Raw genomic sequence first — 50,873 nt, forward strand, 5'->3', positions numbered from 1 at the left:
TGTACCAGATTCGCGGCATGGACCTGGCCAACATGACCATCATCGAGGGCGAGACAGGGCTGATCATCATCGATCCGCTGCTGACCCCAGCCACCGCCAAGGCCGGTCTTGAGCTGTACTACCAGCACCGGCCGCAGAAGCCGGTTGTAGCCGTACTCTACACTCACAACCACGCCGACCACTTTGGCGGGGTCAAGGGTGTGATCGACGAGGCTGACGTTCGCGCCGGCAAGGTCAAGGTGTACGCCCCCTATGGCTTTATGGAGCATGCCGTTTCGGAAAACGTAATTGCCGGCAATGCCATGGCCCGGCGCGCCACTTACCAGTTCGGCGCCGGGCTGCCGGCTGGCGAGCGTGGGCACGTCGATACCGGCCTGGGCAAGGCGCTGGCCAGCGGCCCGCTGTCGCTGATCGCTCCGACCAATACCGTGCCGGATGATGCGACCCTGACCATCGACGGCATCGAGATCGAATTCCAGATGGCCCACGGCACTGAAGCCGAAGCGGAAATGATGATGTACTTCCCGCAGTTCAAGGTGCTCAACACCGCTGAAATCACCAGCCAGCACCTGCACAATATCTACACCATCCGCGGCGCCGCGATCCGCGATGCCAGCGCCTGGTCGCACTATATCGACAGAGCTCTGGAGCGTTTTGGTGACCGTGCCGACATCTTGATTGCCCAGCACCACTGGCCGATCTGGGAGCGCGAGCGGGCTCAGCACTTCCTCGCCGTGCAGCGCGACCTGTACAAGTTCATCCATGACCAGACCGTGCGGATGATGAACAAAGGCCAGTTGCCCGGTGACATCGCCGAAAATATCAAGCTGCCGGCCAGCCTCGATCAGGAGTGGTACGCCCGCGGTTACTACGGCACCCTCAAGCACAACGCCCGGGGCGTTTACCAACGCTACATGGGCTGGTATGACGCTAACCCGGCCAACCTCGACCCGCTGCCGCCACGCCAGAACGCCGCCAAGACCATCGAGTACATGGGTGGTGCTGACAAGGTGCTCGAGCAGGCTCGCCAGGACTTTGCCAACGGCGAGTACCGCTGGGTCGCCTGGGTTATGAGCCAGGCCGTATTTGCCGACCCGGACAACCGCGCCGCTCGCGAACTGGGGGCAGATGCGCTGGAACAACTGGGTTATCAGGCTGAGGCCGGTACCTGGCGCGGTGCCTATCTGATGGGCGCACAGGAGCTGCGCAACGGTGTCGGTGAGGCACGACGCGGAAGCGGACTCGATCCTGATCTGTTGCAGGCGCTGGAGGCTGGCATGTTCTTCGATTTGCTGGCGGTGCGCCTGAACCCGGAGAAAGCCGACGGCAAGCATCTGGTGATCAACTGGTCACTGACCGACCTGGACGAGCACTACCGGCTCAACCTACAGAACGCCACCCTCACCTACCGTTCAGGTGCGCTGGCTGAGCAGGCCCATGCCAGTGTCAGCATGACCCGCGAGACGTTGGACCAGATCCTGCTGCGCCGCACCACCTTCCCCGAGGCGGTGCAAGGTGGCCAGATCAAGGTTGAAGGCGAGCCCAAGGCGTTCTTCGCCCTGCTGCAAATGCTCGACGAGCCATCCGGCAACTTCCCGATTGTCGAACCGGTACGCTAAACCACCGGCGCAGGAGCCTGGCTTCGTGGTGATCCAGCAATACTTCTGGATGGCCACGTCGCTACGCTCCTCGCCATGACCCCGAGGGTGGCACCACCGCCCTCGACTACCCGCTCTCACTACCCCATCACCCTCACCGCCGTCATCACCAGGCGCAAAGCGCCGTGGTGATCCATACGCCCTCTGGATGGCCGCGTCGCTACGCGACTCGCCATGACACCAAGGGGAACACCCCCGCCCTCGACTCCCCCCTCACCACCCCTTCACTCTCCCTCCCGTCATCACGAGGCGCAAAGCGCCGTGGTGATCCACACGCCCTCTGGATGGCCGCGTCGCTACGCGACTCGCCATGACACCAAGGGGAACGCTGTGGTGACCCAAAGCGGCGACACATTTCCACATACCTCTCAAAGCAATGGCACCCGACCAGGGCTACCCTGAAAAAGATTGCCGTCTGGGAGGCCCAATGAGCGAGGCATTGCAACGCCTGTTCAATCTGCGCCGTGAAGAGCTGCTGCCGGTTAGTCTGGCGATGGCTTTCTTCTTCTGCGTGCTGACCGCACTGATGGTCCTGCGCCCGGCGCGTGAGGCTTTGGGCATGCAGGGCGGGATCGATGCGGTGCGCTGGCTGTTCATCGGTACCGCGCTGATCACCCTGCTGGTCAATCCACTGTTCGGTCTGCTGGTCAGCCGCCTGCGCCGACTGACGTTCATCACCCTGACCTACCTGTTCTTCATCGTCAGCCTGCTGTTGTTCCATGCCATATTACGGCTCTCGCCGCAGGTGATCGGCATCACTACCGGCCAGGTGTTTTATGTCTGGTTCAGTGTCTTCAACCTGTTCACCACCATGGTGTTCTGGGCCTTAATGGCCGACCGTTTCAGTCTCGAACAGAGCAAACGGTTCTTCGGTCTGATCGCGGTTGGCGGCACCTGCGGGGCGATTTTCGGGCCCTGGCTGGCTACTCGCCTGGCTGAGCCGCTGGGCACTGCGCAACTGTTGCTGGTGTCCTGCGGTTTTCTGCTGCTGGCCCTGGCCGCCGCCTGGGGCATCGCCCGCCTGCAACCAGAGCGCCCACCCGGCCAGCCACCGGCAGCCGAACCCGAGCGTATCGGTGGCAGCGCCTGGGAAGGTCTGCGTGCACTGTTGAGTTCACGCTACCTGCTGGGGATCGCCAGCTACGTGGTGATTCTGGCGATCATGGCCACCTTCATCTATTTCACCCGGCTGCAGATGGTCGCCGCACAAGGCGAGGGGCTGGACCTGCGCACCGCGCTGTTCGCCCGTATCGATCTGATCACCCAACTGACCACGCTGGTATTGCAGGTACTGGTGGCTGGTCATCTGATGAAACGCATTGGCGTGCACATCACCCTGGCCCTGCTACCGCTGACCGCCGCGCTGGGTTTCATCGGCCTGGCGCTGGTCGGCTCGCTGGCGGCACTGATTGTGTTCGAAGCCTGTTTCCGCGCGGTCCAACGCGCTCTGATGCGTCCGGCCCGGGAAACCCTGTTTACCGTGGTCAGCCGTGAGGACAAGTACAAAGCCAAAGCCTTTATCGATACCTTCATCTACCGTGCCGGCGATGTGGTCGGCGCCCAGACCGAAGGTTTACTGGGGCGCCTGGGCATGGGACTGGCGGCCGTCGCCAGTGTCGCCGTGCCGTTGGCACTGGTCTGGGCAGCACTGGGCCTATGGCTCGGTCGCGCCCAACAGCGTCAGGCCGACACCCCGACTTTCACACCAGAACCTGGAGGAACCCGCCATGATCTCCCGTCGTGACTATTTGAAACTGGCGCTGCTCAGCGGCGCCGCCCTGAGTCTCAAGCCAAGCCTGCTATGGGCCAGTGATCAGGCCCTGCCGCTGCTCACCCGTCAGGTACCGTCTTCAGGTCAGACTCTGCCGGCAGTGGGGCTGGGCAGTTCGGCAACCTTCTCCCGGGTGGCCGGCAGCGATGATGTCGAGGCTCTGCGTGCAGTACTGCAGGCCATGCTGGAACACGGCGGCAGCGTGTTCGATACCGCTCCCAGCTATGGCGCCTCCGAGCAGGTAGCCGGACGTATCGCCAACCAGGAGGGCATTGCCGAACGGCTGTTCTGGGCCACCAAGCTGAATGTGGCCGGACGCGGCGCCGGCCAGGCCGACCCGCAGGCGGCCCAGGCGCAACTGGATGCCTCGTTCGCCCGGATCGACAAACCGGTGATCGACCTGATTCAGGTCCACAACCTGGGGGATGTGCCAACGCAACTGGGACTGCTCAAGGATTTGCGTGAACAGGGTCGGGTACGGCATATCGGCGTCACCACCACCTTCGCTCAGCAGTACGAATATCTGGAGCAGGTAATGCAACGCGAGCCGCTGGATTTTATCGGCATTGATTACGCCATCGACAACCTGACCATGGAACAACGGATTTTGCCGCTGGCCCAGGAGAAAGGCATTGCCGTACTGGTCTATGCACCGTTCGGACGGACCCGCCTGTGGGACCGGGTCCGCGGCCATGAAGTGCCGGGCTGGGCAGGCGAGTTCAACGCCCACTCCTGGGCCCAGTTCTTCCTCAAGTTCGTGCTCGCCCATCCGGCGGTGACCTGCGCTACCCCAGCCACCAGCCGCCCGCATCACATGATCGACAATATGGGCGCGGCGCTCGGCGCACTACCGGATGCCGACATGCGCCAGCGGATGATTGCTCACCTGGAAAGTCTGTAAGCTAGGGTCTGTTGCCGTTTCACAACGACAAAGGCGATGCCGAGGCACCGCCTTTGCGATGAGCGTCGCAGACGATCAGAAGTTGTAACGCAGACCTGCAGAGACAAAATCCACATCGTAGGTATCGGCCACATCGCGGTAGCGCTCATACTCGGCCACCAGGCTGAAGCTTTGGGACAGCATCAGGCTGGCACCAACGCCCCAGGACCAGACCCACTCCTTGTCCGAGTAGCTGTCGCTATCAGTGATACCAAATACCGTGAACTTGTCCTTGGCCTTGGTACGCAGCTGATGATAGCCAACCTTGCCGAACAGGCTCAGGCGATCCAGCGGCAGGGTACCTACGGCGTTAAGACCCAGCCCCTGAGTTTCAGCGGTCGTTCTGGCAACCGCGACCCCATCAGTGGCTTTGTAGCTGAGTTCGCCCAGGTCAATGTACTGGAACTCCACGCCCACGTATGGGTTTAACTGAATACCGGCACCGATCTTGAAGGCCGTGTCCTTGGTATCGAGGGAGGAGCTGACGCCCGGTACAACCCCCCAATAGTTGTCGAGGGCGCTTTTGGAAATATCCGCATCGGACTGACCGACACTGGCAAACAGGTAGCCGTTGACCTGTTCGGCCTGGGCAACGCCAGTCAGGCTGGCCAGGCTGATTACGGCGGCAGAAAGCAGGGTTTTCTTGAACATTATTGTGACATCTCCATCTGACTTGTCATAACCGCCTTCATGGCGGTGGTTCCGTTACTCGGCCTCTCCCGGCCCGAGTGGGGCAATCATACGACCAGATAAAGGCATTGCGCCATAGCCTGACAAAACAAAAAAGCGCCTCATCCTCAAGGCAGTGACAGCAGAGTTTGCAAACGCTCAACGAAGAACGACCGCTGCTGTTTCAGACTGAACAGCCGGGGAGCGAACAGCCAGCTTTGGGTGACACCCATCAGTTGGGTGTATATCAGCAAAGCCAGACTTTCCGGGCTCTGCGCCGCAGGCAGCAATGACTGACGCTGGGCCTCGGCCACCAGCGCGCTGAGCGCATCGATGATGCGCCGGGTCAGCTTACGCTCGCGTTTGAGCGTGGGCGCAAGCGCCTCAGTCAGTTCAGTCTTGTTCAGCAGAATCTCGAACGACTGACGAAACCAGGCATCCTCGACCAGCAGCTCCAGCCAACGACTGGCGAACCTTTCGATCGCCTGCAGCGGCTGCTGATGACTGGCCGCCGCCTCGGCTACCAAAGCCTCCAGCGGCTCCTGCGAATAGGCCAATACCGCTTGGTAAAGGTCATCCTTGTTCTTGAAGTGCCAGTAGATCGGCCCGCGACTGTAGCCGGCTTCCTTGGCAATCATTGCCAGGGTGGTATTGGAGTAGCCGTTGCGGCTGAACAGGGTCAGCGCGGCTTCGATGACTTTCAGGCGGGTTTTTTCCGCTTCTTCCTTGGTTCGACGCATGGGTGTTCCGGATAAACCGCCACCACCGGGCGATGGTGACGGTGAATGGATATCAGAGCGCGCCGTCGGCCGCCATCTGCATGTAGCTGGGGTCGAAACGCAGCCTGATGTTAGCGCTATCGCCCAGGGTCACGCCATTGGGGAAGCTGATGCCAACGAAATCGGCATTGGGAGCCCCCTCGCCAAGCAGGCCCTTGTCGAAGGAAAACTCACGCACGCTGTCCATCGCCTCGACCGCCTCCGGGCTGGCAATGAAGGCTAGCGCATCGGCCGCCTGCCAGAACATCTGCATCCCCGCCAGTTGCGCCTCGTAGCCTGCCTGATCGGTGCCCGACGCCTCGCCCAAAAAGGCACGGGCCTTCTGCCCTTCTTCACTGTCGGTGCCGAGCACCGCCATCAGCTCGAACCAGGCACCGGTCAGTGCCTTGCCCAGCGCCGGATTGGCTGCAAGCGTAGCCGTGTTGACAATGGTCAGGTCCTTGATATGCCCGGGAATCATGCTCGAATCGAACACCCGGTTGGCGCCCGGTACGCTGGCCACATCATCGAGCAGCGGGTTCCAGGTCACCACGTTACGGACTCCCGAAGTATTGAACGCGGCCACGATATCAGCATCACCGGTATTGACCACGGTTACATCACGCTCACGCAGGCCAACGCTGTCCAGTGCCCGCGCCAGCAGATAGTGCGACACCGACAGTTCCACCAGATTAACCTGCTGGCCCTTGAGGTCGGCAACATTGGTGCTGTCCTTCATCACCAGCCCGTCGTTGCCATTGGAGTAGTCACCAACGATCAGCGCAGTGGTATCGACACCACCGGCAGCCGGGATCGACAGCGCATCCATGCTGGTCGCCACCACCCCGTCAAACTGACCTGCGGTGTACTGGTTGATCGACTCGATGTAATCGTTGATCTGCACGATCTCGACTTCAATGTCGTACTTGTCGGCCCATTTCTTCATGATCCCCGACTCGTCGATATACAGCCACGGAATCCAGCCGGCATAGATGCTCCAGGCCAGCTTGAAGCTATCGCGCTCCTGGGCCGAGACTACCGGGGCCGCCAGTGTCGAGGCGGCCAACGCTAACACTGCGCCCTTGGCCAAACGGCTCACACGGCGAGTAAAGGGGGTTGGCTTTTTCATGATTCAACTCCTGAATGGATTTGGGTGTTGCCTCCGGTACAGCAAAAGCCGCGCCAGCTTTGCCTGGCGCGGCCGTGATCAGAAAAACTTCAGATAGCGGTTCAGTTCCCAGTCCGAGACATGGGTGTGGTATTCGCTCCACTCGCGGCGCTTGAAGGTAACGAAGCTGTCGAACATCGCTGGGCCGAATACGGCTTTTGACAGGGGGTCGGCGGCAAACGCCTCAATCGCCTCGCCCAGCGTCTGCGGCAGCATCTCGATACCCAGCTCACGGACCTCGGCGTCGCTGTAGTTGTACATGTTCTCGCGGTGTGGCTGGCCCGGATCGATGCCCTCGCGGATGCCTTCCAGGCCCGCCGCCAGAATCAGCGCCGCGCCCAAGTAGGGGTTGCAGGCAATGTCGGCGGCGCGGCATTCGACCCGGCCACCCTGCGACGGAATGCGCAACATATTGGTGCGGTTGTTGTTGCCGTAACAGACGAATACCGGTGCCCAGGTCGAGCCGGACATCGCCCCCTTGCGTACCAGGCGCTTGTAGCTGTTGACCGTCGGCGCAATCACCGCACTGATGGCCTTGGCATGTTTCATGACCCCACCGATAAAGTGATAAGCCATCTGCGTCACCCCACAGCCATAGGGATCCTCGCCAGCGGCCGGATCGAACAGGTTGCGCCCGCTCTCGCGGTCGGCCAGCGACATGTTGTAGTGCGCACCGCTGCCGGTCCGGTTGGCCGATGGCTTGGGCATGAAGCTGGCAAAGCCACCGTGCTTGCGCGCAATCTCGTTGGCCATCAGGCGGAAGAACACCAGCCGGTCGGCCATGTGCAGGGCATTGGTGTAGGTGAAATCGGTCTCGAACTGACCGTTGGCATCCTCGTGATCGAAGGAATAGACATCCCAGCCCATGGCGTTCATGGCTTCCACCAATTCGCCGACAATCGGCAGGTTGTCCATCAGGGTGCGTGGGTCGTAGCACGGCTTGGCCAGGGTATCGCGGGCGCTGAGCGGCTCGAAGCCACCATCTTCGGTATCACGAAACAGGAAGAACTCGGTCTCGATCCCCAGATTGAAGGTCAGCCCCATGTCGGCAGCCGCCGCCACCTGACGTTTGAGGATATTGCGTGAACAGGCCTCGAACGGCGCCCCGTCCAGGTGCAGATCACTGGCGAACCAGGCCAGCTCCGGATTCCACGGACAGATAGTCACGGTATCGGTGTCCGGCATCGCCGCCACCTCGTTGTCGCTAATGTCCTGCGGCACTCCATCCAGCGCTGCCCCGGTGAACAGCTCGGAGCCCTTGAGCATGCGCCCCAGGTGCTCCAACGGCACGAACTTGCCCTTGATCACACCATGCAGATCGACATAACCAGCCAGCGCGTACTTCACCCCTTTGGTCTGCAACGATTGCTTGAGTGCTTCAGTGGATGCGGACATGACATGACTCCAACGATTGAACGGCGCACCCGTGGCGCCTGGTACGAATCTTTCATTCAACATACATGCCAGCATGCATGTATAGGTATTGACCAGACACTTCGCGACCAGCCGCCGCAGCTCTCAATACGCTTTCGGGATAAATGAAAAATGAAAGAAAATCAGCCACTTGTGCAGACATACCGACTAGGCGACCTGACCCTGCAGAGTGGCCAGACCCTGTATGATGGCCAACTTAGCTACCTGCAACTGGGTGAACTGAATGCCGCAGGCGACAACCTGATCGTCCTGCCGACGTACTATGGTGGAACACACCTGGGCAATTTGCCCCTTGTTGGTGCACACAGCCCACTGGACCCGGCCCGCTACTGCATCCTGATTCCCAACCTGCTCGGCAACGGCCAGTCCAGTTCACCCAGCAACAGCCCGACGCCCCAACACGCCGCGCACTTTCCGGCCATCAGCCTGGCCGACAACGTGCGGGCACAGAAGCAACTGATTGAAGCATGCTTTGCCGATGCCGCCCCAGCGCTGGTGCTCGGCTGGTCGATGGGTGGCATGCAGGCGCTGCAATGGGGTTGCCTGTATCCCGAGCGGGTCAGTCGAATCCTCAGCATCTGTGCCACTGCTCGCTGCTGGCCACACAACCGGGTATTTCTCGATGGCGTTGAGGCCGCCCTGACCTGCGACCCGCAATGGCAGAACGGTCACTACCAGAGCCCGCCCCGCGCCGGCCTCAAGGCCTTCGCCCGGGTCTACGCCGGCTGGGCCTACAGCCAGGCCTTCTACCGTGATGCGCTGTACCGGCAATTGGGGTTCGACAGCATCGACGCCCTGCTCGCCTACTGGGAGCAGGACCACCTGGATCAGGACGCCAACGACCTGCTGTGCGTGCTGGATACCTGGCGCCGTGGCGATATCAGCGCCAACTCGCAGTTCAACACCGACTTCACCGCCGCCCTGGGCGCCATCCGGGCCAAAACCCTGATCATGCCGTGCAGCACCGACCTCTACTTCACCGCCGAGGATGCCGCCTGGGAAGCACGGCGCATGCCTGATGCCGAACTACGAGTGCTGCACTCGGACTGGGGCCACTGCGCCGGTGCCCCGGGCCGGCACCCAGCCGACACCCGGCAAATATTGCGCGCCTGCGCCGAACTGCTGAACGCCTGAGCCCCCTACTCCCCCGGCCGCTCATCCCAGAACGGTCGCTGACTTTCACGCAGGGCGTCGGCCCGGCTCAGGCCAATGTCCTTGAGCGCGCTGTGGTCCATCGACGCAAGCAAACGCCGTTCATAGGCCACCCGGCGCCAACGTTGAATACGTTGCCAGAGACGAGTGAACCAGACCTGCGGTTTGAACTGGACCTGGCAACCCACGTCAGCAGGCCGGGAACGCTGATTCAACACACCGGAGTCCACTGACGGCATTGGCGCTCGGCGGTTTTGGACCGTCGATGCCGTAAACACCGCACGCTCTTTGATCAGCGTTCCCCATGCACGGGGCAATAACCTCTCACCTTTCATCAGCCATCCTCCTATTCAGGATGGCGTCAGTGTCGCGCCGGGTTTAACATCAATCCAACGAATGTTTTTTATGCAACCCATCTTAGGATTTGATGTATGGCCCACTACCCCGTTATCGACAGCGAACTGCTGCGCAGCTTCGTCGCCATTGCCGACCATGGCGGCTTCACCCGCGCCGCCGAAGCCCTGAACCGCACCCAATCGGCGGTAAGCATGCAGATGAAACGCCTGGAAGATGATGTGCTGGAACGCCCGTTGTTCCAGAAAGATGGTCGCCAGCTCAGCCTGACCGCCGAAGGTCAGTTGCTACTCGGCTATGCCCGTAGAATTCTCAAATTGCAGGGCGAAGTGCTCAACAGTCTGCGCGCGCCACACATGGTCGGCAGCGTCCGGGTCGGCACTCCGGACGACTACGTCATGCGCTTTCTGCCTGAAGTGCTGTCGCGCTTCGCCCAGGCCTACCCCATGGTCCAGGTGGAAATGCACTGCGAACCCTCGTTCCAGTTGCTGCAGCGCAAGGATCTGGACCTGACCATCGTCACCCGCCAGCCGGGCCAGGAAATTGGCCAGTTGCTGCGTCAGGAGCAGATCGTCTGGGCTCAGGCCGCCGGCTTTGACCTGCACCGCAGCGACGTCTTGCCGCTGGCCATGTTCAACGCTGACTGCTTCTGCCGCGAATGGGCCTGCAACGCCCTCGATACCATGGGCCGTGACTACCGGGTGGCCTACACCAGCCCCAGCCTATCGGCGATCATGGCCGTGGTTGGCGCCGGTCTGGCCTTGACCGCGCAGTTGCAGAGCCTGATACCCGCCCATATGCGGATCGTTGGCAAAGAGGAAGGATTGCCCGACATGCCCTCGGCCAGCATCGTGCTGCTGCGCAATCCACAGACCCGTTCACCCATCACCGAATGCCTGGCCGAGCATATCGCCGAAGGCTTCCGGCTCTGATCAGCCCCAGTACAGCGTGCGCGGCTGGCCGCCCCGGGCCTCAAACAGATGGCCTACATCCGGCACCGCATAGCAGCGGTCGCCACGCTGTGGCTGCCAGCCATTGTATTCGGCGTGGGTAATGCCGATCTCCCACAACTCATCGGCCTGCCAACCGCACGGTCTGAGTTCCAGACGCACCTCGGCACCAATCAGATTGATCGCCTCGACCTGTAACGGCAGGTGGGCATGCTCAACCGCATGCAACTGCAGGCGCACCTCATGCGGGCGCAGATACAACTGCACCTCGCCCCCGGCGCCAGCCGGCTCCGGCAGACGCACCCAGCCTTCGCCCTGGCGCACTTCGCGCCCATCCAACGCCCCGGCGAACACATTCACATGCCCCAGAAAATCGAACACGAAGCGACTGTCCGGCTTCGCATAGAGTGCCTGCGGCCGATCGACCTGTTCGATACGCCCGGCACTCATCACCACCACCTGATCGGACAGCTCCAGCGCTTCCTCCTGATCGTGGGTGACGAACACGCTGGTGAAATTCAGTTCATCGTGCAGGTTGCGTAGCCAGCGCCGCAGATCCTTGCGCACCTTGGCATCCAGCGCCCCGAACGGCTCGTCCAGCAGCAGAATGCGCGGTTGCATGGCCAGTGCCCGGGCCAGGGCGATGCGCTGCTTTTGCCCGCCCGACAGTTGCGACGGATAGCGCTCAGCCAGATGCGCCAGTTGTACCATTTCCAGCAGCTCACCAACCCGCCGGCGAATCTCGGCCGCCGCCGGGCGCTGCTTGCGCGGCAGCACATCCAGACCAAAGGCAATGTTCTGGGCCACCGTCATGTGGCGGAACAGCGCATAGTGCTGAAACACGAAGCCGACGCGCCGCTCACGCACATGCTGGCCGGTGACATCCTCGCCCTGAAACAGAATGCGGCCACCGTCGGCACTCTCCAGCCCGGCAATGATCCGCAGCAGAGTGGTCTTGCCCGAACCGGAGGGCCCCAGCAGCCCCACCAGCTGGCCGTCACCGATCTCCAGCGAGATGTCGTTGAGCGCCTGGAAATTGCCGAACGACTTGTTGATCCGTTCGAGGGAAATACTCATTAGCGAAGATCCTGTTGTTCATGCTGGCGGGCCTGGCGCCATTCGACGAAACTCTTGACCAGCAGGGTCAGCAGCGCGATCCCGGCCAGCAGCGAGGCGCTGGTAAAAGCCCCGACCGCGTTGTAATCCTGGTACAGCAGCTCGACATGCAGCGGCAAGGTATTGGTTTCGCCGCGGATATTGCCGGACACCACCGACACCGCACCGAACTCGCCGACCGCCCGGGCATTGGTCAATACCACCCCGTAGAGCAGCGCCCACTGGATATTCGGCAGCGTTACCCGGCGAAACAGCTGCCAGCCACTGGCGCCCAGCACCACCCCGGCCTCTTCTTCCTCACGCCCCTGCTGCTGCATCAGGGGGATCAGCTCGCGGGCCACGAACGGACAAGTGACGAACACCGTGACCATGACAATGCCCGGCCAGGCGAACATCAACTGCACATCGCGCTCCATCAGCCAGCCACCGAGCCAGCCATTGCTGCCGTACAACAGCAGATAAAGCAGGCCAGCCACCACCGGCGATACCGCGAAGGGAATGTCGATCAGGGTAATCAGCAGCTTGCGCCCAGGAAACTCGAAGCGCGTCACCAGCCAGGCCAGAAACACCCCGAACACCAGATTGATCGGCACCGTCAGCGCCGCGACGAACAGCGTCAGACTGATGGCGCGCAGGGTGTACTGGTCAGTCAGGTTGGCCCAGTAGGTCTGCACGCCACCGGAAAAGGCCTGAACGAAAATGATCACCAGCGGCATCACCAGCAACAACACGGTCAGGCTGACGGCCAGGCCGATCAGGCTCCATTTGACCCAGGGCTGGTCACCAACCCGCATACCACCGAGTTTTTTCATCTGCAGCCCTCAGCGTCCATGCAGGCGGCGCAGGTAACGCGCCTGCCACAGGTTGATCGCCAGCAGCAGGAGCAGCGAGGCCAGCAGCACCACCGAGGCAATCGCGCTGGCGGCGGCATGATCAAACTCCTGCAACCGGATGAAGATCATCAGACTGGTGACTTCACTGATGTAGGGCATGTTGCCGGCGATAAAGATGATCGCGCCGAACTCGCCCAGACTGCGGGTAAACGACAACGCGATACCGGTCATCAGCGCCGGCCACAGGGCCGGAAACAGAATGCGCCGAAACACCGTCCAGTCCGAGGCGCCCATGCTCACCGCCGCTTCTTCGTCCTCGGTCGGCAGATCCTCCAGCACCGGCTGCACAGTTCTGACCACGAACGGCAGGCTGGTGAAAGACATGGCGATAATGATACCGATCGGAGTAAAGGCCACTTTGATGCCGAACAACGCAAACAGCTGGCCGTACCAGCCGTTTTCGGCAAACAGCGCGGCCAGGGTGATACCGGCCACCGCGGTGGGCAGGGCGAAAGGCAGATCCATGATCGCATCAACCAGGCGCTTGCCGGGGAACTCGTAGCGCACCAGTACCCAGGCCAGCAACAGCCCGATCAAACCATTGACCAGCGAGGCGATCAGCGCCGCCCACAGGGTCACCCGGTAGGAGGCCACGACCCGTTCGTCACTGATCACCGCCCAATACTCGGCCCAGCTCATGCCGGCACTTTCGACGATCAGACCGGTAACCGGCAGCAGCAGAACCAGGCTGATAAACAGCAGCGAGATCCCCATACTCAAGGCAAATCCCGGCAAGACGCGCTTGCCGGGATTACTGGAGAACAACGAGGAAACGCCGCGGGGCGCTGAACTCATGCAAGACCCCGCTTAACGGCGCTGCAACTGGTCAAGTTTGGCCCCGTTGGCAAAATGCTCACGCATGGCGGTTTCCCAGTCACCGGTAATGGCCTCGATCGGCAGCAGTTCCAGCTCGGGGAAGCGCTCGGCGAACTCGGCCTGGACCTTTTCATCATGCACCCGGTAATTGAACCCGGCAATCAGGCGTTGGGCCGGTTCGCTATAGAGGTATTCCAGGTAAGCCTTGGCCAGTTCTTCAGTGCCGTTGCGCTGGACATTACGGTCAATCCAGGCGACCGGAAACTCAGCCAGGAAGCTGACCTTGGGTACCACCACTTGATAACCGCCATCCGGGTACTCGGCAATGATGTTGTTGACCTCGGACTCGAAGGTCAGCAGGACGTCACCGATACCACGCTCGACGAAGGTGGTGGTGGCGCCGCGACCACCGGTGTCGTACACCGCAACATTGCCGAGAAAGGTGCGCAGGTAGTTATCAATCGCCTGTTGATCATCACCGTGAGCTTTTTGCGCATAGCCGAGTGCCGCCAGATAGGTATAACGGCCATTGCCCGAGGTCTTGGGATTAGGCAGCACCGAGCTGACGTCAGCCCGGGCCAGATCGTCCCAGTTATGGATATTCTTCGGGTTGCCCTGGCGCACCAGGAACGCCATGGTCGAATAGTAGGGCGAGCTGGCATTGGGTAGTCGGTCACGCCAGTCGGCCGGGATCAGCTTGCCACGCTCATGCAGCATATCGACATCGGTCACCTGGTTGTAGGTCACCACATCGGCACGCAGGCCCTGGATGATCGCCTGAGCCTGGCGTGAGGAGCCACCATGCGATTGCTTGATTTCGACCGACTTGCCGGTTTCGGCCTGCCAGTGCTCGGCAAACAGTTCGTTATAGGCTGAAAACAGTTCGCGGGCGATGTCGTAGGACGAGTTCAGCAGTTCCTGGTCGGCAGCCTGAGCCGGACCGGCCGTCAAGCCGGCCGTCAGCGCCAGGGCACCGGCCACACGGATAATCCAACGGGGTTTGTTCAACATGACAGCCTCCGGCTGAAAGTTCAGGTAAGAACGCCCCGCAGGTGCGATGGCAGATGCTCGTCCGCTTCGCGCCCGCAGGGCACTCCTACAAGCTTGTTCAGGATGTTTCTTAAAGGAGATTCAGACTACCCAAGCCCGGCCTTTAGAACAATAAGCTTGTTATACGGATTTGCTTATTACTCCAAACACTAAGACATAAGTATTTGTTGCGCAGCAACGCTCAGTGCTTTTGTGGTTTACCGAGCCGCTCGTTGATCTCGCTACTAAGCCCTTCCAGCTCGGCACGCGCCAGCGCCCGCTCATCCAGCTTGTTACGGGCCGCTTCGGGCAGGTCGGTAAAACTGATCACACCACGTTCGACCAGCACGATGACCACATCCTCAAGTACCCGAATCAGGTCAAGGTCGGTCTGCTTCAGGCTGGCCAGCCGGGAATGTACTTCTTCGCGGGTCTTGAGCCAGCTTTCCAGCTCCTCGCTTTCGACCGCCAGGGTGTCGGTCATCCCTTCGAACGGTTCACTTTCAACACGCAACAGCAGGCCTTCCGCGTCGCGCTGTACATACACCATGGATACCTCCGGCCAGACCTGATTGCGCCGAGTCGACAATTTAGCCTCGAAGGATGTACCGGCAGACGCCTTGTGTCCAGGGTATTCGTTTTTATCTGTAGAGTCAGCCATTGTCTTTCACCAGGAATATCAGCGCCGTAGGGCATCTTTGTTTGCCATTGGGCCCGGATTCCATGGACCATCGGCGCTACCGTCAGGTTCCCCCGAAGGTACCGCGCCAGGCGCTCAAGACAGCAGGCTGACCACGGCAAAGCGGTTCAGGTTAGCCTGGGCAACCACCGCCTGGGTCACCGCTGCGTAGCTGGAGGCGGCCTTGTGCATCAGGCCGAAAACCGAACGGGCGTACTCCTGGGCCCACTCCTGTTCATCCTGATCGCTCTGCTGAGCCAGGAACTCGCGAATTTCCTGCTGTCGCTGAGCCAACTGGTCACGCAGCAGGGCAATCCGATCCAGAGCCTGGACCACCTCATCGAGCATCTGCCGCTGGGACTGAAAGTTGTCCAGCTGACTATTGCCATCCAGGCTCAACAAGCGCTCTTCGCGGGGGTGCAGCTGGGTAAACTGTCCGGCCTCGAACAGCCGGCCTTCCCCCTGTACCTGGATCCCACCCTGGAGTCGCTTCCAGTCCGCTTCACGGCTACTGAAGCGCAGGTCACCCTCGGCGTTCAGTTCGGCGCGGATACCCACTGGCATCAGGGCATTATTGAAGCGGCGCAGGAGCTGTTCGGCATTTAGCCCTTCCTCAAGAGCCACCACCCGGGGCTCGGACTGCTGGCGCCCGGCCTTGATGATCAGGGTTTCTCGCCCGGCCACTTGCAGTGCCTCAAGCGACTCCAGCCCGGGCAGACTGAAACGACTGCGGGCCGGCTCGTTCAGGCTCAGGCGTAAATTGGCGTCCAGACTACCAGCCGAGCGCTCGGAGCGACGCTCAAGCAGACGGTTGAGATTGTCGATTGCCTGGCGCAGCACCTGGCGCTCTTCACCCTTGCTGCTGGTCAGTTGCCGGCTCAGCGACAGTTTCAACTGGTCGAGCCGGCCAGTCAGATCGGCCAGATAGCTGTCGGCTGACTGCATGGCGCTGAGCTGGCGATTCAGTTGCAGGCCGTAGCCGGAGCTGCGGCTGTTCTTGCGCGCCCGTGCAGCCGGCTGCTCGGCAACCACCGCCGGTTGCCGGCTGGGCTCCAGCGGGCGCTCCCTGACCACCGTCTGACGCCGCCCCTGCGGGTCAACCGGGGTCACTACAGGTAATTGCTTGTCGATCTTCATGCGTACCAGCCTCTTACAGCAGACTGAACAAGGTTAGCTGATTCAGCTTCAAATAGGTCTGCTGCGTTGCCTGCAGGGCCAGCATGTACTGGTTCAGATCAATACTCGCGCCAGCGTAATCGAGCTGCGACAGCTCGCCCTCGATCTTCTGATTGACCAACGACACCTCAGTATTGCTGTCATCTAGCAGAGTCAGGGTATTTTGCCGCCCACCCAGTTCGGAGACCTGCCCCAGCAGGTTGACATGAGTACGGTCCAACTCGTTCAGAGTGTCGGTCAACTGCTGCTTGAGCAGCGGATCAGAGGCGTCCAGCAGCGGGTCCTGCAGCATGCCGACCAGTTCATGCAGACGATTGAGGAAATCCAGGTCAGTGCCGAAGATTTCCATCACGGTAACGTTTTCGTCAATCAGCACGCCGTTGGCCACCGCGGCCTGGCGATGCTTGTCATTGCCGCTGGCCTGATAGCTGCCAGTGAGCGGATCGAAGGTCACCGCCGGGTTATTGCTGAGAGTGCCGGAAAACAGGAAGCGACCTTCCTCGTCACGCACATTCAGAAAGCTCACGAGCGTCTGCTCGATGTTGGCCATTTCCCCGGCGATCGCTCGCAGGTCGTCATCGCCATTGGTGTCGTTGGCCGCCCACAGCAACAGGTCGCGCAGGCTGAGCATGGTATCGGAGGCCGCCGTGAGATTGGTCTCCTGGGTCGCCAGGCTGCCGGACAAAGTGCCGATGTTGCTCCGGTACTGGGCCAGACTGGCCTCCTCGCGCTGGATGCGCAGCAGGCGCACGCTGGCTACCGGGTCATCGGAAGGCTGCAATAGCCGCTGGCCGGTCGCCATCTGCTGCATCAGCTTGCCCAACTGTGCCGAATTGGCATTCATTGAGCCCTGCATCATGGCGGTAATCTGGGCGTTGGTGATGCGCATGCTCATGCGGCCTTGTCACTCCGGATTTATCGTTGTTGTCAGAACGCGGCCAACAGGTCGTCGAACAGTTGGCTGGCCGTGGTAATCACCTTCATGTTGGCCTGATAGGCCTGCATGTAACTCATCAGGTTGACCGCCTCCTCATCCAGGTTGACCGCGCTGATGCTGTCACGCTGGGCCTGGGCCTGCTCCAGCACAGCGGTCGCCGAACGCAGGTCGGCCTGGTTCTGCCGACTGTCGCTGGCCACCTGGCCGAGCAGCCCGGCATAGGCATCGTTGAGGGTGACCTGATTACCATTGAGCGTGATCGGTGCCTGACGCAGCTCCAGCAAGGCCAGCAACGCCTGGTTGTTACCCACCTCGCCAGGCTCACCTGACAGCGCCAGCTCCGAAGCACTGAGAGGGTTGACGGTCAGCATTGCGGTGATGCTGGTGGGGTCGTAACTGAACAGCGGCTGCCCCGGGTTGCCCTGCAGATCATAACCACCAGCCAGCACCGCATTGACTGCCTGGCTCAACTCGCTGGCCATGCCATGCAGGGCCTGCTGGGTCGGGCGCAGCGATTGGTATTCGACCTTGTACAGGCCACCCAACGCACCACCCAGGCTGTCCTGGGTCAGCGGAAAACTGGAGGTGGCAAAGCTCAGAGCCAGTTGCTGCTCGCCGCTGGGTAACTGATTGACCTCAAGCCGGCCGGCGGTACTGCCGGCTACCAATGGCTGGCCGTTGCTCAGCGATACGGTCAGCGAACCATCATCGACTTCGTTGACCCGGATACCGGCGAACTGGCTGAGCTCCTTGACCAGAATTTCCCGGTGGTCGCGCAGTGCTTTGCTGTCGCCACCCACCGACTCGGTAGCGACGATCTGCCGGTTGAGTTCGGCGATATTGCCGAGCAGCCCGTTGACCTCCACGCTCATGCTCTGACGTTGCTCATGCAGTGCACGCAACTGGGCGTCGATATTGCCATTCAGGCCATTGAAGCGCTGAGCCAGGTTGCCAGCCTCGCTGATCGCCTGCTGACGCAGGGCCGGCGACTCGGGGCTGACGGTCAGCTCGCTGAGCGCGGCGAAGAACTGGTCAAGGCCGATGCTGATACTGGAGCCATCGCCACTCATCAGGCTTTCCAGCGCGCCAAGATACTGCTGGGCACTGGTATGGGCGTGCATTTCGGTATTGGCCCGCCACAACTGCTGATTCTGAAACTCGCTGGTCATACGCCGGATACTGGTGACCTGCACCCCGCCACCGGCGGTCAGTCCGGCCTGGCCGGACAGCGAGCTCATTACCGAAGTCAGCCGGCTGAAACCCGGAGTATGCACGTTGGCAATATTCTGACCGGTCGCGGTCAGAGCCAACTGGGTCGCGTGCAGACCGGTGTAGGCAATCTGGCTCAGGCTCATGCGGCAGGCTCCTTGGTGGCAGGCCGGATCGTCGGGGCAAAGGCGGGCGAGCGCAGCGCCAGCTCGCCAGTGCTGCGTTGCCCTTGATCATCCAAGGCGACCGTCGCCGGCTGCGGCTTAAATGTCTCACTCGCGGACTCGCTGCCGACCCGACTCAGCGATGGCCGCAGACTGGGCGGCAAGCTTTCCTGGGCGGTGCTCTGGCGGATATCGCGCAAAATGTTGCGGGTGTAATTGCGGGTCTCGGCAAACGGAATCCGCTCAACCCACTCAGCCTCACTGACAGAGGGCTGACGCGGGTCGCCAAAACGTTGCAGCCACTGATCAACCCGACCAGGCCCGGCGTTATAGGCCGCCAGCGCCAGCACTTCGCTGCCGCTATAGCGATCCAGCATCTTGTTCAGGTAGGCACTGCCCAGGCGCTTGTTGTAGTCACCATCCTGCAGCAGCCGGGCCTGGTTGTAGGGCACCCCCAGCTCGCCGGCCATTTCCCGCGCGGTATCAGGCATCAATTGCATCAATCCCAGCGCACCGACCGGCGATACCGCATCGACCCGCCCACCAGACTCGTGCTTGACCACACTGTCGACCAGGCGCTGGAACGCTACACTGCCCCGCTCCCAGACCCGTTCCAGCTGCCCGACCCCACGTCGCCAGGTATCGGCCAACGGCTGAAAACTGCTGGCACTGGCCGTGCTGCGCGGCAGCGGCTGCTGGTCCATGGCCGCCAGTCGCTGGGCCTGGTCACTGGCGTCCTGATCACCCGCCAGTTGCTGCACCAGCAGATCACTGATGCCGGTCTGGCGCCGGGTGGCCAGGCTGTCGGCCAGGGTTTCATCGTAGAAATCGCGCAGCGTGTCGAGGTCGCGGCTACGCATCGGGTTATCGGCACTGAGCACGTCCCCGGCCTTGCGCATCTGCTTGAGGATCTGTTGCAGGAACATGGCCTCGAACTGCTCGGCGGCGGCCTCCAGTTGCTGGCGACGGGCGTCGACTGCGCCACCGTGGGCGCTCAGGCGTTGCTGCGGATGGGTTAGCGATAGAATATTCATGGTCACATTACGATCAATTCGGCGTTCAGGGCCCCGGCCCGTTCCAGCGACTGGAGGATGCTCATCACATCATCCGGGGTCGCGCCCAGGCTGTTGACGGTACTGATGATGCTTTGCAGGCTGGCACCCTCGGGCCACTCGAACATAGGCTTAACCTGCTGCGCCACCTCAATGCCGGTACGCGGCACAACCGCGGTCTCACCGCCGGAGAAGGGCCCAGGCTGGCTGACTTCCGGGTTCTCGCTGATGGTCACGGTCAGGGTGCCGTGGGCCACGGCTGCAGCCCGGACCCGCACGCCTTCGCCGACCACCACGGTACCGGTGCGGCTGTTGAACACCACCTTGGGCCGGGTCCGGCCCTGCTCGATCTGCAACCCTTCCAGCATGGCCATGAAACTCATGCGCTGGGTGCTGGACACCGGAGCCCGGACCGAAACCTTGGTGGCGTTCAGGGCCTTGGCGGTTCCAGGGCCGAAAATGTCGTCGATACGCTCAACAATCCGGGTCACGGTCTGGAAACTGGGCTGGCGAACATTGAGCATCACCTCGGGGCGCTCGGCGAAGTCACTCGGAATCATGCGCTCGACGGTCGCCCCATTGGGAATCAGCCCGGTATTGGCGCTATTGACCGCCACGCTCGAGCCACTGGCACCAGAGGCATTCAGCCCGCCTACCACCAGATCGCCCTGAGCCAGGGCGTAAACCTCACCATCGATACCGCGCAGCGGGGTCATCAGCAGCAAGCCGCCGCGCAGACTCTTGGCATCGCCCAGCGACGATACGGTGACATCGATGCTCTGGCCCGGACTGAAGGAGGGCGGCACCTCGGCAGTCACCATCACCGCCGCAGCATTTTTCAGGTTCGGGTTGACGTTCTGCGGCAGGCTGACGCCGAATTCCTGCAGCAGGTTGGCCACCGACTGGCCGGTAAAACGCACCTGACTACGGTCACCGGTACCGTCCAGGCCGACCACCAGGCCGTAGCCGATCAACTGGTTGCCACGAATACCCTCGACATCCACCAGATCCATCAGCGCGACCTGAGCCCGGACCGGTGCGGCCAGCAGGCTCGCCAACAGTATCAACAGGGTGATAACGACACGCATCAGCAGCTCCGGATCAAAGAGGGAACAAAGGACTGGTGAAGAACCGGGTCAACCAGCCGGGGCTGTTGCTGTCGGCCAGCACCCCACGTCCGGCGTAGGAAATACGCGCATTGGCGATATTCTGCGACGACACCTGATTGAAGCGGTTGATATCGTCGGCGCGCACCAGCCCGGTCAGCCGAATGACCTCGTCACCCTGGTTCAGGCGCAGGGCTTTCTCACCCTTGACCACCAGAGTGCCGCCCGGCAGCACCTGATGCACAGTCACCGCGATCGAGCCGCGCAGAGTGTTCTGCTGCGAGCTACGCGCCGAGCCGCTGAAGTCGCGCTCGGCTGAGGCCGAGCTTTCCAGCCGGTCGATATCACGCCCGAACAGGGTCGGCACCCCGACCCCCATGCTGGTGGACTTGCCGAAGCTGGTGCCGGCGCTCTTGCTCGACTGGGTCGACTCTTCCAGCACCACGGTGATGATGTCGCCGACCCGGGTGGCACGCCGATCGCCGACCAGCGAGCCGCTGTAGCCGCTACGGAACAGCCCACCCGCCTGGGCTTCGGGCAGGATGTAGTCGGGCTCGGCCGGGGCATAGAGTTCGGCGTCGTCGGCATACAACCCGCCGTAACTCTGACAGCCACCCAGCAGCAGCAACCCCAGCAGACAAAGAGCGCGCTTCATCGGCTTATACCGTCTGATTGAGGAACTGCTGCATGCCCGAGGCCGCATCCAGTACCTTGGCATTGGCTTCGTAGGCGCGCTGGATCGCGATCATCGACACCATGGCCTCGACCACCTGGACATTCGAGCCTTCCAGCACGCCCTGTTTGAGCTGACCCAGGCCATCGGCCCCCGGCTCGCCCTCGACCGGCTCACCGCTGGCGATAGTCTCGCGATACAGGTTGCCGCCCAGCGCCTCAAGACCCGCCGGATTGGCGAAGTTGGCCAGGGTAATCTGCCCCAGCTCAACCGGCAGCGCCTCTCCGGCCAGCACCGCGGTGACAATGCCATCGCTGCTGACGGTAAAGCGGCTGCTACCGGCCGGCACTTCGATCGCCGGCACCAGCGGCAGGCCCTGTGCATTGACCATCAGGCCCTCGGCATTGAGCTGGAACTGACCATTTTCGGTGTAGAACACCTCGCCGGCCGGCGATTCGACCTGAAAGAAACCGTTACCGACAATCGCCAGATCCATCGGCTGACCGGTGGTCTGCATGCTGCCTTCGGTAAACACCTTCTGGGTCCCAGCTACCCGCACGCCACTGCCAAGCTGGATTCCCGAGGGCACGGTGTTGACCTGATCAGCCTGGGCCCCAGGCTGCTTTTCGATGGTGTAGAACAGATCCTCGAACACCACCCGATCGCTCTTGAAGCCGTTGGTGTTGACGTTGGCCAGGTTGTTGGCCACCGCTGACAGCGCCTTGTCCTGCGCGGCCAGACCGGTTTTGCTCACCCACAATGCTGAACTCATTTCATCTCTCCCCTCAGCTGCCGCGCATCATGCGGTTGCCGACCGTTGACAGATCGTCGGCGGCTTTCATCATTTTTACCTGGGTCTCGAACAGCCGGTTCAGGCTCATGGTCGATACCAGTTGCTCAATCGCCGACACGTTGCTCGACTCCAGATGACCGGAGACCAGCACCACGCCATCATTCAGTTCTGCCGGCTGGCCGTCCTGGCTGGCGAGCAGCCCATCGAGCCGCTTGCTCAGGGCTTCGGCCGGCAGATCGACCAGCTTGATCCGCCCCGCTTCCAGGGTCAGGAAGTCGCCACGCGGCATGACCGAAATCACCCCGTCGCTGCCGATGTTGATACTGTCGTATTCGGGCAGCACGATCGGCCCGTCCTCGCCCAGCACCGGCCGGCCATTGACGGTCAGGCGCATCTCGGCGTCGACCTGCAAGCTGCCATGGCGGGTATAGGCCTCGCTGCCGTCGGCGGCTTCCACGGCGATCAGGCCATGGCCCTGAATCGCCACGTCCAGCGGTCGACCGGTCGCCATCAACGTGCCCGGGCGCAGATCGACACCGGAGTTTCTGACCACCGCCAGATGCCGGCTGTCATAGCCATAGCCTTGCACTGCAACAGCCTGCGCGGCCTCCAGGTCAGCCCGAAAACCCGGGGTGTTGACGTTGGCCAGGTTGTTGGCCTGCACCTGCAGCGACAGCATGCTGCGGCTGGCGGCGGTCATTGCGGTATAACCCAAACGGTCCATGACTCAGCCTCAGATCGCGTTGAACAGCACCTGGGTGAGTTCCTTGTCGGTACTCAACACCTTGGAGTTGGCCTGGTAGTTGCGCTGACTTTCCATCAGCCCGACCAGTTGCTGGGTCAGATCGACGTTGGAGTTTTCCAGCGAGCCGGAGGCGATCTGGCCGTTCTGGCCGACGCCAGGAATACCGATCAACGGATCGCCAGACTCGTCGCTGGCGCTCCACTGGGTGCCGCTCTCATTCTTCAGCCCCTGCGGATTGACGAAGTTGGCCAGCACCAACTGGCCCTGCAACATGCGCTGGCCGTTGCTATAGGTGGCGTAGATCCGGCCGTCCTTCTCGACCGCCAGCCCGGTCTGCTCACCGGCGCTGTAACCGGTGGCCCGGTTGCTGGTCACCACGAAATCGGAGCCGTACTGACTGGTGCCGCTGTAGTCGACCTCAATGGCGATCGGGTTGGCACCCGGCACCGGGAAACCGACCGCGACGGTGCCGACCGGCCCGGTCAGGGCGCCATCGGTACCAAAGGTGATCGCCTGCGGGCCAGCAACAGCGGCGCCATCGGCGTAGTAATGGGCTTCCCAGGTATTGTCCGCGGTCTTGACGAAATACTGGGTCAGGGTGTGCTCACGGCCCAGCGAGTCGTAGATCTTGGTGGTGTAGGTTGAGTTGAAAGTGTCGGCGTTGTCCGGGTCGAACGGCGCCAGCGCCGGTACATCCTGGTTGGCGTTGAGGTTGGCGACGAAGTTCAGACTGTCGGTGGCCCGCGCCGGCAGGTTGGTGGTCTGCAACTGGATATCACCGATCCCGCCCATCTGCAGGTTGCCAGCGGCATCGACCGGATAGCCCTGCAACCGGCTGCCGGTGGCGCTGACCACATAATTCTGGTTGTCGGTATTGAATACCCCGGCACGGGTAAACATCTGCTCGCCGCTGGTGCTGCGAGTGACGAAGAATCCGCCGCCGGAAATCCCCAGATCCAGGGTCCGCCCGGTAGCCACCAGCGTACCGTTCTGGGAAATGCTCTGGGTCTTGCCCAGCACCTCGACCCCCAGTGCCTGCGACTCGGCATAGACGCTGCCGAAGTCGGCACGCGAGGATTTAAAGCCGGTGGTGCCGGCGTTGGCAATGTTGTGGCTGATGGTCCCGAGCTGTTCGGTGACGGCGTTCAGGCCAGACAGGGCGATATTGAAACTCATGGGGTACTGCCTCCCGAAAAAGGTGCTTGCAAAGGATTACATCAGCCCGGTCAGCGGCTGCCGACCAAACTCGGTGATCAAATAGAACGGCACGCTGCCGACTCCGGCGATTTCCAGTACCGGCCCTTCATCGCTGACCCGTACCTGAGCCACCGTGCCAGCCACTTCAACCTGTGGATACTCGCCGGTATCGGTCTCGACCTCGATCAGATAATGGCCGGGGCTGAGCCCCAGGGCCTGCGGATCAATCTCGAAGTTGACCGCGCCGGCAGCCTGCCCGCCCAGGCGGATCTCATGGGTCTGGCCAGTGCCATCGGTCAAGCGCACCAGGGTCTGGCCCGAAGCGTGCTGCTGGTTGATCCGGCCACTGACCACCTGATCGCTCAGTTGCAGCCGCTCGACCTGCACCTTGACCTCCTGCCCGACCAGACCGGCTGCAGTCAGGGTTTGCAGGTTGTCCATCAGGATCAGGTTGTTGCGGCTCAGCGCCGCCATGTTCTCCAGACTCTTGACCTGGGACATGGCCGAGAACTGATTAAGGAACTCGGTACCATCGAGCGGATTGGTCGGATCCTGGTTCTGGATCTGGGCGGTCATCAGGGTGATGAAGGTGTTCTCCATCTGCTCCGCATCACTGAGATTGACCGCCTGGCGCGGTGACTCATTGCCGGCTGCCGAACTGCTGCCCGAGCCATATTGCGTATTAACCGTAGTCATCAGACTTCCCCCAGTCGCAGCAGGCCCTGCTGCATGCTCTTGATCCGGTTCAACACCTCGACACTGGTCTCGAAGCTGCGCGAGGCCGACATCATGTCGGTCATTTCCTCGATACTGTTGACGTCGGGGTAATAGACATAACCCTCGGCATTGGCTAACGGGTTGCCCGGCTCATAGCGGCGCTGCGGATCACGCCCGGTGGTCACCACATCCAGCACCTGCACATGGGCGCCGCCCATGCCGACCGGTCGGGTCAGTTCGCCGTTCTCGTAGACGGCGGCGAACACCGGCTTGCGCGCCTTGTAGACGGCATCTTCACTGCTGGCCGCCGACTCGGCGTTAGCCAGGTTGCTGGCCACGGTATTGAGTCGCACGGTCTGGGCATTCATGGCCGAGCCGGCAATGCGATAAATCGAATCGAACGACATGCTTACTGTCCTTCTATGGCTTTTTTCAGCCCGCTGAATTTCATGGTCAGGAAGGTCAGGCTGGTCTGGAAATCCATGGCGTTACGGGAAAACTCGGCCTGCTCGACGCCCAGCTCCACGGTATTGCCATCCTGCGAGGCCTGGTGCGGCACCCGGTACTTCAGCTCCTGGGCTGACAGTCCAGCGTTCAGAGACATGCCCGCACCCTGCTCAAGGCGACGCATGGCGGAAGCGAAATCGATATCCCGGGCCTGAAATCCCGGCGTGCTTTCGTTGGCCAGGTTGGCCGCCAGAATCTCGCTGCGCTGCATCCGCAGCTCCAGCGCCTGGACATGCACCCCCAATGCCTTGTCGATCTGTATACTCACTGTCGGGCCCTGTTCAAAAGTCGTGACGGCACACTTCCATGCGCACAATGCAGGAACCATGCCGACATCAAAATGAACAGTTAAGCAATTGAAATAAAAGGTTGTTTTAATGAGTAGCAAGCCCCACAAAGCCGCCTTTTTTCCGCTTTGCCAAACCGGCGGACAACGGTGGGGAAAAACCCTTTCCGCCTGCCTGGCGCTCCTCCTGCTGCCGATCACATCAGCCCTGGCCAACAGCGCCAGCGAGCAGATCGAGCAGGCGGTCAGCCAGTACCTGGAAGCACTGATCGAACTGGAAGCCCAGCGCCAGGGTTGGCAGGATCTCAACCACAACCTCAACATTACGCCGCTGACCGACAGCAGCGGCTTCCCCCCCTGCTCCCAGCCCGTGCGCGTGACCCAGACCAGCGGCCAGCCGAGCCCACTCGAACGCCTGCGCCTGGAAGTCCGCTGCCCGGACAGCCCCGGCTGGAGCTTGCTGGTCAGTACCCAGCAGAACCTGTTCCTGCCGGTGCTGGTCACCGCCACTACGGTGGATCGCGGTCAGCCCCTGGAAGCCGGACACCTGAAGTGGCAGCGCATCAACATCTCCCGCGCCCAGCGCGGTTTCATGGTCAGGGAGGATGAAGTGATCGGTTTGAGCGCCCGTCGTCGCCTGCGCACCGATCAGGTACTCAACCCCAGCTTGCTCAGCGAAGCCGCCGCAGTACGTCGTGGCCAGCAGGTACGCATCCTAGCCCGCCAGCACGGCATTGAAGCCTCAACCCTGGGCGAAGCCCTGGCCGACGGCCAGCCCGGCGACATCATCCGGGTCCGCAACCTCAGCAGCGACAAGGTAATTCAGGCCCAGGTGCTGGGCCCGGCACTGGTGACCAGTACCTGGTAGCCCCCCGGCCTGCGCGATGCTGAAACATCCGCAACCCCGACGTAGCCGGCCAACCCTGTGTCGCGCAGGAGCGCGACACCCCCAGAGCCACCCCCAACACTCCGCCCAACACACCAAGACAGCGCCCGCCCCTGGGGAGCGTCGCGCGCCCGCGCGATGCTGAAACCCTTCGCAACCACGCTGCAGTCGGCCAACCCAAGCAGTTTTCAAAACAATTTAATTAGCCACCCATCACGGTCGTCTTCCCCTCATAGCGGGCGATATTTCAGCCAGCTTCCAACTCTCACTTTGCAGAAAAGGATGACCAACATGGCCCTGTCCATTCATACCAACTACTCGGCGCTGATCACCCAGACCAGCCTGAACAAGACCAACAGCTCCCTGGGCACCAACCAGCAGCGCCTGAGCACTGGCTTCCGCATCAACTCGGCCGCCGACGATGCCGCCGGCCTGCAGATCGCCACTCGCCTGAACGCCCAGTCGCGCGGTATGGACGTCGCCATGCGTAACACCCAGGACGGCGTCTCCCTGCTGCAGACCGCCGAAGGTGCGTTCCAGGAAATGACTGACATCATGCAGCGCATGAAGGATCTGGCCACCCAGGCAGCGAACGATACCAACAGCGCTGATGACCGCACCGCCCTGAAGTCCGAGTTCGATGCCCTGGCGGCGGAAGTAGACAACATCCTTGGCAACACAAAATACGCAGGCGAAGCCCTGTTTGCTGGCGGCGGCAAGTTCACCGCAGCAGTCAACCTGCAGATTGGCGCCAGTGCTGCCGAAACCATGGCTGTTGATGTCAGCGCCGCCCTGACCACCCTCAACACCGAGTGGACCGCTGCCAAAGCCGGGACCCTCGACAACGCAGCCAATGCCGGCGCCGCTATCACATTGATGGAGACCGCACTGGATAGCGTAACCGCCATGCGTTCTGACTTCGGCGCCAACATCAACCGCCTGAACCACACCGCCAACAACCTGGCCAACATGCGCGACAACACCGAGATGGCCAAGGGCCGGATCATGGATGCCGACTTCGCTCGCGAAAGCGCCAACATGACCAAGAACAGCATGCTGATGCAGTCGGGCATCTCCATGCTGCGCCAGGCCGGCCAGATGCCGGGCATGGTCATGTCGCTGCTGGGCTAATCAGCCGCGACAGCAGTTGCCAGCAACGCCCCCGCCTGGTCGGGGGCGTTGTCGTATTCCCTTGGTCATAAATTTCCGCTATACCTGTCAACAGCCGCTCTGGCGTCTGCCCAGGTCTGACCCTCTGGCCAGCCGCTCGCACAATGGCTCGCGCATGGGCTTGCATCCCGCCCCCGGCTGACGCCACAATGCCGGCCAATAAACAAAGTATCTGCCAAATCAAGAGCTTGAGGGCCAGCTAATCCTGCCCATGAATGCACCACAGACATCGTCGGCGTCACAAGAGCCAGTCACCCCGCTGGGCCAGCTGTTGCTGCGCACCGGGCGCGAAGGTCGCTGCGTGTGCTTCTGCCCATCGTTGTTCCAGGTAGTGATTCGCCAGCCAGAAGTACCGGAAGAAAGGATCGAGCTTGGCTACGCCGGTAGTCGACTGCTCGAACGCCTGCTCAAGGTACCGGGAGAGGTAGTCACCCGTGAGGAGTTGATGGCCTATGCCTGGCCGGATCGGGTCGTCGGCCAGGGCAGTCTGAATCAGCAGATTTACTCGCTGCGCCAACTGTTTTGTGACGAAAAGGGCCGCGAAATCATCCAGACCCTGCCGCGCCGAGGGTACCAGTTCAACCCGCAATACATCATTCAGCAATCAACTATCGCGCCAGCACCGCCCCAACCACCGAAGCCAGGATCGGAGTTGGCACCAGGACCAACGCAGTCCTCAGCCATCACACCGCGCCGCCCCCAGCGTTACTGGCTTGCCGGCGCCCTGCTCGGCCTGGCGCTTATCGGTCTGATATTCAACTTGTGGCCCCATAGTGCGCAGCAGATTCAGGCCCAGGAGCTGAGCATTCGCGAACTGCAACATGGTCCGATACAGATTCGTCTGTTTGCCATCGACCATGCCAGTCTGGATGCGCTCGAACCTTTGGCCAGCACACTGGCCCAGCGCCTGCCGCAGGACCACACCAGCCCGAGGCTACTGACCCTGGATTTACACGGAAGTTATTACCGGGTGCTCTGCGAGCATGGGGGAAACGCCAGTGCCCTGATGGTTCACCGCGGGCAATTTGAGCAGCTCGATATCGGCCAGCTACGCTGGTGCCAGCCTTGAGCTAGGTAAGCCCTCGCGCAGCACCCCATACGCCCTCATGGATGGCCACGTCGCTGCGCTCCTCGCCATGACGAGACAGTGGCAACCATCCCGCTGTGCCGATGCCACCACACCACTCAAATCGTCATCACGAGGCACGTAGTGCCGTGGTGATCCATACGGCCCTGTGGGCAGCTACGCGCCATGACGCGGGTGGAGGTTGATAGCGGCTGCGTACTATTTAGAGCGACTCCGTACCTTCACGGTACTCGGCACCCTGTTCAGAGTAATCGACCCGCGCAGTACGCTCGCCGAACAACTCCTGATACAGGGTTTCAGCCTGGATAGTCAGCAGCAATAGCTCAATACGCCGGTTGGCGCCACTTTCCGGCTCATCCGGGCGTAGCAACATGCCGTCGGCCTGGGCGGTAACCTGCAGAATATGCGCCCCCGGCAGACCGGCCTCGACCAGCACATTGCGGGCTCGCAGGGCCCGATCGCCAGACAGGTTCCAGTTGTTGTAGCCAGCACCACCACGATAAGGCGTGGCATCGGTATGACCGCTGATGATCAGCTTGTTGTCGACCCGCCCCAACACGGCAGCCAGACGCCCGAGCAAGGCGTGAAAGTGCGGATTGAGTACGGCGCTGCCGCGCTGGAACATGAAGCGCTGCTGGTCGTCCTTGACCAGAATCCGCAAGCCTTGGGGCACCACCTCTACCTCCAGATTGGCCTCGGCGTTGACCGCCTCGGCCATCTCGCGCATCAGTTCAGCCAGACTCTGCAGCTCTTCAACCCCGGCCAGCCCCAGATGTTCCTGGCTATCCAGCTCAAGCTGGCGTGAGCGCGCTGGTGCTGGCGGCTCATCACCGATGGAGACCGTCGCACTGTCACCCAGGCTCTCGATCAACAGCGGGCTGGTGCCGTCAAAAATACCGGCACCGCCTTCCCAGACCGGGCTGGCCAGCGCTTCACTGCTGTGCTTGGCCGCTTCCTCATTTTTCATCGCCTGAACCAGCCAAAGCACCATGAACAGCGCCATCATGGCCATAGTGAAGTCGGCGAAGGCAACCTTCCAGGCACCGCTATGTTCGTCGTCGTGATCCTTTTTGGCCTTGCGCTTGACGATGGTTATCTCGTCATGGTTCGCGCCGCGCTTTTTCATGCCGCGTCCCTTTGCTCTTCAAAGTCGTTGACCCAGACTTCCAGCTCCTTGAACGCCGGCTTGACGTCCTGCTCGATCAACTTGCGCCCGGCATCCACCGCCAGCAATGTCGGCTTGCCGGCCAGATGCGCAACCAGGGTGGTACGCACACACTCCAGCGCCGACAGTTCGGTCTTGATCCGCAAGCCCATGGCATTGCTCAGCGGCCCCATCAGGCAGTAGCACAGAAAGATCCCAAAGAAGGTTCCTACCAGCGCCGCCGCCACATGGTTACCGATCTCGGCCACCGAGCCATCGATATGGCCCATGGTAATGACGATCCCCATGATCGCCGCCAGAATGCCGAACCCCGGCATCGCCTCGCCGGTCTTGTGCAGCGAGCGCGAGGGCTGCATCAAGGCGCCCTCCATGGCATCCAGCTCCTGCTCAAGGAAGCCTTCGAGCTCATGGGCGCTGATCTTGCCCATGGCCATCAACCGGAAGTTGTCAGCGATGAAGGCCATCAGGTTGCGCTCCTGACTGATCAACGGGTACTTGTTGAACAGCTCGCTTTCCTCCGGCTCTTCGATGTGCTGGTCCAGCGCCTTAAGCCCACCGACCTCGACCGTTTCCAGCAATTCATAGAGCAGCATCAGCAACTGTCGCTGAAACTCTTCACCCCGGCGCCGATAAATGAACACCCCCTTGGCCTGGGTCAGCATTTCGCCCAGTACTTCTTTGGGGTTGCCAACGATCAGGCTGCCGATCCCGGCGCCGAGGATGATGACCATTTCTGCCGGCTGCCAGAGCATGGCCATGTCACCGTTGGCCATGGCATAGCCACCCAGAACACCGGCAATGATGATGAAGGATCCAAGTACTTTCAGCATGATGGTTCAGGACTCTGCATGTGCGGTTAGAAAGGCGCAGGCTTTGCTCAGGGCCTGCTTGCTCAGTTGACAGACCCGGGCATCGCTCAGATCGAGGACCAGGGCGATTTCCTTGAGACTCAGTTCCTGCTGGTAATAAAGGGTCAGAATCAGCCGCTCGCGCTCGGTCAGGCGGCTCAGCGCCTGGCTCAACAGGCGCTGCTGGAGCAAACGCTCCTCAAAGCCATTACCCTGTTCCGCGCCTGGCTCCAGCCCCTTCTGCAACAAGTCGTCGAGGCTTTCCACGGCCTCGGTGGCATCAGCCTGGAGAAAGTCGAGATAGCCCTGCTGATCGAGCCCGGTATGTATGAGGATTTCCTCCTCGCTGGGTTCGCGTCCCAGGCTCCGGCCCAAGGCCCGAATCGCATCACGAACCTTGTGCACCTGCTGGCGTACCTGGCGCGGCCGCCAGTCCTGACGCCGCAGCTCATCGAGGATGGCGCCGCGAATACGCAAGGCGGCAAAGCGCCCAAAGTGCTCGTCGGGGACCCCGTATCGGCGCAGACCTTCGAGCAGTCCCATCAGCCCGATCTGCTCCATGTCCTCGCGATCAAGCACCTGATTGGCCTGCAACGACAACTGGTTGACGATACGCCGCACCAGCGGCAGGTACTGACGCACCCAACGCTGCTCCTCGGCCGCCGACAGCAGCACCGGCGCTCCCTGGGGCGAACCGTAATCGTGATCGATGGCACAGTTGGCGTTCATCTGGGCACCTGTTACTGGACGATCATCTTGCTGACCAGCACATGGGCGAACGGCTGGCTTAGATTGCGTGCGGCCAGATCGGCGACCAGCACCGACTCCAGACGCCCTTGCAGTTCACCGATCGACATGGCGCGCAACTCCTGAAAATCCAGACCGGACAAATGAGCCACTACCGAGTTGCGCACAATCGGATCGATCTGCTCCAGGCGCCGCTGATCAACTTCCAGTTCGGCCTGCAACACCAGATCAAGCACGAAATAATGCTCGCGGTTCTGCCCACGCAGATTGACGATCACCTTTTCGATCGGAAAGAACTGGAACTCCCGGGTAAGACTTTCTTTTGGCGGCTCGGCTGCCTGGAAAAGTCCGACAGGCCCAGCCGCCGAAATGTTGTTCAGCAGATGCAGGTTCAGCCCCACACTGCCCAGCAGTACAAGGGTATTGATGATCAGAACAATCAGGATAATGCGTGGCAACGCCATGATTCATACTCGCTTGCGATTGGGAAACCGTCGGAGCCCGCAGGCTCAGACACTGATCAACACATCATCCGGTTGGCCACTGCCATGGCGACCTGCCGTCTCGTTTGGCAGCTCTTGGGCTTGGCGCACCAGCTCTTGCTCTGGCAGTTGCTGGCGACCTTGACGGCCCTGCTCAGCGTCGGCACCAACCTGCACCTCAACCTGGGTGAAGTGCAGCCCCATCAGTTCGTTGCGCAGGCGCTCACTGAGCAAATTCAGCAGGCGCGCGACATCCGCCTGGGCGGCATTGATCTGCACACTGAGCTTGCCCTGCTCGTGCTGAATCTGGATGTCCAGACTGCCCAGCTCTGGCGGGTCCAGGCGGATGGTTGCCTGCTGCGAACGCTGCTGCACCTGCATTTCCACCTGTTCGCGCAGAGCTGCCAGCATCTGCTCACCCCAGCGTGCCTCGGCTGCGACAGGCCGCACCTCGACCGCCAGGCCCGGATTGATCACGGGGCCCACCTGAGGCTGAATGGCCGGACTCAGCAGGGCCGGCTCGCCACTGCGCAGCGAGCTGCTCTCAGGTGCCAGTGCCAACCCTAACGCCTCCGCCAGCATTGGCATTTTCAGCGCCGGGCCTGAGACTTCGGCCCTTGGCTCAAACACACGCACCTGCTCATCCAGACCCGTTTCTTGAGCCGGCGGCATCAACGTTTGCAGCTGTGGCTGTGGCTGTGGCTGTGGCTGTGGCTGTGGCTGCGGCGTCTGCACCCGCAGATCAGGCTGACGCCCAGCCGGCTCATGTTCAGCAGCCTGTCGCGCCCTTAGCTGTACAGCCAGCGGCAGATCGACAACGTCCGATTCGGGCACCCCGGGCAGCGATTCACGCGCGCCCAGTTGCAGACCCTGCAGCTCCTGTTGCTGCTGTAGCCAACCTTCGAGCTGCTCCAGACTCGGCGGCGCCGAGTGCAGCCCCTGTGTAGCCCCATGACTATCCAGCGGCTCGCGCTCAACTGGCGCCACAACAGCCTCTGGCTGCGTCTGATCAATTGTCGCCTCGGCCAGCAACGCTAGCAGCGTCTGCATGTCTGCAGTTGGCACCTCAGCCTGCTCACCTGTCGCGAGGCTCACTACGCTCAGTAGCGCCTCGCGTACAGCCTCGACAGACTCGGCCCGGGCGCCATGGCTGTTACCGATCAGTTCCATCACAATCCGTCTCCCCCCAGGCTCTCGGTCTGCAGGTAGGCCGAGCGGCCCTCCCCGTATTCAATATGGCGCTGCAAAACCTGACGCAGGCGCTCGCATTCAGCCGCACAAGCCTTGACGCCATGGGCGTGCAGGCGTTGCAGGCGTTGGCGCAGTTGACCACTGGCCGGCTCCAGCTCGGCCTCATCCGGCAAGCTCTGCAACAGTTCACGCACGGCCAGATCGGCCTCGGCGACCGCCTCCCAGTCCGCCGCCTCAAGAGCTTGACGCAACTGGCCGTAGACCCGGGCAATGCGCTGGCTCTCAGGGCTGACGGGTGCCATTCACACCTTCCCAGCCTTCACGCAGAATGCCGACCAGCTCGATCACCTCGTCCATGCCTTCGAGCGACAGGCTGACGCTGACATCGGAAAGTCGGTAGATGCAGTAGTCGTACAACCGGGCCAGGCCTGCCACAACCTCACCGCCGTTGTCGAAATCCAGAGCGCTGTTAAGGCCGTTGAGGATGCTCATGCACTTTTCCAGTGACACTCCCTTTTGCTGGTAGCGCCGGCCTTCGATATGACCGCGAGCCCGGGCCAGCTCATCGAGCAGGCCATCGAACAGAACCAGCACCAGCTCATAGGGCGAGGCCGCTGCAGCCTTGGCTTCCAGATCTACCGAGCGGTATTGCTGGTAGCTGTCATTGAGGTAGTAATCGTTCATCAAAACATACCCTGGGTTTGCTGCATCGCCGCCATCATCTGCATCATGTTGGTGTACTGCTTCAAATAGCGGTTGTAGTAACGGTCGTACTGCTGTTCCAGCATCGACATCTGCTGATCGGTGCGGCGCAGCATCAGGTTGATGCTTTCCTTGCGGTTCTTCAGCACGCCAGTGGTGACGTTGGTATACAGGTGCAGGCTCTTGTCGAGACTGTCGATCAGGTTGTCCTTGCCACTGAACAGCTTGTTCAAACCCTCAGGGTTGGCCGCCACCGCTGCGTCGAAACGGCTGGAGTCCAGGCTCAGGCGACCATTGCGATCAGCGCTGATGCCAAAGTCCATCAGCCGCATGCCATCAAACTCGTTACGCAGCGTCCGGTTCAGCATTTCCTGGATCGCCCGCACACTGGAATCGCCAGCCAGCGGGCCACGCGTGCTGTTCTCGCCGCCACTGGCGGTCAGGCCCTTAAGACTGGCCACCAGGCTGTTATAGGCATCGATAAAGGTCTTGACCTGAGCCTGAGTCGCCTCACTATCCTGACCAACCTCGACCGTCAGCGGGGTATCCCCTGCGCTGTGAGTACGATTGAAGGTCAGGCTGACTCCATCGATCAGTTCATCAAATGTGTTGCTGGAACTGGTCAGCAGCAAGCCAGTCTCGCCGCCCAAACGTACTCGGGCATCCCGCGCAGCCGACAGCTCCAGCGGGTTGGCCACCGCATCGGCGAAGTTCGCACTACCCGGCCCAGCCCCGCTCAAGCTCAGGCCGATTGCGTTGGAGGCGCCGCTGTTTTCGCTGGTCAGTACCAGGCTGACCTCACCATTGCTGCGCACCAGCGTGGCCTGCACACCGGCATTGTCCGAGGCGCCATTGATCGCCGCCGACAGTTCGGCAAAGCTCACCACGCCATCACCGCTGCTGTCGGCCGCGCTCAGGTCAATGCTGAAACTTTCCCCGCCAAGATCGATCTGCAGACTACCGGTTGCCTCGATATCACCGTCCTGCAACCCCTGCAGAGCAATCTGGTGCTGACTGGCCAGTTGCTCGACAAAGAACTGGTAGTTGCCCGGCACGGCATTGGCCTTGACGTTGGCCGTGGCGTAGCCTTCCTGACTGAAACTCGCCGAGTTGACCAGCATGGTCTTGCCGCCGCTTTTGAGCCCAGTCACAGCACTGCGGAACGTGCGCAAGGCACTTTCCAGCTTGGTCACTGCGTCCAGCTGAGCACGGTAATTGGCTTCGTTGCGCCGCACCCTGGCCAGGCCGGGCTGCACATCGTAGCTGGCCAGTTGTTCAGCCATGGATCTTGCGTAATCAGAGTCGATATTCATCGTCGGGTATCCTTTGACAGCCTTCAAGCAATAACAATGCCAAGACATCAAGCCATTGATTTAAATGGCTTTAAGCCAGATAACAGGTGAAAAACGTCTTCCGCTTGAGCGACCTTATACAGTCAGCGGAAATGCTCCTTCCCCTCGGCAAGAATCAACGCGGATCAGGGAAAACCGCACAGCGTGACAAACAACACAGGCGACAGCTGAGCTGCACCGCTTAAGCCTGAGCGACGATCAACAAGCCCAAAGGCTCAAGGAATTACTCAGTAGTACTGGGGGGAATAGAGACTGGACTGGGCAGACTGACCCAGCAGTTGATTGAGGATATCGTGCTGCATGGCCAGCAGGCGGCCATTGCGTTCGTTCTGACGCTGACAGGCCTGCGCCAGATGACCAAGCGCCTCCCAGCCGGCACTCAGGCGCTGACGCTGGGCTGGCGGGCAACCGGCGAACAGGCGCTGCATGCCATCGGCATCGGCGTGCAGGGAAAATGCCGCCAGAATGCGGCTGCGTCGCGCGGCGCGATGGGCCGCCGCCGCTGAGAGACTGCTGATGTCCTGATTGAGACGCTCGATCTGCTGCGCGTCACGCTGCAGCAGGTGCGCATGCAGTGCTTCGGTCAGATCCAGCAGGCGCTGATAGTCAGCCTGATCGCGCTGCAGGTCCTCATCGAGCGCAGCCAGCAGGCGCTCGCGCGAACTCACTGATCGCTGCCCCGATGGTAGGCCAGCATGTCAGCCGCCAAACCTTCGGCACTGGTATCCAGGCGCCCTTCGCTCAGCGCCTGACGCACCGCCGCCACCCGATCAAGATCGACCGATGGCAAGGCTTGCAGCGCCGCCTGCAAAGCTTCAAGTGGCAGCTCGGCGGGCGGTAAGCTGGGGGCACTATTAGTCGCCTGCGGGCGCTCGCCGGGAGTACCGGTGGAAAGTTCGGTCACCGGACGGAAACCGTTGCTGCTGGGCCGAGAAATATCCATGCTGACATCCAAAAATGAGCGGGTTACAGACTTATGGCGACCGACTGCGACCTGCGCTTAAATCTTTTTTCCTATAGTGCTTGGGCTCGCCACCAAGCCTGAGCCGCCAGACCGTCCTGTATCTTCTGCTCCTGACTGGCCAGCAGATGCTGCCATTCGCGCAGCTTGCCGTCCAGCACCTGACTAATGACCTTTTCATTACGCATGGCGCTGGTCAACTCGCCTCGAATCCGGTTCAGCGCCTGCTCCGCCACCGCCAGTTCGCGGCGCTGCAACTCGATCATCCGATGCAGCGTCAACTTGTAGCGCTGCTGATTGTCACGCTGCAGCGGAGTGGTCATCGGTGCGGTATAGCCGCACAGGCGACTGAGCCCCTCGATATTGTTGCGATAGCGCTGGCACAGGTTCTGCTGGTAGTTGACCCGCCCCATCAGCTCCTGCACCTTGTTGCCGCGCAGCAACGCCAACCGCGACAGGGTGTTTATCTGTTCCTTCATGACGGCCTCTTGACCAGCTTGAGCAAGGTAGCAACGCAGTCTTCCAGTTCGGCTCCCACCCCAACCTCCTGACGCAAAAAGCGCTCGATGTGCGGCGCCAGCTGCACCGCCCGGTCGGTCTTGGCGTCCATGCCTGGGCTGTAGCCACCCAGCGGAATCAACTCACGAATCTTTTCAAAGCTGCTGTACAGCTCCTTGAGTTGGCGTGCCGCGCCCTGATGCTCCGGCGCACTGACTTGACTCATGCAACGACTGACCGAGGCGGCAATATCGATAGCCGGGTAATGGCCAACATCAGCCAGCCGCCGCGACAATACAATATGCCCGTCGAGAATCGCCCGGGCACAGTCAACGATAGGGTCCTGGTGGTCATCACCCTCGGCCAGCACGGTATACAGGGCGCTGAGGCTGCCGGTAGTGCTGGCACCGTTGCCGGCGCTTTCCACCAACTCGGGCAGCAGGCCAAATACCGACGGCGGGTACCCCTTGGTTGCCGGCGGCTCGCCCAGCGCCAGGGCGATTTCGCGCTGGGCCATGGCATAGCGGGTCAGGGAGTCGACCAGCAGCAGCACATCCTGACCCTGGTCGCGGAAATAGGCGGCGATGCTGTGACACAGCTCGGTAGCCTTGAGCCGCATCAGCGGCGACTCGTTGGCCGGAGCGACCACCACCACGGCCTTTTTCAGGCCTTCAGGCCCCAGTGAGTGCAGCAGAAACTCCTGCACCTCGCGGCCACGCTCGCCAATCAGCCCGACCACGACCACATCGGCCTTGGTCTGCCGGGTGATCATGCCAAGCAACACGCTCTTGCCCACGCCACTACCGGCAAACAGGCCAACCCGCTGGCCCTTGCCCAGGGTCAGCAGGGCATTGATCGCGCGCACGCCGACATCCAGCGGCTCGCATACCGGACGACGGCGCAGCGGATTGACACTGGGCAGCTCGGCCGGCAAGGGGTCACGTCCAGACAGTTTTCCCTGCTCATCCAGGGGCTCGCCCAGGCCATTGACCACCCGGCCCAGCCAGGACTCATCAATGTGCAACAAGCCTTCTTCACGGGCCGGAAAAACCCGCGAGCCGGCCGTCAGCCCGACCGGCTTCTTGAACGGCATCAGGTAGGTGATGTCACGATTGAAGCCCACCACCTGGGCTTCGAGCATGCTGCCGTCGGCCTGCTCGACATAGCAGCGCTGGCCGGTCATGCGCCGGCAGCCCAGGCTTTCCAGCAGCAGCCCGGACACCCGCACCAGACGCCCACTGACCTTGGCCAACTGCACGCCTTCAAGCGAGCGCAGCGCCTCGTCCAGACTGAACGCCTCGCGCACGCTCATGACTCATTGACCTGCAGGTGCCCAGCCAGCGCTTCCATACAAGAGTCCAGGCGCTGTTGGCAGCCGATATCCGCCTCGGCCTGCTCGGTCACGACCCGACACTCACCCAACGCCAGTCGTTCATCCGGAACCAGACGCCACTCCTCGGCCCGCTCCGGGGCAATATCACGGATGCGCGCATATTCTTCCGGGTTAAGCAGAATCCGCACATCGGTCACATCGCCCGGCAAACTGGTCAGCGCTTCTTCAGCCAGCGCCAGCAGTTGCGTCGGGTTGATCGTCAGCTCACAGCGAATCACCTGACGGGCCACCTTGCGCACCAGTTCGAGCAGTTCCTGACGACGTTTGAGCTCATACTGGTCCAGATACCCGCGCAACTCACCACGCATCCGTGCCAGCGGCGCACTGGCCTGTTCGAATACCTGCAGGCCCTGATGTCGCCCTTCCTCCAGGCCACGTTGACGGCCCTGCTCGCACCCTTCGTCAAAGCCCTGCCTGCGCCCGGCTTCCAGACCTTGCTGCAAACCTTCCTGATAGCCCTTTTCCATGCCCTCGCGAAAGCCGTCGCTGACCGCCTGCTGGACACTGGCCTGGCCTCCGCCACCAACCTCACCGATCAGCGCCCTTGGTCCAGAACACAGCGGCGGAAAACGGAAGACCCGCCACGCCCGGCCACTGGCCTTGATCACCCTGACTGTCATGCTGCCTCCGGTTACTCGATGGTCTGCTCACGGAACAATTGCAATTGCAGCTCACCATTGCCGGCCATTTCCCGCACCACCGCCATGATGTCCTTGCGTACCTGCTCGACCCGGCTCATGGGCACCGGCCCCTGACGCCGGCTGATCGACTCCATCTGCTGGCGCTGGCGCTTGGGCATGGCATTCTGAATCGCTCGCACCAGCTCCGGCTCGGCCCCCTTGAGCGCCACTACCCACTCTTCCATAGGTACGGCCTCAAGCAGCAACTGCAGCACTTCTTCGGTCTGCCGCGAGAGGATGAAGAAGTCGTACATTTCATCCTCAATCCGGTTGACCAGTTCATCGCTGTGCGCCCGCAACAACTCGAACATCTGTTCGCGGTTGCCCTTGAAGCGATTCATAATGTCGGCAGCCTGCTTGATCCCGCGCACTTGCGAGCCCTGGTTGGTCAACACGCTGATACTGCGCTCGATCAACTGCTCCAGCTCGCGAATCACGTCACTGTTGACCTCGCTCAGATTGGCAATCCGATACAGCAGTTCATCCTGACGCTCGGCCGGCATCTGTTCGAGCACCTCTGCGGCCATCGCCGGCGGCAGGAAGGCCAGGAAAACGGCCTGCATCTGGGCATGCTCCTTGGCGATCAAGGCGGCAAACTGTTTGGGATCGATCCACTCCATCTTGGCCATCTTGGCGCGAATTTCCTCGCCATAGATGCTGTCCAGCAGGCTGCGGGTAATATCGCTGCCCAGCGCCTTGCCGAGCATGCCACTGAGATAGCCGCGTGAGGCACCCTTGATGCTGCTCTGCTCGCGGTAATCCTCGAAGAACCGCCCAACCACTTCCGAGACCATAGGCTGCTTGACGTTGCTCAGCCGGGCCATGGCCTGGCTGATACTGATGATCTCCTCACGGGAGAAGTGCTTGAGCACGCCTGCCGAAGTCGCATCATCCATGCTCAGCATCAGGATCGCGGCCTGCTCCAGGGAGCTGAGCTGCCGAACATTACGCACATTGGATTCCTTCATTGCCAGGCCCCTCAGGTAGACGACAGGTCACGATCATTGCGACCGATCCAGTGCTTGAGCACCTCAGAAACCCGCTCAGGATCATTGCGCGCCAACATCTGCAAGTGCTCAATCTGTAGTTCAAGACCTGAATTGGGTGCCGGCAGGCGAATCTCCGACAGCGGGCTCAACTCGCTGAGGATGCTCAGGCCCGGACGCTCTTGCTGCAACGGCAAGGCGCGCTCAGGTGCGGGCGGCTCAAGCTCGACCAATTCCTCAGTGAGCACCGGCTGCTCCGGACGGCTGACAATACGCATTGCCGGGCGTACCACCAACAACAGGATCAACAGGGCCAGGAACCCTAAGAGACCGAGGCGCGCCAGTGCGTGCACCTGTTCGCTCTCCCACCAGGCCGGCTCTGCCGACAGCGGCTCGACCGTACTGAAGGGCAGCACGCTCAGCGTCAGTTGATCACCGCGGGCGGCATTGAACCCGGCGGCGCTGCGAATCATCGCTTCCAGCTCAGCCCGGGCCTGTTCGTTCCAGCCGCCCTCGGGAGCGCTGGCCGCATTCAACACCACGGCAATGCTCTGTTGGCGCAAGGCAAAGGGTGCATGCTTGACATGAGTTACCGACTGGTCGTAATCGAGCTGACGATTGGACTCCTGGCGCAGCGAGGTAGCGGCCTGGTTGCCATCATTGCCTTGCGCACCGTCCTCACCGGCATCCACCGCCGGCGCAGGCAACTGCAACGGCAGATTGCTCAGCGAACCTGGTACCCCTAGCGCCAACTGATCGATCGCGCTTTCACTGCGCAGCTGCTCGTTACGCACTCGCGGCGCTTCGCCATAGGTCTGTACGGTTTCTTCGCGCTGGCTGAAGTCAACATCGGCTGCCACGCTGATCCGGAAGTTGCCCGCGCCCAGTACCGGAGCCAGCACCTGCTCGATATTGCCTACCGCCTTGTGCTGATAGTCCTCGACCACCTGCCAGTTGCGCGCCGGCCCACCCCAGTCATCCAAACCGCGCGACAGCAGGGTACCGTGCTGATCGACCACACTGACATCGGCCACCTCGAGCTGCGGCACACTGTTGGCAACCAGATTGACGATCGCACTGACCTGATCCGGTTGCAGCCGGGTGCCTGGAGCCAACTGCAGCATTACCGAGGCTTTGGCCGGCAGACGGCGCCCCACCACAAACGAACGATTCTCTTCACGGGCCAGATGCACCCGGGCCTGCTCGACCCCTTTGAGGCTCATGACCGTGCGCGCCAATTCACCTTCCAGACTGCGCTTGAGCCGCACATCCTGAACAAACTGGCTGGTGCCCAGCGGCTCGTCCCGATCAAACAGTTCATAGCCCGGCGGCACCGCGACACTGACCCCCCGGGCCGAAAGTTGCAGGCGCGCCCGGGCCAGATGATCTTCACGCACCAGCACCTGGCCGCTCTGCCCATGCAGGCGGTAGCGAATACCCTCGGCCTCGAGGACCTGCATGACCTCAGCCGCCGGATAACTTTCTCCAGCGCCGTACAGTGGTCGATAGGAGGCTGGCTCGCGCCAGAGATACAGTGCGATCCCGATAGCCACCAGGCCGGCGGCCAGGGCCATGCCGAATAGGGTCATCCGTGGGTCGAGCTTGAACCCGCTCACGGGCAGTCTGCTTTTGATGGTCTGCAACACGGCTGTGTACTCGCGCCTGGTTAAACCGGCATTCTCATGATTTCATCGAAGGCGCTGCTCATCTTATTGCGCACCTGCACCAGCGCTGCGAACGACAGACTGGCTTTCTGACTCTGGATCATCGCCCCGACCAGATCCTTGCTCTTGCCACTATCGACATCGGCCAGCGCTTGACTGGCCAGATGCTGCTCGCTATCAATCGTGCGCAGCACATCCGTAAAGGCCTGCCCCACCCCGCCAACCGGCGGCTTGTCCAGCGCTGCACGCACCACCGCGCCCGAAGACGCCGCCTGCATCTGGCTCATGCGCTCGAGCATCTGCTGCTGTACCTGGGTAATCGAATTCATCCTGCCCTTTCTCCTTACACGGGAATCTGCACGCCCTGCTCACGCATGGCGTTCAACCGGTAGCGCAAAGCGCGCGGGGTCATCCCCAGACGCTCGGCAGCCTTGGCCTTGTGCCCGCCGCACTGGCGGATGGTGTCAATCACATGCTGATACTCGGCCCATTTGCCGCTGGCCTTGAGCGCGGCCTTGCCGGTCTCACTGACCGGAGCCAATTGCCGGGCTTCAGTGCCGGACAGCTCCTGGACAGCCAGACCCAGATCACAGGGCTGGATGAAAAGCCCATTGCGCAGAACCAGCGCTCGCTGCAGGGTGTTTTCCAGCTCCCGGACATTACCCGGCCAGTCATGCTGCATCAGCGCCTGACAGGCTGCCTGGGTGAGCAGTTCCTGATGTGCTTCATGGGGGGCATACTTACGAATGAACTGGCGCGCCAAGGGGATCACATCTTCCTTGCGCTCACGCAGCGGCATCAATTGCAGCGGCAGTACATCCAGGCGGAACATCAAATCAGCACGGAACCGTCCGGCCTCAACCTCGGCCTGCAGATCACGGTTGGTGGCCGCGATGATACGCACGTCCAGATGGATTTCCCGCTGACCGCCCAGACGCTCAACCCGCTGCTCCTGTAGCACTCTGAGCAGCTTGGCCTGCAGCGCCAGTGGCAACTCCCCGATCTCGTCCAGCAACAGCGTGCCGCCATTGGCCTGCTCGAATTTGCCCGGCTGGGCGCTGACCGCACCGGTAAAGGCTCCACGCTCATGACCAAACAGGATCGACTCCAGCATGGCTTCCGGAATCGCCGCACAGTTGACTGCAACAAAGGGAGCCTCGGCACTGCTTGAGAAACGATGGATATAGCGCGCCATCATTTCCTTGCCGGTCCCGGTTTCACCGCTGATCATGATTGGCGCTCGGGTCATGGCTACCCGCTGAGCCATCGCCAGCAGCCGACGCCCGGCGTGTGAACAAGAGACAAAGTCTTCTTGGGCCAGCTCGGCCTGACGGACCCGGTGCAGCAGTTGAAACAACTGCTGATCACTGAACGGGCTGAGCAGATAGTCAATGCAACCCAACTCCAGCAGCGTCGCCGCCTTTTCCTGGTCCTGGTATTCAACAATCGGCACTACACTCAAACCCGGCCAGCGACGGGTCAGGCGTGCGACCTGGTCATACAGTCCGCTCGGCTCAAGCCCACTGACCAGTACCAGCAGCAAACCAGCACCACTGAGGCGGCGCTCATCCAACTGCTCCAGACTGGCAACGCGATGCACCTGACAGCCGGCTGCCCGCAGACCTCGGGACAGGGAGACGTCATGGTCCTGATCCTCAACGCCGGCAATCACCACCCCTCCGGTCACGACCAGATCGGCGCCGCCTTGCGACTCGCTGTAGTTCATTGCCTGACTGAGATGCTTCACCGTGTATCACCTGTCGTTTTTTTTGCGACGCAGTTAACAGTTTTCTTTTCACAGGACTGAAATAATTTCATCCGTCAGTCGCCTTGTTATGTTCTGTGGCGACCAATGCGCACGGACATTAGCAACGCCCATACTCAATCCGTGAATTACTTTCTCTAAATAGATATCAAAAGCGCATATCAGCGCCTGCTGATGTAATTTGATATCTATTGATTTAATCCCCAGCCCTTACCCCCCCTAGACTGCCAGTCCATCCGCCATGGTCGACGCAGCGCGCCTGCGCACATCACCGGCGTCATGGACAATCGGCCAGCCGGGCCTGCCTTAAATGCACTCGGCCGCGCTCAACGAGGCAACAGTTACTACCTGGGAAAGCAGTTCACACATGATTGGTAATTCGAAAGTCCACCATGGCGTGCCGGCCGATGCCCTGGTCAAATTGAAACCTCACAAGCTGGGGCGCCACTATCACAAGGTGCCGCAGTACATCAGCGAAGCCGCCAACAAATACCCGCGCCTGATCGGCGACTACTTCCTGCGCAACTTCCGCATCAATCTGGAACTACAAGGTGTCAGTGTCAGCGAACAGATCGCTAGCGAACCTGACTGCCTGTTCCGCTCCGAACTGGGCAAGATCGGCTTCTCGATTTCTCGCCCGCTGCTGGCTGAGGCGTTGGAGTGCTATTACGGCGGCACTACCCTGCCAAGCCACGAGGCCACACCAATCAGCACCTCAGAGCAGCGTATGCGTGATCGCCTGGGTCGGGATATCGCCGAGATTTTCGGTCGGGTGATCATGGCTGGCACCAGCCTCGGTCAGCTTGAGGCTCATGACAACGCCTATGACCAGCCGCTGTGGGAGTACCTGGTCGAGTTCTCGCTGACCAGCCACCTGACCTCGACCACCGCATCGCTATTCATCTATCTGGACAATCAGTTGGCCGACCTGTTGACCAGCAAGATGGCCCTGCCTGGCAGCAGCCAGCCGGCAGGCGATCCGCTGAACAACATCAAGCGCCTGCCAGTACGCCTGGAATGTGTGCTGGCCTCAGTACAGATGTCCTTAGCCGACGTGCTGGCACTGCAACCGGATGACATTCTCATGATCCGCATGCATGAGCGCTGCGATGTCCGTATCAACCAGCAAAAACTGTTTCGCGGGGCCATCTTCGAAGATGACGGCGCCCTTTGTCTTACCTCTCTAGAAAGCGTGAAGAGCCCATGAACGAACAACTCAGCGACCAAGAACTCGACAACCTGATCAACGATGGCGACCTGCAACTTGACGATGAACCCGTCGCCGCCAGTCTCAGCGAGGCCAGCCCACGACTACCGCAACAGGATTTGAGCTTCTTCGGCAAGATTCCGGTACAGGTCACTCTGGAGGTCGCCTCCGTTCAGTTGCCGCTCAAGGACCTGATGGACGTCGATGCCAGCAGCGTGATTGCACTCGACAAGCTGGCGGGCGAGCCACTGGACGTGAAGGTCAACGGCGCACAGTTCGCCAAGGCCGAAGTCGTGGTGGTCAATGGCAGCTATGGCCTGCGCATCCTCGAACTCAGCGGCACCGGCTTGAAAGACCTGACCGCATGAGCCTGCTACGCCGTCTGACCCTGACTATCCTGCCACTGTTGCTGGGCCTGAGCCCGGCCCTGGCCCAGGCGGCGGGAGGCGAGATTTCGCTGTTCTCGCTGAACGAGACCGAGGACGGCCAGGAACTCAGCGTCAAGCTGCAAATTCTGATCATCATGACCCTGCTCGGCTTTCTGCCAGCCATGCTGATGCTGATGACCTGCTTTACCCGCTTCATCATCGTGCTGGCGATTCTGCGCCAGGCCATCGGCCTGCAGCAAAGCCCGCCCAACAACGTATTGATCGGCATTGCACTGTGCATGACCCTGTTGGTCATGCGCCCAGTTTGGCAGGACATGTACAGCAACGCCTATGAACCGTTCCAGGCCGATGAAATCAGCCTGGAGCAGGGCCTGGGTGAAGCCAGGACCATTCTCAGCCGGTTCATGCTGGCGCAAACCAATGAAACCGCGCTCTACACCATCGTCTCGCTGGTCGACGAGGAAATTCCCGAGGATCTGGAAAGTATCGACTTCACCCTGCTGCTGCCGGCTTTTGTGCTCAGCGAACTGAAGACGGCCTTTCAGCTCGGCTTCATGATCTTTGTCCCATTCCTGGTGATCGATCTGGTGGTGGCCAGCGTACTGATGGCCATGGGCATGATGATGCTCTCACCGATGATGATCTCACTGCCGTTCAAGCTGATGATTTTCGTGCTGGTCGATGGCTGGAGCCTGATGATCGGCACGCTGACCACCAGCGTACAACCCTATTGAGGCCACCATGCTGACACCGGAAAATGCCGTCGCGCTGATCGCCCACGCGGTTTACATCATCGGCTTGGTCGTCTGCATCCTGGTGATTCCCAGCCTGATCGGCGGCCTGATCGTCAGTATTTTCCAGGCCGCGACCCAGATCAATGAGCAGATGCTGAGCTTTCTGCCACGCCTGCTGATCACCCTGGGCATGCTGGTGTTCGCCGGGCACTGGATCTTGCGCACACTCAGCGAACTGTTCATCGAAACCTTCCAGCAGGCCGGCCATCTGGTCGGCTGAACCCATGTCCGCCACTGAAGCGCTGTTTGACGCCAATCGCTACCTGCTGCTGGTACAAAGTTACTGGTGGCCGTTCTGCCGCATCCTTGCCGTGTTCACCCTGGCGCCCATGTTCAGCCACAAGGCCCTGTCATTGCCTGTGCGCATTCTGCTGGCCCTGGCTCTAACCCTGGCGCTGGGTGGCGCCCTGCCCACCCCACCGCTGCTTGACCCGCTGTCGCTGGCCGGGCTGCTGGCAACCCTGGAACAGATTGCCTTCGGCCTGATGCTCGGGCTGTCGCTACAGCTTGTATTCACCGTCTACAGCCTGGTCGGGGAAATAATCTCGACCCAGATGGGTATGAGCATGGCGCGCTACAACGACCCACAGAACGGCGTCTCGTCTTCATCAATCCTCTACCAACTGTACTTCACCCTGCTGGTGTTTCTGTACTTTGCCATTGATGGCCACCTGGTCACCGTCAGCATCCTGTACCAGAGCTTCGTCTACTGGCCGATCGGCAGCGGCCTGCACTTTACCGGCATGGCCAGCACCCTGTACGCCATCAGTTGGGTTCTGTCCGCCGCCGTGCTGATCGCCCTGCCGATGGTGTTCTGCATGACTCTGATCCTGTTCAGCTTCGGCCTGCTCAACCGCATTTCACCGGCGATGAATCTGTTCGCCCTAGGCTTCCCAATTGCCATTCTCACCGGCTGGATGGCGATCTTCTTCACCTTGCCGAACATGTCGGAAAGCTATCTGCTGCTAACCCGGCAACTGCTCGACAACCTCGGCATAGTGTTGCTGGAGTAACCATGTCCGAGCAGAACGCCAGCAGTCAGGAAAAAACCGAGCAGCCCACCGCGCACAAACTCAAGAACAGCAAGCGCGAAGGTCAGGTTGCCCGCTCCAAGGATCTGGCAACCACCGTTTCGCTGCTGATCACCCTGCTGGTGCTGAAGTTCAGCTTCGGGCTGTTCTACGAAGGCCTGCAGGACCTGTTCCGACTGTCGTACATCAACTTTCACCAGAGCGAAATAAGCCTGGATGATCTCAGCCTGATTCTCGGCCACAACCTGTTGGTGTTCATCAAGCTGATGTTGCCCCTGCTGATAACCACCCTACTGGTCATAGTGCTGTCACTGATCCCCGGCGGCTGGGTGTTCTCATCCAAGAACTTCATGCCCAAGCTCAGCAAGCTCAATCCGATCACAGGGCTCGGGCGGATCTTTTCCGCTCAGAACTGGACCGAACTACTCAAGTCGATCCTCAAGGTCGTAGTGCTGTGCGCCACCGCAGTCATCCTGGTGCTGGCTACCGCTCCCAAGTTCATGGCCTTGCAGCGCGTGGACATCCATACCGCGATCAGTGGCGCCATGACCTTGGCATTCTATCTGGCGATGATGTTGATTGTGGTGTTCATCCTGTTCTCCCTGATCGACATCCCCCTGCAGAAATTCTTCTTTACCAAGAAGATGCGCATGACCAAACAGGAGGTAAAGGAAGAGCACAAGAATCAGGAAGGCAGGCCAGAGATCAAGGCCCGAATCAAGCAATTGCAACGCCAGTTGCTGCAACGCCAGATCAGCCGGGTCATCAAGGATGCCGACGTGGTGATCGTCAACCCACAGCACTATGCCGTTGCCCTGCGCTACGATCTGGACAAGGCCGAAGCTCCCTACGTGCTGGCCAAGGGCGTTGATGAAACCGCCCTGTATATCCGCAAGATGGCCAACGCCCATGACCTGGAAGTAGTCGAGGCGCCGCCGCTGGCGCGCGCGGTCTACTACAGCACCCAGGTCAATCAGCAGATACCCATGCCGCTCTATACCGCGGTGGCCCACGTACTGACCTATGTATTGCAGCTCAAGGCCTGGCGCCAGGGGCGCCGCAGCAAACCGGAGCTGGCCAGCCAGTTGCCGATTCCCGAATCACTGATCCGTTGAGACCCGACCAGCCATGAAGCCTTATCAGCAACTGATGCCCATCCTGACCTCCGGCCAGATCGGTATACCCCTGGTCATTCTGTCGATTCTGGCAATGATCATTCTGCCGCTGCCGCCGCTGCTGCTGGATATCCTGTTCACCTTCAACATCTCCATGGCCGTGCTGGTGCTGATGGTCAGCGTCTCGGCCAAGCGGCCGCTGGACTTCTCCCTGTTTCCCACGGTAATTCTGATCACCACCCTGCTGCGCCTGACGCTCAACGTCGCCTCAACCCGGGTCGTGCTGTTGGAAGGTCACAACGGCAGTGATGCCGCTGGCAAGGTGATCCAAGCTTTCGGTGAGGTGGTCATCGGCGGCAACTTCATCGTCGGCCTGATTGTTTTCGTGATCCTGATGATCATCAACTTCATGGTGGTCACCAAGGGTGGCGAGCGAATATCCGAGGTCACCGCGCGGTTTACCCTCGATGCCCTGCCCGGCAAGCAGATGGCTATCGACGCCGACCTCAACGCCGGGCTGGTTACCCAGGAGGAAGCCAAGCAGCGGCGCCAGGAAGTCGCCAAGGAAGCCGACTTCTACGGCGCCATGGATGGAGCCGCCAAATTCGTTCGCGGTGATGCCATCGCTGGCATTCTGATTCTGCTGATCAACTTGTTTGGCGGCTTCGCCATCGGCCTGTTCATCTACGATCTGTCTGCAGGCGATGCATTCCAGCAGTATGCCCTGCTGACCATTGGTGATGGTCTGGTCGCCCAGATTCCCGCACTACTGCTATCAACCGCCGCAGCCATCATCGTCACCCGCATCAACGAGTCAGCAGCCATCACTTCGCAAGTACGCAAGCAGATGCTGGCCTCGCCAACCCTGATCTACACCGTGGCCGGCATCCTGTTCGTGCTTGCTTTGGTCCCCGGCATGCCACACATGGCGTTCCTGGGATTTGCCGCCTTGCTCGGGTTCATCGGCTGGTGCGTATCTCGCTTCCAACCAGTTGATGAAGCCAGCGGTGTTGAGCAGGCCGAAGCGCTCAGCCAGGCCATGGAACGCGAACGGCTTCAGACGTTGGAGTGGAGCGACATTCCTCTGGTCGAGCGGATCTCCATCGCCCTAGGGTACAAACTGGTCAACCTGGTCAGCCCTGAAACCGGCGCGCCACTGCCGCAACGGGTACGCGGGGTACGCCAGACCCTCTCCGAATCGCTTGGCTTTCTCCTGCCGGAAGTACAGATCCGCGACAGTTTGCGGCTCAAAGCCTCGCAGTATCAGATCCACATTAATGGCGACAAGGTCGAGTCGGCTGAACTGCATGCCGATCGGCTGATGGCGATACCCTCACCAGAAACCTATGGCGAGCTGGATGGCATTATCGGCATCGACCCGGCCTATGGCATGCAGGTAGTCTGGATCAATCCCGAGGACAAGCCCCGGGCACTCAACCTCGGCTATCAGGTCATTGACTGCTCCAGCGTGATCGCCACCCACCTGAACAAGATCGTGCGCGAACAGCTGCCGGAAATCTTCAAGCATGATGATGTCGAACAGCTGATGCAGCGTCTGGCGCTCCAGGCCCCCAAGCTGGCCGAAAGTCTCAAGGCCCAGCTCAATCATACTCAGCAACACCGGGTTTATCGGCAACTGTTGCAGGAGCAAGTCTCGCTACGCGATATCGTCAGCATAGCCACCGCTATGCTTGAGAGCAGTGAAAGTACCAAGGACCCGCTACTGATTGCTTCGGATGTACGCTACGCGCTGCGTCGCAGCATCGTTTCAAGCATCGCCGGCGATCGTAGCGAGCTGGCCGTATTCATCCTCGACAATGGCTTGGAGAATACGCTGATGAGCGCCTTGAGCGCAGCCCAGCAGGCCGGCCCGGTCAGCCTCGACAGCATTCCCGTCGAACCCAATCTGCTCAACCAGTTGCAGAACAGTATGCCGGTGGTGAAGGAAAAACTGCGCAAGGAAGGCCACCCACCGATCCTGGTCGTCATGCCCCAGCTCCGCCCCCTGCTGGCCCGTTATGCCAAGGTGTTCAGCCCAGGACTGCACGTACTGTCTCAGAATGAAATCCCCGAGCGGGTCGGCGTCAATATCCTCGGTACCCTGGGCTGATCAGCCCGGGGATTTACTCGCTCGCTTGGCTCGCATCCCCGCGACCAGGCGAGCAAACTCCTCGGATGGCTGGTGCAGCGAGCACCCGGACTCATGATAGCCGGTCCGGATATTCTCCTGGCACCACAAACAGATGACCTCAACATCCAACATCTGCATCTTCCCCTCCTCGTCGCGTAGGCGAATCTGCAGTGCTACCGGCACATCCAGCGCCATGGGCTCATCGCTGAGCAGCTTGAAGCCCCCTTCGGAAATGTCCCCGACATAACCAATCAATCGCCCAGTGTCACGGTCCGCGACTTTGATGCGGAAGATCGAACGAAACACCATACGGCTTTGCTCACGCACAGATAAATCCCCTGGCTTTTGTTCTAGTCTGCGCAAGAACAAGGCGACCAGCGAATTATGAAGATTAAGGGGAGAGCAGGGCTTGCAGGCAGCAGTCGCATTGTTCAGAGGCTAAGAGCCAGCCAGTTTTCTTGGCCCAAAGAAGAAACCCCGATCTGCATGCAGACCGGGGTTTCGGTATAGGAGCTTGACGATGACCTACTCTCACATGGGGAAGCCCCACACTACCATCGGCGATGCGTCGTTTCACTGCTGAGTTCGGAATGGGATCAGGTGGTTCCAACGCTCTATGGTCGTCAAGCAATTCTTTAGCGCTGTCGTGTTAGCTGGTAGCTTTCACGCCATCGCGAATT

The 50,873-nt window shown here is 61.0% G+C and carries 55 protein-coding genes and 1 rRNA gene (1 of these 56 only partly in view); 15 read left to right on the forward strand and 41 right to left on the reverse strand.

Annotation, left to right across the window (positions count from 1 at the left end; translation table 11 throughout):
* From C2846_RS15610 to C2846_RS15620, 3 genes are all read left to right on the forward strand, one after another.
* Positions 1 to 1,619: the 3' portion of an alkyl/aryl-sulfatase gene (locus C2846_RS15610; RefSeq protein ID WP_080048573.1), read on the forward strand. 349 nt of this gene lie to the left of the window's left edge; the window shows 1,619 of its 1,968 coding nt (coding positions 350–1,968); the start codon falls outside the window, past its left edge; the stop codon is at positions 1,617 to 1,619.
* 466 nt (positions 1,620 to 2,085) lie between these two features.
* Entirely contained in the window at positions 2,086 to 3,402 is a 1,317-nt protein-coding gene (locus C2846_RS15615) for an NTP/NDP exchange transporter (protein WP_119701910.1), read from the forward strand.
* Positions 3,386 to 4,330 carry an aldo/keto reductase gene (locus C2846_RS15620; protein ID WP_119701911.1) on the forward strand — a complete coding sequence of 315 codons (945 nt, stop codon included), beginning with the start codon at positions 3,386 to 3,388 and terminating at the stop codon, positions 4,328 to 4,330. The genes C2846_RS15615 and C2846_RS15620 overlap by 17 nt, the downstream gene beginning before the upstream one ends.
* 75 nt (positions 4,331 to 4,405) lie before the next feature.
* On the opposite strand, the gene C2846_RS15625 is transcribed toward C2846_RS15620, so the two are convergent.
* The 4 genes from C2846_RS15625 to glnT all read right to left on the reverse strand — a co-directional run bounded on the left by C2846_RS15625 (position 4,406) and on the right by glnT (position 8,359).
* A complete protein-coding gene (locus tag C2846_RS15625; RefSeq protein WP_119701912.1) occupies positions 4,406 to 5,020 on the reverse strand; it encodes a porin family protein in 615 nt (204 codons plus the stop codon).
* 146 nt (positions 5,021 to 5,166) lie between these two features.
* Positions 5,167 to 5,778: a TetR family transcriptional regulator gene (locus C2846_RS15630; protein ID WP_119701913.1), complete on the reverse strand. Its 612-nt coding sequence runs from the start codon at positions 5,776 to 5,778 to the stop codon at positions 5,167 to 5,169.
* 52 nt (positions 5,779 to 5,830) lie between these two features.
* A complete protein-coding gene (locus C2846_RS15635) occupies positions 5,831 to 6,925 on the reverse strand; it encodes a putative urea ABC transporter substrate-binding protein (RefSeq protein ID WP_119701914.1) in 1,095 nt (364 codons plus the stop codon).
* A gap of 78 nt (positions 6,926 to 7,003) precedes the next feature.
* A complete protein-coding gene (glnT, locus tag C2846_RS15640; RefSeq protein ID WP_119701915.1) occupies positions 7,004 to 8,359 on the reverse strand; it encodes a type III glutamate--ammonia ligase in 1,356 nt (451 codons plus the stop codon).
* A gap of 150 nt (positions 8,360 to 8,509) precedes the next feature.
* Here glnT and C2846_RS15645 point away from each other — a divergent pair, with 150 nt between their 5' ends.
* Complete coding sequence (locus C2846_RS15645) at positions 8,510 to 9,532, forward strand: alpha/beta fold hydrolase (protein WP_119701916.1); 1,023 nt, start codon at positions 8,510 to 8,512, stop codon at positions 9,530 to 9,532.
* Between the two features lie 5 nt (positions 9,533 to 9,537).
* On the opposite strand, the gene C2846_RS15650 is transcribed toward C2846_RS15645, so the two are convergent.
* The gene (locus tag C2846_RS15650; protein WP_165443845.1) at positions 9,538 to 9,789 is read right to left on the reverse strand and encodes a DUF1127 domain-containing protein; all 252 of its coding nucleotides are present in this window, start codon (positions 9,787 to 9,789) and stop codon (positions 9,538 to 9,540) included.
* 192 nt (positions 9,790 to 9,981) lie between these two features.
* On the opposite strand from C2846_RS15650, the gene C2846_RS15655 reads away from it, so the two are divergent.
* Positions 9,982 to 10,836 carry a LysR substrate-binding domain-containing protein gene (locus tag C2846_RS15655; protein WP_119701918.1) on the forward strand — a complete coding sequence of 285 codons (855 nt, stop codon included), beginning with the start codon at positions 9,982 to 9,984 and terminating at the stop codon, positions 10,834 to 10,836.
* On the opposite strand, the gene C2846_RS15660 is transcribed toward C2846_RS15655, so the two are convergent.
* The 17 genes from C2846_RS15660 to flgB form a co-directional block, all read right to left on the reverse strand.
* Positions 10,837 to 11,931, reverse strand: a complete 1,095-nt coding sequence (locus tag C2846_RS15660; RefSeq protein WP_119701919.1) for a sulfate/molybdate ABC transporter ATP-binding protein — start codon at positions 11,929 to 11,931, stop codon at positions 10,837 to 10,839. It lies immediately after the preceding gene.
* On the reverse strand, positions 11,931 to 12,782 hold the full coding sequence (gene cysW / locus C2846_RS15665) for a sulfate/thiosulfate ABC transporter permease CysW (protein WP_119701920.1): 852 nt from the start codon (positions 12,780 to 12,782) through the stop codon (positions 11,931 to 11,933). Before cysW ends, C2846_RS15660 begins: the two co-directional genes overlap by 1 nt.
* A gap of 9 nt (positions 12,783 to 12,791) precedes the next feature.
* Positions 12,792 to 13,658, reverse strand: coding sequence for a sulfate ABC transporter permease subunit CysT (cysT, locus tag C2846_RS15670; RefSeq protein ID WP_080048585.1), 867 nt, complete (start codon positions 13,656 to 13,658; stop codon positions 12,792 to 12,794).
* A gap of 12 nt (positions 13,659 to 13,670) precedes the next feature.
* Positions 13,671 to 14,690 carry a thiosulfate ABC transporter substrate-binding protein CysP gene (gene cysP, locus C2846_RS15675; protein ID WP_119701921.1) on the reverse strand — a complete coding sequence of 340 codons (1,020 nt, stop codon included), beginning with the start codon at positions 14,688 to 14,690 and terminating at the stop codon, positions 13,671 to 13,673.
* Positions 14,691 to 14,910: 220 nt separating this feature from the next.
* On the reverse strand, positions 14,911 to 15,258 hold the full coding sequence (locus C2846_RS15680) for a tryptophan synthase subunit beta (RefSeq protein ID WP_080048587.1): 348 nt from the start codon (positions 15,256 to 15,258) through the stop codon (positions 14,911 to 14,913).
* 225 nt (positions 15,259 to 15,483) lie between these two features.
* Positions 15,484 to 16,524, reverse strand: a complete 1,041-nt coding sequence (locus tag C2846_RS15685; protein WP_119701922.1) for a hypothetical protein — start codon at positions 16,522 to 16,524, stop codon at positions 15,484 to 15,486.
* Positions 16,525 to 16,537: 13 nt separating this feature from the next.
* Positions 16,538 to 17,452: a flagellar hook-associated protein FlgL gene (gene flgL / locus C2846_RS15690; RefSeq protein ID WP_080051597.1), complete on the reverse strand. Its 915-nt coding sequence runs from the start codon at positions 17,450 to 17,452 to the stop codon at positions 16,538 to 16,540.
* 38 nt (positions 17,453 to 17,490) lie between these two features.
* On the reverse strand, positions 17,491 to 18,855 hold the full coding sequence (flgK, locus tag C2846_RS15695) for a flagellar hook-associated protein FlgK (protein WP_080048589.1): 1,365 nt from the start codon (positions 18,853 to 18,855) through the stop codon (positions 17,491 to 17,493).
* Positions 18,852 to 19,907, reverse strand: coding sequence for a lytic transglycosylase domain-containing protein (locus tag C2846_RS15700; protein WP_119701923.1), 1,056 nt, complete (start codon positions 19,905 to 19,907; stop codon positions 18,852 to 18,854). Before C2846_RS15700 ends, flgK begins: the two co-directional genes overlap by 4 nt.
* Before the next feature lie 2 nt (positions 19,908 to 19,909).
* The gene (locus C2846_RS15705; protein ID WP_080048591.1) at positions 19,910 to 21,013 is read right to left on the reverse strand and encodes a flagellar basal body P-ring protein FlgI; all 1,104 of its coding nucleotides are present in this window, start codon (positions 21,011 to 21,013) and stop codon (positions 19,910 to 19,912) included.
* 13 nt (positions 21,014 to 21,026) lie between these two features.
* Positions 21,027 to 21,686, reverse strand: a complete 660-nt coding sequence (flgH, locus tag C2846_RS15710) for a flagellar basal body L-ring protein FlgH (protein ID WP_080048592.1) — start codon at positions 21,684 to 21,686, stop codon at positions 21,027 to 21,029.
* A 4-nt stretch (positions 21,687 to 21,690) separates the two neighbouring features.
* Entirely contained in the window at positions 21,691 to 22,476 is a 786-nt protein-coding gene (gene flgG / locus C2846_RS15715) for a flagellar basal-body rod protein FlgG (protein WP_080048593.1), read from the reverse strand.
* Positions 22,477 to 22,489: 13 nt separating this feature from the next.
* Complete coding sequence (locus C2846_RS15720; protein ID WP_080048594.1) at positions 22,490 to 23,221, reverse strand: flagellar basal body rod protein FlgF; 732 nt, start codon at positions 23,219 to 23,221, stop codon at positions 22,490 to 22,492.
* A gap of 9 nt (positions 23,222 to 23,230) precedes the next feature.
* Complete coding sequence (gene flgE, locus C2846_RS15725; protein ID WP_119701924.1) at positions 23,231 to 24,418, reverse strand: flagellar hook protein FlgE; 1,188 nt, start codon at positions 24,416 to 24,418, stop codon at positions 23,231 to 23,233.
* A gap of 36 nt (positions 24,419 to 24,454) precedes the next feature.
* A complete protein-coding gene (gene flgD, locus C2846_RS15730; RefSeq protein ID WP_119701925.1) occupies positions 24,455 to 25,135 on the reverse strand; it encodes a flagellar hook assembly protein FlgD in 681 nt (226 codons plus the stop codon).
* Positions 25,135 to 25,563, reverse strand: a complete 429-nt coding sequence (flgC, locus tag C2846_RS15735; RefSeq protein ID WP_080048597.1) for a flagellar basal body rod protein FlgC — start codon at positions 25,561 to 25,563, stop codon at positions 25,135 to 25,137. The genes flgD and flgC overlap by 1 nt, the downstream gene beginning before the upstream one ends.
* A gap of 2 nt (positions 25,564 to 25,565) precedes the next feature.
* The gene (gene flgB / locus C2846_RS15740) at positions 25,566 to 25,931 is read right to left on the reverse strand and encodes a flagellar basal body rod protein FlgB (protein ID WP_080048598.1); all 366 of its coding nucleotides are present in this window, start codon (positions 25,929 to 25,931) and stop codon (positions 25,566 to 25,568) included.
* Positions 25,932 to 26,040: 109 nt separating this feature from the next.
* Here flgB and flgA point away from each other — a divergent pair, with 109 nt between their 5' ends.
* From flgA to C2846_RS15755, 3 genes are all read left to right on the forward strand, one after another.
* Positions 26,041 to 26,817 (forward strand): flagellar basal body P-ring formation chaperone FlgA, encoded by a 777-nt coding sequence (gene flgA / locus C2846_RS15745; RefSeq protein WP_080048599.1) that lies wholly within the window; start codon positions 26,041 to 26,043, stop codon positions 26,815 to 26,817.
* 309 nt (positions 26,818 to 27,126) lie between these two features.
* A complete protein-coding gene (gene lafA, locus C2846_RS15750; protein WP_119701926.1) occupies positions 27,127 to 27,966 on the forward strand; it encodes a lateral flagellin LafA in 840 nt (279 codons plus the stop codon).
* 250 nt (positions 27,967 to 28,216) lie between these two features.
* On the forward strand, positions 28,217 to 29,074 hold the full coding sequence (locus C2846_RS15755) for a winged helix-turn-helix domain-containing protein (RefSeq protein ID WP_119701927.1): 858 nt from the start codon (positions 28,217 to 28,219) through the stop codon (positions 29,072 to 29,074).
* 220 nt (positions 29,075 to 29,294) lie between these two features.
* On the opposite strand, the gene C2846_RS15760 is transcribed toward C2846_RS15755, so the two are convergent.
* The 17 genes from C2846_RS15760 to C2846_RS15840 form a co-directional block, all read right to left on the reverse strand.
* A complete protein-coding gene (locus tag C2846_RS15760; protein ID WP_119701928.1) occupies positions 29,295 to 30,218 on the reverse strand; it encodes a flagellar motor protein MotB in 924 nt (307 codons plus the stop codon).
* Entirely contained in the window at positions 30,215 to 31,087 is an 873-nt protein-coding gene (gene motA, locus C2846_RS15765; RefSeq protein ID WP_095626913.1) for a flagellar motor stator protein MotA, read from the reverse strand. Before motA ends, C2846_RS15760 begins: the two co-directional genes overlap by 4 nt.
* Before the next feature lie 6 nt (positions 31,088 to 31,093).
* Positions 31,094 to 31,834, reverse strand: a complete 741-nt coding sequence (locus tag C2846_RS15770) for a FliA/WhiG family RNA polymerase sigma factor (protein ID WP_119701929.1) — start codon at positions 31,832 to 31,834, stop codon at positions 31,094 to 31,096.
* An 11-nt stretch (positions 31,835 to 31,845) separates the two neighbouring features.
* Complete coding sequence (locus C2846_RS15775; RefSeq protein ID WP_080048606.1) at positions 31,846 to 32,316, reverse strand: flagellar basal body-associated FliL family protein; 471 nt, start codon at positions 32,314 to 32,316, stop codon at positions 31,846 to 31,848.
* Between the two features lie 45 nt (positions 32,317 to 32,361).
* Positions 32,362 to 33,504 (reverse strand): flagellar hook-length control protein FliK, encoded by a 1,143-nt coding sequence (locus C2846_RS18760; protein WP_240638218.1) that lies wholly within the window; start codon positions 33,502 to 33,504, stop codon positions 32,362 to 32,364.
* Complete coding sequence (locus C2846_RS15785) at positions 33,504 to 33,827, reverse strand: hypothetical protein (RefSeq protein WP_080048607.1); 324 nt, start codon at positions 33,825 to 33,827, stop codon at positions 33,504 to 33,506. Before C2846_RS15785 ends, C2846_RS18760 begins: the two co-directional genes overlap by 1 nt.
* On the reverse strand, positions 33,808 to 34,209 hold the full coding sequence (gene fliS / locus C2846_RS15790; RefSeq protein ID WP_080048608.1) for a flagellar export chaperone FliS: 402 nt from the start codon (positions 34,207 to 34,209) through the stop codon (positions 33,808 to 33,810). The genes C2846_RS15785 and fliS overlap by 20 nt, the downstream gene beginning before the upstream one ends.
* Positions 34,209 to 35,540: a flagellar filament capping protein FliD gene (gene fliD, locus C2846_RS15795; RefSeq protein ID WP_119701930.1), complete on the reverse strand. Its 1,332-nt coding sequence runs from the start codon at positions 35,538 to 35,540 to the stop codon at positions 34,209 to 34,211. Before fliD ends, fliS begins: the two co-directional genes overlap by 1 nt.
* 266 nt (positions 35,541 to 35,806) lie before the next feature.
* A complete protein-coding gene (locus C2846_RS15800) occupies positions 35,807 to 36,247 on the reverse strand; it encodes a flagellar protein FlgN (protein WP_080048610.1) in 441 nt (146 codons plus the stop codon).
* Positions 36,244 to 36,522 (reverse strand): flagellar biosynthesis anti-sigma factor FlgM, encoded by a 279-nt coding sequence (locus tag C2846_RS15805; RefSeq protein WP_080048611.1) that lies wholly within the window; start codon positions 36,520 to 36,522, stop codon positions 36,244 to 36,246. Before C2846_RS15805 ends, C2846_RS15800 begins: the two co-directional genes overlap by 4 nt.
* Before the next feature lie 71 nt (positions 36,523 to 36,593).
* On the reverse strand, positions 36,594 to 37,019 hold the full coding sequence (locus C2846_RS15810) for a flagellar FliJ family protein (protein ID WP_080048612.1): 426 nt from the start codon (positions 37,017 to 37,019) through the stop codon (positions 36,594 to 36,596).
* A complete protein-coding gene (gene fliI / locus C2846_RS15815; RefSeq protein WP_119701931.1) occupies positions 37,016 to 38,350 on the reverse strand; it encodes a flagellar protein export ATPase FliI in 1,335 nt (444 codons plus the stop codon). The genes C2846_RS15810 and fliI overlap by 4 nt, the downstream gene beginning before the upstream one ends.
* A complete protein-coding gene (gene fliH / locus C2846_RS15820; protein WP_119701932.1) occupies positions 38,347 to 39,051 on the reverse strand; it encodes a flagellar assembly protein FliH in 705 nt (234 codons plus the stop codon). The genes fliI and fliH overlap by 4 nt, the downstream gene beginning before the upstream one ends.
* A gap of 11 nt (positions 39,052 to 39,062) precedes the next feature.
* A complete protein-coding gene (locus tag C2846_RS15825; RefSeq protein WP_080048615.1) occupies positions 39,063 to 40,079 on the reverse strand; it encodes a FliG C-terminal domain-containing protein in 1,017 nt (338 codons plus the stop codon).
* Positions 40,080 to 40,090: 11 nt separating this feature from the next.
* Positions 40,091 to 41,743, reverse strand: coding sequence for a flagellar basal-body MS-ring/collar protein FliF (fliF, locus tag C2846_RS15830; RefSeq protein ID WP_119701933.1), 1,653 nt, complete (start codon positions 41,741 to 41,743; stop codon positions 40,091 to 40,093).
* Between the two features lie 20 nt (positions 41,744 to 41,763).
* Positions 41,764 to 42,090 carry a flagellar hook-basal body complex protein FliE gene (gene fliE / locus C2846_RS15835; RefSeq protein ID WP_080048617.1) on the reverse strand — a complete coding sequence of 109 codons (327 nt, stop codon included), beginning with the start codon at positions 42,088 to 42,090 and terminating at the stop codon, positions 41,764 to 41,766.
* A 14-nt stretch (positions 42,091 to 42,104) separates the two neighbouring features.
* A complete protein-coding gene (locus tag C2846_RS15840) occupies positions 42,105 to 43,508 on the reverse strand; it encodes a sigma-54-dependent transcriptional regulator (RefSeq protein WP_231705559.1) in 1,404 nt (467 codons plus the stop codon).
* Positions 43,509 to 43,893: 385 nt separating this feature from the next.
* On the opposite strand from C2846_RS15840, the gene C2846_RS15845 reads away from it, so the two are divergent.
* Genes C2846_RS15845 through C2846_RS15875 form a run of 7 tightly spaced genes read left to right on the forward strand, consistent with a single transcriptional unit; the run spans position 43,894 to position 50,172 of the window.
* Entirely contained in the window at positions 43,894 to 44,733 is an 840-nt protein-coding gene (locus C2846_RS15845) for a FliM/FliN family flagellar motor switch protein (protein ID WP_119701934.1), read from the forward strand.
* On the forward strand, positions 44,730 to 45,101 hold the full coding sequence (locus C2846_RS15850) for a FliM/FliN family flagellar motor switch protein (RefSeq protein ID WP_080048619.1): 372 nt from the start codon (positions 44,730 to 44,732) through the stop codon (positions 45,099 to 45,101). The genes C2846_RS15845 and C2846_RS15850 overlap by 4 nt, the downstream gene beginning before the upstream one ends.
* Positions 45,098 to 45,856, forward strand: coding sequence for a flagellar type III secretion system pore protein FliP (gene fliP, locus C2846_RS15855; RefSeq protein WP_080048620.1), 759 nt, complete (start codon positions 45,098 to 45,100; stop codon positions 45,854 to 45,856). Before C2846_RS15850 ends, fliP begins: the two co-directional genes overlap by 4 nt.
* A 7-nt stretch (positions 45,857 to 45,863) precedes the next feature.
* Positions 45,864 to 46,136, forward strand: a complete 273-nt coding sequence (locus C2846_RS15860; protein WP_080048621.1) for a flagellar biosynthetic protein FliQ — start codon at positions 45,864 to 45,866, stop codon at positions 46,134 to 46,136.
* Positions 46,137 to 46,140: 4 nt separating this feature from the next.
* A complete protein-coding gene (locus C2846_RS15865) occupies positions 46,141 to 46,929 on the forward strand; it encodes a flagellar biosynthetic protein FliR (RefSeq protein ID WP_080048622.1) in 789 nt (262 codons plus the stop codon).
* Between the two features lie 2 nt (positions 46,930 to 46,931).
* Positions 46,932 to 48,062, forward strand: a complete 1,131-nt coding sequence (gene flhB / locus C2846_RS15870) for a flagellar biosynthesis protein FlhB (RefSeq protein ID WP_119701935.1) — start codon at positions 46,932 to 46,934, stop codon at positions 48,060 to 48,062.
* Between the two features lie 13 nt (positions 48,063 to 48,075).
* Complete coding sequence (locus tag C2846_RS15875; protein ID WP_080048624.1) at positions 48,076 to 50,172, forward strand: flagellar biosynthesis protein FlhA; 2,097 nt, start codon at positions 48,076 to 48,078, stop codon at positions 50,170 to 50,172.
* Here C2846_RS15875 and C2846_RS15880 read toward each other — a convergent pair whose 3' ends face one another.
* Complete coding sequence (locus C2846_RS15880) at positions 50,173 to 50,520, reverse strand: PilZ domain-containing protein (protein ID WP_080048625.1); 348 nt, start codon at positions 50,518 to 50,520, stop codon at positions 50,173 to 50,175.
* A 185-nt stretch (positions 50,521 to 50,705) separates the two neighbouring features.
* Positions 50,706 to 50,821: ribosomal RNA gene (rrf, locus tag C2846_RS15885) — 5S ribosomal RNA — on the reverse strand.
* Positions 50,822 to 50,873: the final 52 nt, after the last annotated feature.

This window comes from Pseudomonas jilinensis (assembly GCF_003586265.1).
GTDB lineage: Bacteria > Pseudomonadota > Gammaproteobacteria > Pseudomonadales > Pseudomonadaceae > Halopseudomonas > Halopseudomonas phragmitis.

Excerpts from the sequence above, each read along its gene's own strand:
- C2846_RS15615 (WP_119701910.1), top strand. The coding sequence starts at position 2,086 with ATGAGCGAGGCATTGCAACGCCTGTTCAATCTGCGCCGTGAAGAGCTG.
- C2846_RS15620 (WP_119701911.1), top strand. The coding sequence starts at position 3,386 with ATGATCTCCCGTCGTGACTATTTGAAACTGGCGCTGCTCAGCGGCGCC.
- C2846_RS15625 (WP_119701912.1), bottom strand. The coding sequence starts at position 5,020 with ATGTTCAAGAAAACCCTGCTTTCTGCCGCCGTAATCAGCCTGGCCAGC.
- C2846_RS15630 (WP_119701913.1), bottom strand. The coding sequence starts at position 5,778 with ATGCGTCGAACCAAGGAAGAAGCGGAAAAAACCCGCCTGAAAGTCATC.
- C2846_RS15635 (WP_119701914.1), bottom strand. The coding sequence starts at position 6,925 with ATGAAAAAGCCAACCCCCTTTACTCGCCGTGTGAGCCGTTTGGCCAAG.
- glnT (WP_119701915.1), bottom strand. The coding sequence starts at position 8,359 with ATGTCCGCATCCACTGAAGCACTCAAGCAATCGTTGCAGACCAAAGGG.
- C2846_RS15645 (WP_119701916.1), top strand. The coding sequence starts at position 8,510 with ATGAAAGAAAATCAGCCACTTGTGCAGACATACCGACTAGGCGACCTG.
- C2846_RS15650 (WP_165443845.1), bottom strand. The coding sequence starts at position 9,789 with ATGCCGTCAGTGGACTCCGGTGTGTTGAATCAGCGTTCCCGGCCTGCT.
- C2846_RS15655 (WP_119701918.1), top strand. The coding sequence starts at position 9,982 with ATGGCCCACTACCCCGTTATCGACAGCGAACTGCTGCGCAGCTTCGTC.
- C2846_RS15660 (WP_119701919.1), bottom strand. The coding sequence starts at position 11,931 with ATGAGTATTTCCCTCGAACGGATCAACAAGTCGTTCGGCAATTTCCAG.
- cysW (WP_119701920.1), bottom strand. The coding sequence starts at position 12,782 with ATGAAAAAACTCGGTGGTATGCGGGTTGGTGACCAGCCCTGGGTCAAA.
- cysT (WP_080048585.1), bottom strand. The coding sequence starts at position 13,658 with ATGAGTTCAGCGCCCCGCGGCGTTTCCTCGTTGTTCTCCAGTAATCCC.
- cysP (WP_119701921.1), bottom strand. The coding sequence starts at position 14,690 with ATGTTGAACAAACCCCGTTGGATTATCCGTGTGGCCGGTGCCCTGGCG.
- C2846_RS15680 (WP_080048587.1), bottom strand. The coding sequence starts at position 15,258 with ATGGTGTATGTACAGCGCGACGCGGAAGGCCTGCTGTTGCGTGTTGAA.
- C2846_RS15685 (WP_119701922.1), bottom strand. The coding sequence starts at position 16,524 with ATGAAGATCGACAAGCAATTACCTGTAGTGACCCCGGTTGACCCGCAG.
- flgL (WP_080051597.1), bottom strand. The coding sequence starts at position 17,452 with ATGCGCATCACCAACGCCCAGATTACCGCCATGATGCAGGGCTCAATG.
- flgK (WP_080048589.1), bottom strand. The coding sequence starts at position 18,855 with ATGAGCCTGAGCCAGATTGCCTACACCGGTCTGCACGCGACCCAGTTG.
- C2846_RS15700 (WP_119701923.1), bottom strand. The coding sequence starts at position 19,907 with ATGAATATTCTATCGCTAACCCATCCGCAGCAACGCCTGAGCGCCCAC.
- C2846_RS15705 (WP_080048591.1), bottom strand. The coding sequence starts at position 21,013 with ATGCGTGTCGTTATCACCCTGTTGATACTGTTGGCGAGCCTGCTGGCC.
- flgH (WP_080048592.1), bottom strand. The coding sequence starts at position 21,686 with ATGAAGCGCGCTCTTTGTCTGCTGGGGTTGCTGCTGCTGGGTGGCTGT.
- flgG (WP_080048593.1), bottom strand. The coding sequence starts at position 22,476 with ATGAGTTCAGCATTGTGGGTGAGCAAAACCGGTCTGGCCGCGCAGGAC.
- C2846_RS15720 (WP_080048594.1), bottom strand. The coding sequence starts at position 23,221 with ATGGACCGTTTGGGTTATACCGCAATGACCGCCGCCAGCCGCAGCATG.
- flgE (WP_119701924.1), bottom strand. The coding sequence starts at position 24,418 with ATGAGTTTCAATATCGCCCTGTCTGGCCTGAACGCCGTCACCGAACAG.
- flgD (WP_119701925.1), bottom strand. The coding sequence starts at position 25,135 with ATGACTACGGTTAATACGCAATATGGCTCGGGCAGCAGTTCGGCAGCC.
- flgC (WP_080048597.1), bottom strand. The coding sequence starts at position 25,563 with ATGTCGTTCGATTCGATTTATCGCATTGCCGGCTCGGCCATGAATGCC.
- flgA (WP_080048599.1), top strand. The coding sequence starts at position 26,041 with ATGAGTAGCAAGCCCCACAAAGCCGCCTTTTTTCCGCTTTGCCAAACC.
- lafA (WP_119701926.1), top strand. The coding sequence starts at position 27,127 with ATGGCCCTGTCCATTCATACCAACTACTCGGCGCTGATCACCCAGACC.
- C2846_RS15755 (WP_119701927.1), top strand. The coding sequence starts at position 28,217 with ATGAATGCACCACAGACATCGTCGGCGTCACAAGAGCCAGTCACCCCG.
- C2846_RS15760 (WP_119701928.1), bottom strand. The coding sequence starts at position 30,218 with ATGAAAAAGCGCGGCGCGAACCATGACGAGATAACCATCGTCAAGCGC.
- motA (WP_095626913.1), bottom strand. The coding sequence starts at position 31,087 with ATGCTGAAAGTACTTGGATCCTTCATCATCATTGCCGGTGTTCTGGGT.
- C2846_RS15770 (WP_119701929.1), bottom strand. The coding sequence starts at position 31,834 with ATGAACGCCAACTGTGCCATCGATCACGATTACGGTTCGCCCCAGGGA.
- C2846_RS15775 (WP_080048606.1), bottom strand. The coding sequence starts at position 32,316 with ATGGCGTTGCCACGCATTATCCTGATTGTTCTGATCATCAATACCCTT.
- C2846_RS18760 (WP_240638218.1), bottom strand. The coding sequence starts at position 33,504 with ATGGAACTGATCGGTAACAGCCATGGCGCCCGGGCCGAGTCTGTCGAG.
- C2846_RS15785 (WP_080048607.1), bottom strand. The coding sequence starts at position 33,827 with ATGGCACCCGTCAGCCCTGAGAGCCAGCGCATTGCCCGGGTCTACGGC.
- fliS (WP_080048608.1), bottom strand. The coding sequence starts at position 34,209 with ATGAACGATTACTACCTCAATGACAGCTACCAGCAATACCGCTCGGTA.
- fliD (WP_119701930.1), bottom strand. The coding sequence starts at position 35,540 with ATGAATATCGACTCTGATTACGCAAGATCCATGGCTGAACAACTGGCC.
- C2846_RS15805 (WP_080048611.1), bottom strand. The coding sequence starts at position 36,522 with ATGGATATTTCTCGGCCCAGCAGCAACGGTTTCCGTCCGGTGACCGAA.
- C2846_RS15810 (WP_080048612.1), bottom strand. The coding sequence starts at position 37,019 with ATGAAGGAACAGATAAACACCCTGTCGCGGTTGGCGTTGCTGCGCGGC.
- fliI (WP_119701931.1), bottom strand. The coding sequence starts at position 38,350 with ATGAGCGTGCGCGAGGCGTTCAGTCTGGACGAGGCGCTGCGCTCGCTT.
- fliH (WP_119701932.1), bottom strand. The coding sequence starts at position 39,051 with ATGACAGTCAGGGTGATCAAGGCCAGTGGCCGGGCGTGGCGGGTCTTC.
- C2846_RS15825 (WP_080048615.1), bottom strand. The coding sequence starts at position 40,079 with ATGAAGGAATCCAATGTGCGTAATGTTCGGCAGCTCAGCTCCCTGGAG.
- fliE (WP_080048617.1), bottom strand. The coding sequence starts at position 42,090 with ATGAATTCGATTACCCAGGTACAGCAGCAGATGCTCGAGCGCATGAGC.
- C2846_RS15845 (WP_119701934.1), top strand. The coding sequence starts at position 43,894 with ATGATTGGTAATTCGAAAGTCCACCATGGCGTGCCGGCCGATGCCCTG.
- C2846_RS15850 (WP_080048619.1), top strand. The coding sequence starts at position 44,730 with ATGAACGAACAACTCAGCGACCAAGAACTCGACAACCTGATCAACGAT.
- fliP (WP_080048620.1), top strand. The coding sequence starts at position 45,098 with ATGAGCCTGCTACGCCGTCTGACCCTGACTATCCTGCCACTGTTGCTG.
- C2846_RS15860 (WP_080048621.1), top strand. The coding sequence starts at position 45,864 with ATGCTGACACCGGAAAATGCCGTCGCGCTGATCGCCCACGCGGTTTAC.
- C2846_RS15865 (WP_080048622.1), top strand. The coding sequence starts at position 46,141 with ATGTCCGCCACTGAAGCGCTGTTTGACGCCAATCGCTACCTGCTGCTG.
- flhB (WP_119701935.1), top strand. The coding sequence starts at position 46,932 with ATGTCCGAGCAGAACGCCAGCAGTCAGGAAAAAACCGAGCAGCCCACC.
- C2846_RS15875 (WP_080048624.1), top strand. The coding sequence starts at position 48,076 with ATGAAGCCTTATCAGCAACTGATGCCCATCCTGACCTCCGGCCAGATC.